59 protein-coding genes, 1 pseudogene and 1 riboswitch (1 of these 61 cut by a window edge) are annotated in these 57,671 nt (G+C 36.0%); of the genes and pseudogenes, 21 read left to right on the top strand and 39 right to left on the bottom strand.

Features of this window, described 5'->3' with window-relative positions; translation table 11 throughout:
• Positions 1 to 5: 5 nt before the first annotated feature.
• On the top strand, positions 6 to 992 hold the full coding sequence (locus EGX95_RS25655) for a S66 family peptidase (protein WP_000938066.1): 987 nt from the start codon (positions 6 to 8) through the stop codon (positions 990 to 992).
• Positions 993 to 1,017: 25 nt separating this feature from the next.
• On the opposite strand, the gene EGX95_RS25660 is transcribed toward EGX95_RS25655, so the two are convergent.
• Positions 1,018 to 1,380: a YxeA family protein gene (locus tag EGX95_RS25660; protein WP_000779935.1), complete on the bottom strand. Its 363-nt coding sequence runs from the start codon at positions 1,378 to 1,380 to the stop codon at positions 1,018 to 1,020.
• Positions 1,381 to 1,613: 233 nt separating this feature from the next.
• On the opposite strand from EGX95_RS25660, the gene EGX95_RS25665 reads away from it, so the two are divergent.
• Positions 1,614 to 2,651: a PTS sugar transporter subunit IIC gene (locus EGX95_RS25665; protein ID WP_000996317.1), complete on the top strand. Its 1,038-nt coding sequence runs from the start codon at positions 1,614 to 1,616 to the stop codon at positions 2,649 to 2,651.
• Between the two features lie 237 nt (positions 2,652 to 2,888).
• Here the strand turns inward: EGX95_RS25665 and speB are convergent, their stop codons facing one another.
• The 4 genes from speB to EGX95_RS25690 all read right to left on the bottom strand — a co-directional run bounded on the left by speB (position 2,889) and on the right by EGX95_RS25690 (position 6,547).
• The gene (speB, locus tag EGX95_RS25675) at positions 2,889 to 3,761 is read right to left on the bottom strand and encodes an agmatinase (RefSeq protein WP_001209831.1); all 873 of its coding nucleotides are present in this window, start codon (positions 3,759 to 3,761) and stop codon (positions 2,889 to 2,891) included.
• 217 nt (positions 3,762 to 3,978) lie between these two features.
• The gene (gene speE / locus EGX95_RS25680) at positions 3,979 to 4,806 is read right to left on the bottom strand and encodes a polyamine aminopropyltransferase (RefSeq protein WP_000424696.1); all 828 of its coding nucleotides are present in this window, start codon (positions 4,804 to 4,806) and stop codon (positions 3,979 to 3,981) included.
• Positions 4,807 to 4,970: 164 nt separating this feature from the next.
• Positions 4,971 to 6,134, bottom strand: coding sequence for an MFS transporter (locus tag EGX95_RS25685; RefSeq protein WP_000444218.1), 1,164 nt, complete (start codon positions 6,132 to 6,134; stop codon positions 4,971 to 4,973).
• A gap of 5 nt (positions 6,135 to 6,139) precedes the next feature.
• Positions 6,140 to 6,547 (bottom strand): MerR family transcriptional regulator, encoded by a 408-nt coding sequence (locus tag EGX95_RS25690; RefSeq protein ID WP_000276568.1) that lies wholly within the window; start codon positions 6,545 to 6,547, stop codon positions 6,140 to 6,142.
• Positions 6,548 to 6,699: 152 nt separating this feature from the next.
• On the opposite strand from EGX95_RS25690, the gene EGX95_RS25695 reads away from it, so the two are divergent.
• Positions 6,700 to 7,425, top strand: a complete 726-nt coding sequence (locus EGX95_RS25695) for a glycerophosphodiester phosphodiesterase (protein ID WP_000042761.1) — start codon at positions 6,700 to 6,702, stop codon at positions 7,423 to 7,425.
• A gap of 99 nt (positions 7,426 to 7,524) precedes the next feature.
• Positions 7,525 to 9,576 (top strand): transglycosylase domain-containing protein, encoded by a 2,052-nt coding sequence (locus EGX95_RS25700; protein WP_000372985.1) that lies wholly within the window; start codon positions 7,525 to 7,527, stop codon positions 9,574 to 9,576.
• A 129-nt stretch (positions 9,577 to 9,705) separates the two neighbouring features.
• Here the strand turns inward: EGX95_RS25700 and EGX95_RS25705 are convergent, their stop codons facing one another.
• Both EGX95_RS25705 and EGX95_RS25710 read right to left on the bottom strand, forming a co-directional pair.
• Positions 9,706 to 10,215 (bottom strand): YwhD family protein, encoded by a 510-nt coding sequence (locus EGX95_RS25705; RefSeq protein ID WP_000136688.1) that lies wholly within the window; start codon positions 10,213 to 10,215, stop codon positions 9,706 to 9,708.
• 25 nt (positions 10,216 to 10,240) lie between these two features.
• Positions 10,241 to 10,915 carry a site-2 protease family protein gene (locus EGX95_RS25710; protein WP_000372461.1) on the bottom strand — a complete coding sequence of 225 codons (675 nt, stop codon included), beginning with the start codon at positions 10,913 to 10,915 and terminating at the stop codon, positions 10,241 to 10,243.
• Positions 10,916 to 11,026: 111 nt separating this feature from the next.
• On the opposite strand from EGX95_RS25710, the gene EGX95_RS25715 reads away from it, so the two are divergent.
• A complete protein-coding gene (locus EGX95_RS25715) occupies positions 11,027 to 11,212 on the top strand; it encodes a 2-hydroxymuconate tautomerase (protein WP_001147171.1) in 186 nt (61 codons plus the stop codon).
• A 39-nt stretch (positions 11,213 to 11,251) separates the two neighbouring features.
• Here the strand turns inward: EGX95_RS25715 and EGX95_RS25720 are convergent, their stop codons facing one another.
• The 6 genes from EGX95_RS25720 to EGX95_RS25745 all read right to left on the bottom strand — a co-directional run bounded on the left by EGX95_RS25720 (position 11,252) and on the right by EGX95_RS25745 (position 17,269).
• Positions 11,252 to 12,556 carry an HD domain-containing protein gene (locus EGX95_RS25720; protein WP_123805774.1) on the bottom strand — a complete coding sequence of 435 codons (1,305 nt, stop codon included), beginning with the start codon at positions 12,554 to 12,556 and terminating at the stop codon, positions 11,252 to 11,254.
• A gap of 146 nt (positions 12,557 to 12,702) precedes the next feature.
• Positions 12,703 to 13,638, bottom strand: a complete 936-nt coding sequence (locus tag EGX95_RS25725; RefSeq protein ID WP_000787746.1) for an ABC transporter substrate-binding protein — start codon at positions 13,636 to 13,638, stop codon at positions 12,703 to 12,705.
• A gap of 191 nt (positions 13,639 to 13,829) precedes the next feature.
• The gene (locus EGX95_RS25730; RefSeq protein ID WP_063246656.1) at positions 13,830 to 14,642 is read right to left on the bottom strand and encodes an ABC transporter ATP-binding protein; all 813 of its coding nucleotides are present in this window, start codon (positions 14,640 to 14,642) and stop codon (positions 13,830 to 13,832) included.
• A 15-nt stretch (positions 14,643 to 14,657) separates the two neighbouring features.
• Entirely contained in the window at positions 14,658 to 15,674 is a 1,017-nt protein-coding gene (locus EGX95_RS25735; RefSeq protein ID WP_001260778.1) for a FecCD family ABC transporter permease, read from the bottom strand.
• On the bottom strand, positions 15,671 to 16,726 hold the full coding sequence (locus tag EGX95_RS25740; protein ID WP_000388275.1) for a FecCD family ABC transporter permease: 1,056 nt from the start codon (positions 16,724 to 16,726) through the stop codon (positions 15,671 to 15,673). Before EGX95_RS25740 ends, EGX95_RS25735 begins: the two co-directional genes overlap by 4 nt.
• Positions 16,727 to 17,044: 318 nt before the next feature.
• Complete coding sequence (locus EGX95_RS25745) at positions 17,045 to 17,269, bottom strand: YuzB family protein (protein WP_000526077.1); 225 nt, start codon at positions 17,267 to 17,269, stop codon at positions 17,045 to 17,047.
• Positions 17,270 to 17,655: 386 nt separating this feature from the next.
• On the opposite strand from EGX95_RS25745, the gene EGX95_RS25750 reads away from it, so the two are divergent.
• The gene (locus EGX95_RS25750) at positions 17,656 to 18,348 is read left to right on the top strand and encodes an RsfA family transcriptional regulator (RefSeq protein WP_000868375.1); all 693 of its coding nucleotides are present in this window, start codon (positions 17,656 to 17,658) and stop codon (positions 18,346 to 18,348) included.
• A 28-nt stretch (positions 18,349 to 18,376) separates the two neighbouring features.
• Here EGX95_RS25750 and EGX95_RS25755 read toward each other — a convergent pair whose 3' ends face one another.
• Positions 18,377 to 18,967, bottom strand: coding sequence for a lipoprotein BA_5634 family protein (locus EGX95_RS25755; RefSeq protein ID WP_000800127.1), 591 nt, complete (start codon positions 18,965 to 18,967; stop codon positions 18,377 to 18,379).
• 176 nt (positions 18,968 to 19,143) lie between these two features.
• Between EGX95_RS25755 and EGX95_RS25760 the strand changes: the two genes are divergently transcribed.
• Positions 19,144 to 19,989, top strand: a complete 846-nt coding sequence (locus EGX95_RS25760; protein WP_000071927.1) for an octanoyl-[GcvH]:protein N-octanoyltransferase — start codon at positions 19,144 to 19,146, stop codon at positions 19,987 to 19,989.
• Between the two features lie 48 nt (positions 19,990 to 20,037).
• Here EGX95_RS25760 and pta read toward each other — a convergent pair whose 3' ends face one another.
• Positions 20,038 to 21,009 (bottom strand): phosphate acetyltransferase, encoded by a 972-nt coding sequence (pta, locus tag EGX95_RS25765; RefSeq protein WP_000067214.1) that lies wholly within the window; start codon positions 21,007 to 21,009, stop codon positions 20,038 to 20,040.
• A 254-nt stretch (positions 21,010 to 21,263) separates the two neighbouring features.
• Here pta and hemQ point away from each other — a divergent pair, with 254 nt between their 5' ends.
• The 4 genes from hemQ to gerQ all read left to right on the top strand — a co-directional run bounded on the left by hemQ (position 21,264) and on the right by gerQ (position 24,533).
• The gene (gene hemQ, locus EGX95_RS25770; RefSeq protein WP_001287585.1) at positions 21,264 to 22,007 is read left to right on the top strand and encodes a hydrogen peroxide-dependent heme synthase; all 744 of its coding nucleotides are present in this window, start codon (positions 21,264 to 21,266) and stop codon (positions 22,005 to 22,007) included.
• A gap of 196 nt (positions 22,008 to 22,203) precedes the next feature.
• A complete protein-coding gene (locus tag EGX95_RS25775; protein ID WP_192957653.1) occupies positions 22,204 to 23,481 on the top strand; it encodes a serine hydrolase in 1,278 nt (425 codons plus the stop codon).
• A gap of 173 nt (positions 23,482 to 23,654) precedes the next feature.
• The gene (gene cwlJ, locus EGX95_RS25780; RefSeq protein WP_000538165.1) at positions 23,655 to 24,077 is read left to right on the top strand and encodes a cell wall hydrolase CwlJ; all 423 of its coding nucleotides are present in this window, start codon (positions 23,655 to 23,657) and stop codon (positions 24,075 to 24,077) included.
• A gap of 27 nt (positions 24,078 to 24,104) precedes the next feature.
• The gene (gerQ, locus tag EGX95_RS25785) at positions 24,105 to 24,533 is read left to right on the top strand and encodes a spore coat protein GerQ (RefSeq protein ID WP_000068648.1); all 429 of its coding nucleotides are present in this window, start codon (positions 24,105 to 24,107) and stop codon (positions 24,531 to 24,533) included.
• 30 nt (positions 24,534 to 24,563) lie between these two features.
• On the opposite strand, the gene EGX95_RS25790 is transcribed toward gerQ, so the two are convergent.
• The 3 genes from EGX95_RS25790 to EGX95_RS25800 form a co-directional block, all read right to left on the bottom strand.
• Positions 24,564 to 24,932, bottom strand: coding sequence for a DUF423 domain-containing protein (locus EGX95_RS25790; protein ID WP_000688322.1), 369 nt, complete (start codon positions 24,930 to 24,932; stop codon positions 24,564 to 24,566).
• Positions 24,933 to 24,996: 64 nt separating this feature from the next.
• The gene (locus EGX95_RS25795; protein ID WP_001167357.1) at positions 24,997 to 25,281 is read right to left on the bottom strand and encodes a YwdI family protein; all 285 of its coding nucleotides are present in this window, start codon (positions 25,279 to 25,281) and stop codon (positions 24,997 to 24,999) included.
• Between the two features lie 6 nt (positions 25,282 to 25,287).
• Positions 25,288 to 26,280, bottom strand: coding sequence for a potassium channel family protein (locus EGX95_RS25800; protein WP_000994001.1), 993 nt, complete (start codon positions 26,278 to 26,280; stop codon positions 25,288 to 25,290).
• A 95-nt stretch (positions 26,281 to 26,375) separates the two neighbouring features.
• Between EGX95_RS25800 and EGX95_RS25805 the strand changes: the two genes are divergently transcribed.
• From EGX95_RS25805 to EGX95_RS25815, 3 genes are all read left to right on the top strand, one after another.
• The gene (locus EGX95_RS25805) at positions 26,376 to 27,659 is read left to right on the top strand and encodes a purine/pyrimidine permease (RefSeq protein ID WP_000847023.1); all 1,284 of its coding nucleotides are present in this window, start codon (positions 26,376 to 26,378) and stop codon (positions 27,657 to 27,659) included.
• A gap of 225 nt (positions 27,660 to 27,884) precedes the next feature.
• Positions 27,885 to 28,706 (top strand): Cof-type HAD-IIB family hydrolase, encoded by an 822-nt coding sequence (locus tag EGX95_RS25810; protein ID WP_000221384.1) that lies wholly within the window; start codon positions 27,885 to 27,887, stop codon positions 28,704 to 28,706.
• Positions 28,707 to 28,917: 211 nt separating this feature from the next.
• A complete protein-coding gene (locus EGX95_RS25815; RefSeq protein ID WP_000953390.1) occupies positions 28,918 to 29,211 on the top strand; it encodes a DUF3817 domain-containing protein in 294 nt (97 codons plus the stop codon).
• Between the two features lie 38 nt (positions 29,212 to 29,249).
• Here EGX95_RS25815 and EGX95_RS25820 read toward each other — a convergent pair whose 3' ends face one another.
• From EGX95_RS25820 to EGX95_RS25840, 5 genes are read right to left on the bottom strand one after another with little or no spacing between them, the layout of a single operon-like run.
• Complete coding sequence (locus EGX95_RS25820; RefSeq protein ID WP_000432535.1) at positions 29,250 to 29,927, bottom strand: uracil-DNA glycosylase; 678 nt, start codon at positions 29,925 to 29,927, stop codon at positions 29,250 to 29,252.
• A gap of 19 nt (positions 29,928 to 29,946) precedes the next feature.
• Complete coding sequence (locus tag EGX95_RS25825; protein ID WP_001206492.1) at positions 29,947 to 30,939, bottom strand: ABC transporter permease subunit; 993 nt, start codon at positions 30,937 to 30,939, stop codon at positions 29,947 to 29,949.
• The gene (locus EGX95_RS25830) at positions 30,932 to 31,849 is read right to left on the bottom strand and encodes an ABC transporter ATP-binding protein (RefSeq protein WP_000207715.1); all 918 of its coding nucleotides are present in this window, start codon (positions 31,847 to 31,849) and stop codon (positions 30,932 to 30,934) included. The genes EGX95_RS25825 and EGX95_RS25830 overlap by 8 nt, the downstream gene beginning before the upstream one ends.
• Positions 31,846 to 32,727 carry an SGNH/GDSL hydrolase family protein gene (locus EGX95_RS25835; RefSeq protein ID WP_123805778.1) on the bottom strand — a complete coding sequence of 294 codons (882 nt, stop codon included), beginning with the start codon at positions 32,725 to 32,727 and terminating at the stop codon, positions 31,846 to 31,848. The genes EGX95_RS25830 and EGX95_RS25835 overlap by 4 nt, the downstream gene beginning before the upstream one ends.
• Positions 32,728 to 32,737: 10 nt before the next feature.
• Positions 32,738 to 33,715 carry a LacI family DNA-binding transcriptional regulator gene (locus EGX95_RS25840; RefSeq protein WP_000181968.1) on the bottom strand — a complete coding sequence of 326 codons (978 nt, stop codon included), beginning with the start codon at positions 33,713 to 33,715 and terminating at the stop codon, positions 32,738 to 32,740.
• A 98-nt stretch (positions 33,716 to 33,813) separates the two neighbouring features.
• On the opposite strand from EGX95_RS25840, the gene EGX95_RS25845 reads away from it, so the two are divergent.
• Positions 33,814 to 34,440, top strand: coding sequence for a YczE/YyaS/YitT family protein (locus EGX95_RS25845; RefSeq protein ID WP_000943413.1), 627 nt, complete (start codon positions 33,814 to 33,816; stop codon positions 34,438 to 34,440).
• A 23-nt stretch (positions 34,441 to 34,463) separates the two neighbouring features.
• Here the strand turns inward: EGX95_RS25845 and EGX95_RS25850 are convergent, their stop codons facing one another.
• The 3 genes from EGX95_RS25850 to EGX95_RS25860 all read right to left on the bottom strand — a co-directional run bounded on the left by EGX95_RS25850 (position 34,464) and on the right by EGX95_RS25860 (position 38,088).
• On the bottom strand, positions 34,464 to 35,759 hold the full coding sequence (locus EGX95_RS25850; RefSeq protein WP_000659098.1) for a homoserine dehydrogenase: 1,296 nt from the start codon (positions 35,757 to 35,759) through the stop codon (positions 34,464 to 34,466).
• A gap of 141 nt (positions 35,760 to 35,900) precedes the next feature.
• On the bottom strand, positions 35,901 to 36,806 hold the full coding sequence (gene metA, locus EGX95_RS25855; protein WP_001121520.1) for a homoserine O-acetyltransferase MetA: 906 nt from the start codon (positions 36,804 to 36,806) through the stop codon (positions 35,901 to 35,903).
• A complete protein-coding gene (locus EGX95_RS25860) occupies positions 36,790 to 38,088 on the bottom strand; it encodes a bifunctional O-acetylhomoserine aminocarboxypropyltransferase/cysteine synthase (RefSeq protein WP_000504757.1) in 1,299 nt (432 codons plus the stop codon). Before EGX95_RS25860 ends, metA begins: the two co-directional genes overlap by 17 nt.
• 92 nt (positions 38,089 to 38,180) lie before the next feature.
• A riboswitch (SAM riboswitch) is annotated at positions 38,181 to 38,285 on the bottom strand.
• A gap of 320 nt (positions 38,286 to 38,605) precedes the next feature.
• On the opposite strand from EGX95_RS25860, the gene EGX95_RS25865 reads away from it, so the two are divergent.
• On the top strand, positions 38,606 to 39,835 hold the full coding sequence (locus tag EGX95_RS25865; RefSeq protein WP_000182462.1) for a chloride channel protein: 1,230 nt from the start codon (positions 38,606 to 38,608) through the stop codon (positions 39,833 to 39,835).
• Between the two features lie 44 nt (positions 39,836 to 39,879).
• Here EGX95_RS25865 and EGX95_RS25870 read toward each other — a convergent pair whose 3' ends face one another.
• Positions 39,880 to 40,575 (bottom strand): YjjG family noncanonical pyrimidine nucleotidase, encoded by a 696-nt coding sequence (locus tag EGX95_RS25870; RefSeq protein WP_000760164.1) that lies wholly within the window; start codon positions 40,573 to 40,575, stop codon positions 39,880 to 39,882.
• A 106-nt stretch (positions 40,576 to 40,681) separates the two neighbouring features.
• On the opposite strand from EGX95_RS25870, the gene EGX95_RS25875 reads away from it, so the two are divergent.
• Positions 40,682 to 41,353 carry a transcriptional regulator YeiL gene (locus EGX95_RS25875; protein WP_000868717.1) on the top strand — a complete coding sequence of 224 codons (672 nt, stop codon included), beginning with the start codon at positions 40,682 to 40,684 and terminating at the stop codon, positions 41,351 to 41,353.
• Positions 41,354 to 41,412: 59 nt separating this feature from the next.
• Here the strand turns inward: EGX95_RS25875 and EGX95_RS25880 are convergent, their stop codons facing one another.
• The 3 genes from EGX95_RS25880 to EGX95_RS25890 form a co-directional block, all read right to left on the bottom strand.
• On the bottom strand, positions 41,413 to 42,039 hold the full coding sequence (locus EGX95_RS25880) for an FMN-dependent NADH-azoreductase (RefSeq protein ID WP_000170048.1): 627 nt from the start codon (positions 42,037 to 42,039) through the stop codon (positions 41,413 to 41,415).
• A 191-nt stretch (positions 42,040 to 42,230) separates the two neighbouring features.
• Entirely contained in the window at positions 42,231 to 42,878 is a 648-nt protein-coding gene (locus EGX95_RS25885; RefSeq protein WP_000695786.1) for a response regulator, read from the bottom strand.
• Between the two features lie 20 nt (positions 42,879 to 42,898).
• Positions 42,899 to 44,470, bottom strand: a complete 1,572-nt coding sequence (locus EGX95_RS25890) for a GAF domain-containing sensor histidine kinase (protein WP_000485103.1) — start codon at positions 44,468 to 44,470, stop codon at positions 42,899 to 42,901.
• Positions 44,471 to 44,605: 135 nt separating this feature from the next.
• Between EGX95_RS25890 and pdxK the strand changes: the two genes are divergently transcribed.
• Positions 44,606 to 45,430 (top strand): pyridoxine/pyridoxal/pyridoxamine kinase, encoded by an 825-nt coding sequence (gene pdxK, locus EGX95_RS25895; protein WP_000174249.1) that lies wholly within the window; start codon positions 44,606 to 44,608, stop codon positions 45,428 to 45,430.
• An 84-nt stretch (positions 45,431 to 45,514) separates the two neighbouring features.
• Here the strand turns inward: pdxK and EGX95_RS25900 are convergent, their stop codons facing one another.
• The 8 genes from EGX95_RS25900 to EGX95_RS25940 form a co-directional block, all read right to left on the bottom strand.
• The gene (locus EGX95_RS25900; protein ID WP_000942882.1) at positions 45,515 to 46,561 is read right to left on the bottom strand and encodes a GGDEF domain-containing protein; all 1,047 of its coding nucleotides are present in this window, start codon (positions 46,559 to 46,561) and stop codon (positions 45,515 to 45,517) included.
• A 146-nt stretch (positions 46,562 to 46,707) separates the two neighbouring features.
• Positions 46,708 to 46,911 carry a YbdD/YjiX family protein gene (locus EGX95_RS25905; RefSeq protein WP_000919887.1) on the bottom strand — a complete coding sequence of 68 codons (204 nt, stop codon included), beginning with the start codon at positions 46,909 to 46,911 and terminating at the stop codon, positions 46,708 to 46,710.
• Complete coding sequence (gene cstA / locus EGX95_RS25910; RefSeq protein WP_001259568.1) at positions 46,904 to 48,979, bottom strand: carbon starvation protein CstA; 2,076 nt, start codon at positions 48,977 to 48,979, stop codon at positions 46,904 to 46,906. The genes EGX95_RS25905 and cstA overlap by 8 nt, the downstream gene beginning before the upstream one ends.
• 121 nt (positions 48,980 to 49,100) lie before the next feature.
• The gene (locus EGX95_RS25915; protein WP_000698250.1) at positions 49,101 to 49,817 is read right to left on the bottom strand and encodes a LytR/AlgR family response regulator transcription factor; all 717 of its coding nucleotides are present in this window, start codon (positions 49,815 to 49,817) and stop codon (positions 49,101 to 49,103) included.
• A 265-nt stretch (positions 49,818 to 50,082) separates the two neighbouring features.
• The gene (locus EGX95_RS25920) at positions 50,083 to 51,282 is read right to left on the bottom strand and encodes an MFS transporter (protein WP_000521096.1); all 1,200 of its coding nucleotides are present in this window, start codon (positions 51,280 to 51,282) and stop codon (positions 50,083 to 50,085) included.
• Between the two features lie 292 nt (positions 51,283 to 51,574).
• A complete protein-coding gene (locus EGX95_RS25930; protein ID WP_000290759.1) occupies positions 51,575 to 52,315 on the bottom strand; it encodes a WecB/TagA/CpsF family glycosyltransferase in 741 nt (246 codons plus the stop codon).
• 21 nt (positions 52,316 to 52,336) lie between these two features.
• Positions 52,337 to 53,446 carry a glycosyltransferase family 4 protein gene (locus tag EGX95_RS25935; RefSeq protein ID WP_001221232.1) on the bottom strand — a complete coding sequence of 370 codons (1,110 nt, stop codon included), beginning with the start codon at positions 53,444 to 53,446 and terminating at the stop codon, positions 52,337 to 52,339.
• Between the two features lie 95 nt (positions 53,447 to 53,541).
• Complete coding sequence (locus tag EGX95_RS25940; RefSeq protein ID WP_000880771.1) at positions 53,542 to 55,014, bottom strand: O-antigen ligase family protein; 1,473 nt, start codon at positions 55,012 to 55,014, stop codon at positions 53,542 to 53,544.
• Between the two features lie 494 nt (positions 55,015 to 55,508).
• Here EGX95_RS25940 and EGX95_RS25945 point away from each other — a divergent pair, with 494 nt between their 5' ends.
• The 3 genes and pseudogenes from EGX95_RS25945 to EGX95_RS31190 all read left to right on the top strand — a co-directional run bounded on the left by EGX95_RS25945 (position 55,509) and on the right by EGX95_RS31190 (position 57,573).
• Positions 55,509 to 56,141 carry a trimeric intracellular cation channel family protein gene (locus EGX95_RS25945; RefSeq protein WP_000924376.1) on the top strand — a complete coding sequence of 211 codons (633 nt, stop codon included), beginning with the start codon at positions 55,509 to 55,511 and terminating at the stop codon, positions 56,139 to 56,141.
• Positions 56,142 to 56,391: 250 nt separating this feature from the next.
• A pseudogene (locus tag EGX95_RS31185) lies at positions 56,392 to 56,769 on the top strand (protoglobin family protein); the annotation flags it as partial.
• Positions 56,767 to 57,573: a methyl-accepting chemotaxis protein gene (locus tag EGX95_RS31190; RefSeq protein WP_370657705.1), complete on the top strand. Its 807-nt coding sequence runs from the start codon at positions 56,767 to 56,769 to the stop codon at positions 57,571 to 57,573. The pseudogene EGX95_RS31185 and the gene EGX95_RS31190, both read left to right, overlap by 3 nt.
• 92 nt (positions 57,574 to 57,665) lie before the next feature.
• On the opposite strand, the gene EGX95_RS25955 is transcribed toward EGX95_RS31190, so the two are convergent.
• Positions 57,666 to 57,671: the 3' end of an ArnT family glycosyltransferase gene (locus tag EGX95_RS25955; RefSeq protein WP_001015647.1), read on the bottom strand. 1,308 nt of this gene lie beyond the right edge of the window; 6 of the gene's 1,314 nt are visible here — the last part of the coding sequence; its start codon lies off the right edge, out of view — the gene reads right to left on this strand; the stop codon is at positions 57,666 to 57,668.

Raw genomic sequence — 57,671 nt, forward strand, 5'->3', positions numbered from 1 at the left:
ATGAAGTGCTACCAACAAAATTGAAAAAAGGTGATGAAATTAGAGTGATTTCACCATCTTGTAGTTTAAGTATTGTCTCAACTGAAAACAGGAAGCTTGCTGTAAAAAGGTTAACCGAAATGGGCTTTCACGTTACATTTTCAACATATGCTGATGAGATAGACAGATTTGCTTCCTCTTCTATTTCTTCACGCGTTCAAGACCTTCACGAAGCATTTAAAGATCCGAATGTAAAAGCCATTTTGACGACACTTGGAGGATACAATTCTAATGGCTTATTAAAACATCTCGATTACGATTTAATTCGAGAAAACCCGAAATTTTTCTGTGGCTATTCGGATATCACTGCACTAAATAATGCAATTTACACTAAAACAGGACTTGTTACATATTCAGGTCCCCATTTCTCTTCATTTGGAATGGAGAAAGGGCTCGAGTATACAACAGATTACTTTTTAAAATGCGTAACTTCTAATGAGCCGATTGAAGTCCTACCATCTGAAACATGGAGTGATGATTCTTGGTACATTGATCAGGAAAATCGAGAGTTTATTAAGAATGAAGGATACGTTTCGATTCACGAAGGAGAAGCTACGGGAGATATTATCGGTGGTAATATGAGCACATTGAACTTACTGCAAGGTACACCATATATGCCAAACTTAAAGGATAAAATTTTATTTCTTGAAGAGGATAGTTTAACTGGGAGAGCTACTCTTAAAACTTTTGATCGATATTTACATTCTCTTATGCAGCAGCAAGATTTTGAACATGTAAAAGGCATCGTTATAGGAAAGATGCAAAAAGGCGCAGAATGTACGATAGAAGACGTGCAAGAAATGATTGCTTCAAAGCCTGAGCTTGCACATATCCCTATCATTGCAAACGCAAGTTTCGGTCATACAACCCCGATTTTCACTTTCCCAATTGGCGGACGTGCAACAATCATTTCTAACAAAGAAAAAACATCTATCACTATTTTAACGCACTAAAAAAGGAGCGAATGAGTCGCTCCTTTTATCGTTTTTCTATTTTTTCCAACGCTTTTTGCGGAATTGATTCTTTCGGGATTTCAGCCCATCCTTTTCCTTGCATACCTTTTGCATAAATTTTTATAAAAGCACCCGTATGCAATTCACGGTTCATCATTCTTTTAATAACCTGTAACTTTCCGTCTTCTGTATACCCTTTAAAAGTATACAAGTATTCTCCGTCTTTTTTCTCACCTTTATCTATAACCGCATAATAATCTTGTATTTCTTTATTTGAAAAGAAGTTGTCTACAAAAGCATGTACACCTTCTGTTTTTGTGTTCAAATAATACGCTGTTCCACCTAGAATAATGGCGAATACAGTTAAAACTTTAATTACCAATTTCATACATGAACCTCCTGTTTGCACTTCTTTTTCCCTAGTCATATATCTATACTTGTATTATACGAAAAATGGCATACTATACTCTATCTAAAAGTCTTACACTTTCCTTACATTATTGTAAGGGATTTTTTCTTACAGCAAGTTCCCAAGAAAAAATTTTTCCGTTTCATACACTTTTATATTATTATTGAATGATACGAATTTTTATTACAAAAATCAAAGGAGACAGTTTTCAAATGGCTATCTTGCAAGGTTTAGCACTATTACTTGTTGTACTTTGTCTATTTACACTTTTTAGTTACCGTGCTCCTTACGGCATGAAAGCAATGGGTGCTTTAGCTAATGCAGCAATCGCAAGTTTTCTTATTGAAGCATTTCATCGTTATATAGGTGGAGAAATGTTTCATAATGACTTTTTACAATCAGTAGGAGAAGCTTCCGGTAGTATGAGCGGTGTCGCAGCAGCGATTTTAGTCGCATTAGCAATCGGTGTTTCCCCCGTATATGCTGTTTTAATCGGTATCGCTACTAGTGGATTTGGTATTTTACCAGGATTTTTCGCTGGATACGTTTGTGCCTTCGTCGTGAAATTTCTCGAAAAGAAATTACCGGCTGGTGTAGAGTTTTTAGCAATTTTATTTATCGCTGCACCAATCTCACGCGGAATGGCAATGCTTATGGATCCGCTCGTTAACGCAACACTCGGTAAAATCGGTTCTATGATTTCAGTTGCAACTACAGAAAGCCCTATTATCATGGGTATTATGCTTGGTGGATTAATAACAGTTATTTCTACCTCTCCACTGAGTTCTATGGCACTCACTGCAATGCTTGGATTAACAGGTTTACCAATGGCAATTGGTAGTCTTGCCGTAGCAGCCTCAGCCCCAATGAACTTTATTTTCTTTAAACGACTAAAGATTTGTTCAAAGAAAGACACAATTGCTGTAGCAATCGAGCCTTTAACACAAGCCGATGTTGTTTCAGCAAATCCAATTCCAATTTATGCGACAAACTTCGTTGGCGGTGCACTTGCTGGTATTATTACATCTCTGTTCCAGCTCGTTAATAATGCACCAGGAACAGCATCACCAATCCCAGGACTTCTTGTTTTATTCGGATTTAATGACGTTGTAAAAGTAACAATTGCTGCTATATTATGTGGAATCGTTACCACGATTGTTGGATACATCGGATCAATTGTGTTCCGTAAATATCCAATTCGCTCTGCTGATGACATTCGCGGCATTACTTCGGAAGAGAAGGTTGCATAAGAAAAAGAGCTATTCCCGTTGTTTGGGAATAGCTCTTTTTAATGTTACGTAATGGTAAATGAAATTATATCGACGATTTTTCAAATATATCGATCACAACTCAAAATATATCAACGATTTTTTCATTATATCGACGATTCGACAAGACATATCGACTTACCGACACATAACGACAAAATAAAAGCCCCTAATCATATAGAGGGCTCTTATTTTATCCAGCTACAGCGGATTCCGCTTTTATTTCACCCAACCGAGCAGCATTTCCCGCACGAATTTGCTTGCTGCGACTGGTGTTTGATCACTATGGTCGTAGACAGGAGCTACTTCTACTAAGTCTGCTCCAACTACATTTATATTTGAATTTGCAATTGCTACGATGGAATCTAATAATTCTTTAGATGTGATACCACCAGCTTCTAACGTTCCTGTTCCTGGAGCGTGAGCTGGGTCTAATACATCAATGTCGATTGTGACATAGACTGGGCGTCCTGCAAGTTTCGGTAATACTTCTTTTAACGGTTCTAATACGTCAAATTTATATAAGTTCATACCTACTTCTTTCGCCCATTCAAATTCTTCCTTCATTCCAGAACGAATTCCGAAAGAATATACGTTTTCCGGACCAATTAAATCACACACTTTACGAATTGGTGTAGAGTGGGATAAAGGCTCCCCTTCATACGATTCACGTAAATCAGTATGAGCATCCATATGGATGATTGCTAAATCCGGATATTTTTTTGCCATTGCCTTAAAAATTGGCCAAGACACTAAGTGCTCACCGCCGAGACCTAGTGGAAACTTATCGGCATCTAAAAGTTTTGATACATATTCTTCAATCATGTCTAAGCTGCGCTGTGCGTTTCCGAATGGTAATGGGATATCACCCGCATCAAAATATTTTACCTCTTCTAGTTCACGATCTAAATACGGACTATATTCTTCAAGACCGATTGATACTTCACGAATACGTGCAGGGCCAAAACGAGATCCCGGACGGTAACTTACTGTCCAATCCATAGGCATCCCATAAATAACTACCTTCGACTCTTCAAAACTTGGATGACTTTTAATAAATACTTTACCTGAATAAGCTTCATCAAAACGCATATTCTTTTCCTCCTTATGTGGAACTTAAGGTATCCCAACCTTTCATTATTTCTCAAATTTGGAGCGAGTTGCTCCTCTTTCTCGATTTACCGGGTCTTCTATTTCATACAAAGAAGACAATTTTCTTTACAGAAGTGTAAATAGCTAGCATGTTCAAGTCTTCTGGACAAACACCTTAAATGAGCTATTTACACTTTATTTGTTCCGTGCGATTCTCTTACTTAATTAAATCGCCAACAAATTTCGGTAATGCGAATGCTGCATTGTGTAATTCTTTTGTGTAGTATTTCGTTTCGATTTCGTGGAAACGCTCTTCACTTACTTCTAATGGATCATGTTTTTTAGATCCGATTGTGAACGTCCAAAGACCGCTTGGGTAAGTTGGAATGTTCGCTGTGTATAAACGAGTAATTGGGAAAATCTCTTTTACATCTTTAAACACAGTTGTAATTAGTTCTGGCGTAAACCAAGGGTTGTCCGTTTGTGCAACGAAAATACCATCTTCTTTTAACGCTTTTGAAATTCCAGCGTAGAAGCCTTTTGTAAATAGGTTTACTGCTGGTCCTACTGGCTCAGTAGAATCTACCATAATTACGTCATATTCATTTTCGCTTTCTGCGATATGTAGGAAACCGTCTCCTACTTTTACTTCTACACGCTCATTATCTAATGCACCTGCAATTGATGGTAAGTACTGTTTAGAGTACTCAATTACTTTTCCATCGATTTCAACAAGAGTTGCTTTCTTTACGCTTGGGTGTTTTAACACTTCACGAATAACACCGCCATCGCCGCCACCTACAACTAATACGTTTTCAGGGTTTGGATGTGTAAATAAAGGTACGTGCGCTACCATTTCATGATAAACGAACTCATCTTTTTCTGTTGTCATAACCATGCCATCTAAAATAAGCATGTTTCCGAACTCTTCCGTTTCGACCATATCAAGTTTTTGGAATTCTGTTTGCTCCGTATGTAATGTGCGGTTAATACGCGCCGTAATCCCAAAATGTTTTGTTTGTTTTTCAGTGAACCATAGTTCCATCGTACAATCACGCCTTTCAATGCAAATTTATAATAGGGACATCATTAATGTCCCCTAACAAAAATAAAACAAAACATACAAAATGTATAGTTAAAAGTACAAAAATACCGAAAATATATTTTAGTCAGAGCGTTCTAACATATACATATAAAGAAAACCCTTTCTTAAGAAAGGGCTTTTCTCTCTACTTCTACCTGTTTTCGAATCGGAATTAAAATCATTACACAACCAACTAATACAACAATCCCACCTACTAAAAATGGACTTTGCGGTGAAACAGCGTGGCCGATAATCCCTGATAAAATGGGGGCAATTGCGCCACCTAACCAACGAACGAAGTTATAAACACCAGATGTAACAGATCTTTCATAAGGTGAAATATCCATTACATAACTTGTAAATAATGCATTATTTAATCCTGATGCTAATCCTGATAGAACAATTAATACAATTTGTAACCACATAATTTTCACGAAGAATAGTGCAATTAAGAATAGCGCAAATACGAGTAAACTGCCTTTCAACAATGTTTTCGGCTCATATTTCCCTTCTAGCTTATGTGCTAAAATTGCAGAACCGTAAGCTAACGCGAGTCCCCATCCACAAAATACAAAACCTAATTGAATAGCAGATAAATGCATAATAAGTGGTGAATATGCTAACACAACGAAAAATCCGTAGTAGTATAACATTCCTGAAATGGCGCCTTGCATAAACGGCTTATACTTCACCAGGTTAAGTAATTCTCCTACGCCTGCCGCTTTACGCTTCACTTTTCGCTCTGGTTCTTTCACAAAGAAGAAAACTAAAATAAATGCTAAGAAAATTAAAATACTCGTCGCAAAAAATGGGTAACGCCAAGAATGTCCACCTAATATCCCACCTAATAATGGTCCACCTGCCATTCCTAAACCGATAGCTGCTTCATATAACCCTACTGCTTCATGAACTTCTTTACTTAATGCAATCAATAAAGTCATCGCCGTTGCGAAGAACATCGCATTCCCTAATCCCCATCCAGCGCGGAAAAGAGATAACTGAGCAATCGTTTGCGATATACCGCATATAAACGCAAATACAGTCACGATCGCAAGACCGATTGTCATCATTCGTTTATCACCAAATCTCGATGCAAATATTCCAGCTGGTAACATCATAATTGCCATCGTCAAAATATACGCTGTAAATAACATCTCTACTTGCCAATGCGATGCACCAATCTTTTCAGCAATAATTGGCAAAATTGGATCGACTACCCCTATACCTGAAAAGGCAAGGAAAGTAGCCAACACTGTAATCAATCTCCCTAATTTTTGTTTGCTCTCCATTTTGATTACTCTCCTTTTGTATTCTCTAAAAATGTCACTGCACGATGTAAGCTGTCTTCAAGTTCTCCCTTTACACGCTGCATTTGCTCCATTTTCTCGTCTAGCGTTTGCACTTGTTTTTCAAGCATCTCTTTAATTTCTTGAATCACTTCACGATCACGGGGATTCTCACTATTTCTTCTTTGCTCCATTCTTTCTTTTAACGATAAAAAATGTTGCATTTCTTGAAGCGTAATCCCTAACACTTCTTTCGCTTCCACAATTCTTTTAATTCTAGCGATATCTTCGTCTGTATACAGGCGAATGTTCCCCTCACTACGTTCTGGGGGATGAATTAAACCAATTTCCTCATAATAACGAAGTGTACGTTTTGTTAAACCAACTTGCTTTGTAACTTCATCAATCTTATACATGTTTATTCCTCCCTTCACTCGATTATTACATTTTACGTTAACGTTAACTTTTGTGCAACTGTTAGACTTTTGTAAATGTTTGTCATATTAAATTGTATTTTTTCAAAAGCAGTTTCATAATGAAAGAAAAGAAATGATAAGGAGAATTTCACATGAGTAAACCACTTATTTTCGCTCATCGCGGCGTAAAAGGAACACATCCAGAAAATACGATGATTGCCTTCCAAGAAGCTGAACGCATCGGCGCCCATGGCATTGAACTTGATGTCCACCTATCAAAAGATGGTGAACTTGTCGTAATTCACGATGAAACAGTCGATCGTACAACGAATGATGTAGGACTTGTTTCTGAAAAAACGGTAGAGGAGTTACAAGCTTTAGATGCCGGCAGCCATAAAGATTCTTCTTTCCATGAAGCAAAAATCCCAACGTTACGCGAAGTATTCATTTGGTTATCTACAACAAAGTTACAGCTCAACATTGAGTTAAAGACAGATGTCATTCACTATCCAAACATTGAAGAAAAAGTTGTTGCTCTCGTTCGAGAATATCATCTTTCTAATCAAATTGTATTCTCTTCATTTAATCACGACTCTGTTTCATTATTAGCAGAAATTGCTCCTGAAATCCCAAGAGCCATTTTATATGACCAGCCACTTGCTGATCCTATCGCTGAAGCAAAAACTAGAGAAGCAACTGGTTTACATCCAAACTTTCAACTACTAACAAAGGAATTTGTTCAACTCGCGCAAAAACAAGGGTACGTTTTCCGCCCTTATACAATTAACGAATACAAAGATTTGCAAACTATGATTGATTATGGCGTAGATGTCATTATTACCGATTGGCCAGCACGTGCATTTGAGCTCCTTTCTTAATTGAAGGAGCTCTTTATTTTCGAAATTTCATTGTTTAAAATAATCGAAAACCCTCAATACTAATACAATAATGTTTGTATGAATGAGGGGCTGAAAAAGATGGATCAAACTATGAATCCAAAACTTAAAAAATATAAACGTCTTTTCTTCACCGTAATGTTTTCTTCTGTTCTTTTTTTCGTTTTTTCCTTTTTTGTTATTATTATAGTTGCAAAAATTATGGGACCTCCTCCTGTCGCTGTCCCGCAAACAAGTGTCTTTTATGCTAATGATGACACTGTTATAGGACAAAGTAATGAGGTACAAAAACGATACAATGTATCTCTCAAGGAAATTTCTCCTTACGTAAAAGAGGCAACACTTTCTATCGAAGATCAAAGATTCTACAAACATCATGGCTTCGATATGAAGCGTATCGCTGGTGCCATTGTTGCTGATTTAAAAGCGATGGCAAAAGTCCAAGGCGCTAGTACGATTACACAACAGTATGCCCGTAACCTATACTTAGATCATGATAAAACGTGGAAACGTAAACTATTAGAAGCAATGTACACAATCCGTCTTGAAGTGAATTATAATAAAAATCATATTTTAGAAGGATATTTAAATACAATTTATTACGGGCATGGTGCTTATGGAATCGAAGCTGCGTCCCGTCTATATTTTGATAAAACAGCAAAAGAATTAACATTAGCGGAAGCTAGTATGCTCGCGGGTATACCAAAAGGACCTAGTGTCTACTCTCCCTTTTTAAAAAAAGATCGTGCGAAAGAACGACAATCTCTTATATTAGATGAAATGGTAGAACAAGGCTATATTACGAAGAAACAAGCAGCTTCAGCAAAGAAAGAATCACTAACTTTCGCTTCATTAGATACGAAAAAAGTCGCAGAGGTTGCGCCTTATTTCCAAGATGCTGTACAAGCTTCTCTTCTTCGCGATGTCGGATTAGATGAGCAAGCCTTACAAAAAGGCGGCTTGCGTATTTATACAACGCTAGACCCGAAATTACAATCAGTTGCAGAACAAGCTGTAAAAGACCACATACCTGACACGACAAACATACAAACTGCGCTCGTCTCTATGAATCCAAAAACAGGGGAAGTAGCTGCCCTTGTTGGTGGAACTGACTATAATACAAGTCAATTTAACAGGGCTACACAGGCCGCTCGCCAGCCTGGATCTACATTTAAGCCATTTCTATATTATGCGGCATTAGAACGAGGATTCACCCCTGCTACGCGCTTAAAAAGCGAATACACCGTGTTCACTTTAGGTGACGGTGTTTCAAAGTATAAACCGAAAAACTATAAAGACTATTATGCAGACGATTTTGTAACAATGGCGCAAGCTCTTGCGGTCTCTGATAACATATATGCCGTGAAGACCAATTTATTTTTAGGCGAAGACATTCTTACAAAAACGGCGAAGCAATTCGGCATTAAAAGTGCATTAAAAGATGTCCCTTCCCTCGCGCTCGGTACATCTCCTGTAAAACCAATTGAAATGGTTAACGCTTATAGCATGTTCGCAAACGGTGGAAGAGAAGTAAAACCTATTTTCATTCGCCGCATTATGGATCATGAAGGAAATATTTTATACGATGCTCATTTGGAGAGTAAACAAGTTCTTGATAAGAGCAAAGCATTTGTGATGGAAGAAATGATGACAGGCATGTTTAATAAAAAACTAAGTAGTTATGCTGCTGTAACTGGTCAATCAATGTTATCTAAACTATCAAGAACCTATGCCGGAAAATCTGGTTCTACTGAAACAGATAGTTGGATGATTGGGTTTACCCCGCAACTCGTAACTGGCGTATGGGTTGGATATGATCAACCTAAATCAATTTCAAACGTAGCAGAACAAGGCTATGCGAAAAGAATATGGACTGATACGATGGAGAAAGGCTTAGATGGACAACCTAAAAAAGAGTTTAAACAACCAAGTGACGTCGTTGCAGTCGATATTAACCCTGAAAACGGGAAAATCGCTACAAAAAATTGCCCAATTTCAGTGAAAATGTATTTTGCAAAAGGTACAGAACCAACTGAATATTGTATGGATCACGTTGATGATAAAGAGGAATTTGAAAAGACAACTGAAGAAAAGAAAAAAACAAGTTGGTGGAAAAAATATCTTCCTTGGTAGAATATCAAGCTATTTCACTGAACGTGGAATAGCCTCCTAGTCGAATCGTTGATATATTTTCATACAACAAGCCAAAATAAAAAGGATGTCTCACTAGTCAACAATCGACTAGTGAGACATCCTTTTCTTTTATTCACTTAATAATGCACGGCGCAATTCTTCGCTAGACTCGTTCCAAATCGCTTCATTATGTTCTTTTAAGAATGTACCAAGTACTTTTTTAGATGATTCGTCCATATGTTCAACCATAATGTGACGCTTCAATGATTTATCCATTTTGTTTACGTGCTCTGGAAGTGACTTATATCCGCGGCGAATTTCACGGTCAACTGTCATTTCACAAGCTGTTACGCCTGCGTAATACGCACCTGTTGCTGTTCTTTCAATCGTTACCCATACAAGCCAGTATGGTTTTCCGTTTGGAACTTCATCTTTATTTGTTAAAAACTTAATACCTTTTTCTACTGTACTACGTGCATGCATCGCACCGATATCAACAAATGCTGTTTTCTCTAGTACATCGACAAATACAGGTGAAATGTTTTCTAGACTTAATGCCCCAACGCCAAAACCACCATGTCCATCTGTTGAATCATTTTTCACGATATTAAAACCGATTTTTTTCTTTTTCTCTGTCATATGTAAATTCCTCCTCACTTAATGATTATAAAAGGCCAAAGATAGGCGCAATAATACTGTTTAAAAATGCAAATACGTATGGAATGACAACATTAAAAATAGGTTGGATTGTGTAATTGCTAAGCGGTGTAATAACTAGAATTAATAAAGCAATTGCCCCGTATTTTTCATACTGTGTCATTTTCGCACGAATATTTGTTGGTGCTAAATCCTCCACTACGCGATATCCATCAAGTGGCGGGATTGGTAATAAGTTAAAGACAAGTAACACGATATTCAACATAATAAAAATCTGGAAAAATTGAGCTAGCGTATCTGCTACTGCAAATGGAATTGAGTCTAATACACCAAATGTTAATAAGCTATACCAAATAATTAAACCGATTGCGCTTAAAATTAAGTTACTAATCGGTCCTGCAATTGAAACTAATATACCTGCAAGACGAGGTCTTTTAAAGTTATATGGGTTAACAGGAACTGGTCTCGCCCAACCAAAACCAAGAATTAATACAGCAATCATCCCGATAGGATCTAAATGTGCCATCGGCGATAAGGTTAAGCGCCCTTGTCTCTTTGCTGTATCGTCTCCAAATTTATATGCTACATATGCATGCGCAAATTCATGCACTGATAATGCGATAATAATGGCCATTGCTACCAAAGGAATTTGGTGCAACGGGTATCTAAATAACTGATCCATATTTCATCTCCTCTTCCATATGTCAAAAAAGAAATTATTTGTTTTTTCGATTGTTCTTCCACATAATCCGCTATAATAAGAGTGTAACTTACATAAAAGGAGCGATTATATATGCCATACGTAACAGTGAAAATGCTAGAAGGACGCACAGAGGAACAAAAGAAAGCTCTTGCTGAGAAAGTAACAGCAGCAGTAAGCGAAACAACTGGTGCTCCTGAAGAAAACATCGTTGTTTTCATCGAAGAAATGTCTAAAAACCATTATGCAGTTGGCGGAAAACGCTTAAGCGACAAATAATTTTAAGTTTTTTCATAAGAAGCAGCCATTAGCTGCTTCTTATTTTTTTCCTTCTAGTAACTCGATGATTCTCTCTTTATATTTTCCTTTTCTTCCATCTTCATAGATTAAATCATGCGGGTAGAATAGCTTTTGATCCCTTCTCTTCTTACCAGTAATCGCCTCAACAATATCCGATTCACGTGAAAGCTCTCTAAGTTCTCCATTTGGCATAAGAAGTAAGATTGGCAGACGTTCTTCTTCTTCACCAGCACGGTAAAAGTCGTACGGTAAGTCTGATGTTGAATCAACTACTAAATAGTATTCTGGATCGAGTCCAATCTTTTTAAATAAGCTACTTAATTCCATCCAATTATCTAAACCGTGCTTATCTGTAAACTCTACATATTTAAATAGGTTTCGATTCATAAAACGACGGCATAGATCGCTTAAAATTGGATCTTCTTCGTCCTGCCATACTTGGAAGTAATAATACATAACGTTCTCGTCTAACTTTAAATAATCCTCTACTGTCACTTCTTCTTCAAATAAAGAATAGAAATGAACAGGGTGATTTTTAAATGTATAGTACTTCTCATGCAATGATTTTGCACGGTGTAAAATCTTCGTTAAAATAACTTCAGCACTGCGCGTTACTGGATGGAAATATACTTGCCAATACATTTGATAACGACTCATAATATAATGCTCAACAGCATGCATACCACTATTTTTAATAACTACTTGATTCCCGTACGGACGCATAACACGCAGTATACGTTCCATATCAAAGTTTCCATATTTTACGCCAGTAAAGTACGCATCCCTTAATAAATAGTCCATGCGATCTGCATCAATTTGACTAGAAATCATGCTAATCGCTAATTTATTAGTAGATATTTTCGCAATTACATCGGCTACCTTTTGTGGGAAATCTTTATCCACACGACTTAATACACGATTAATTTCCGTATCTCCAACGATAATCTTTTGCGTGAATTTCTCATGGTCTAATGAAAATACTTTTTCAAACGAATGAGAAAACGGACCGTGACCGACATCATGAAGTAATGCCGCACATAAGCATAACAATCTATCTTCAGCATTCCAATTCGGTCTGCCATCAAACACATCATCAATCATACGACGAATAATTTCATATACACCTAACGAATGAGTAAAGCGACTATGCTCTGCACCGTGAAATGTAAAAAATGTCGTTCCAAGCTGCTTAATACGGCGCAAGCGTTGAAATTCTTTCGTTCCGATTAAATCCCAAATAACACGATCGCGCACGTGCACATATTTATGTACCGGGTCTTTAAACACTTTTGTTTCGCTGAGTTTGTCGTTTAAATATACCACTTTCCGACATCCCCCTTTCTTTACTGCATTCTTACTATATATTATAAACGAAATAGGAAACAGAAAGAAATGAAAGACTATATTAATTGCCCTTATATAAAGAAAAAATCACTTTTACCAGAGTAAAAGTGATCTCTTTTTATATATTATTTCCCTAAAACGAACTCAGCAACTTCATCTAAGATCATTTCTTTACCTAGCGGGAAGTAACCTTTGTTTAAGTCTTCATTTTTAATTGTAAATACGTGGTTATTTTTAACAGCGTTCATATTTTTCCAAATTGATTCTTCTTGGAATTCTTTTAGACGCTGAGAACCGTCACCAGTCGTAAATACGAATAAGTAATCTGGGTTGTAATCGATTAAAGCTTCTTTTTGTACTTGTACTAAAGGTTTATCAGTTGGTGTACCTTTAACTGCTGGTAATTTTAAATCATTAAAGATTACGCTACCGTAACCGTAGTCACCGTATACGCGGAAAGCGTTTGGATATGCAGCCATTTTCATGAATTTAGCATCGCCAGTTTTCGCAACGATTTTATCATGTAATTTGCTTGCTTTTTCATCATACTGTTTGAACCATTCTTTTGTTTCTTTCTCTTTACCGAAGATTTGACCTACTTCTTCGAATTTTGGACGCCATTGGTCTAATGGAGTTTTTAACATAACTGTTGGTGCAATTTTAGATAATTGATCATAAATCTTTTCTTGACGATTATTTACAAGAATTAAGTCTGGTTTTGCAGCAGCTACTGCTTCGATGTTAATTTTATCTCCCCAAGCAGAACCAACTGGTTTTACGTCTTTTAATTTCTTTTCAATATGTGCATCAATTTTTTCTTGAGATGTATTAGCAGTAATAATTGGTTTCATACCAAAGATTAATAATTCTTCTGTTGAACCACTAAGGTCAGCAATTTTCTTGGGATTTGCAGGGATTTTAATTTCCCCTTTTGCATGTTGTACAGTGCGCTCTTCAGTCTTCGCATCTGCTTTCTTCTCTTCTTTGTTAGAACAAGCTGCAAATAGTACAGAAGTAACGACTAGTACCATTGCTAATAACGCCATTTTAAAATTCTTCATGTTCCCACTCCTTCTAGCTGTATTTCTCTTATAAGTTACAGTGAACTATAAGAAACAAGGTTAACAATTAATAAATATATATTGATTAATTGTTGCTTATGCCCCCGTTCTAACGGGTGTTCAACTTCCTATTTACTAATAAGAAGCTCAACGTCCATTAGAAGCCCCCCTCTTTACGAGGGGGATTCTACTTATGCTTTTTTACGCAATTGATTACTAATCATCGCTAAATCATACGTTAAACAAATTGGCTTACAGTTTACTGGACATGGAACAATTTGAGCTTCAATCTCAAATACACTGCGAAGCGTTTCACTTGTCATCACTTCGTCTGGCGTTCCTTGTTTCATTAACTTACCAGCCTTTAATGCAATCATATGATCTGAGAAACGAGAAGCATGGTTTAAGTCATGGATAACCATAACAATCGTTCTACCTTCTTCTTCATTTAACTTTTTCAATAAGTTTAATACTTCTAATTGATGAGCCATATCTAAGTACGTTGTCGGTTCATCTAATACGAGTAATTCTGTCCCTTGTGCAAGAGCCATCGCAATCCATACGCGTTGACGTTGCCCACCTGATAATGCCTCTGCTGGACGATTTGCGAATTCTGTCATTCCCGTCACTTCAAGTGCCCAATGAATGTAGCGATAATCCTCTTCTTTCAACGTTCCAAATCCTTTTTGATGAGGAAAGCGTCCATATGAAACGAGTTCAAATACAGTAAGGCCAGTTGGTACTTCTGCAGTCTGTGGTAAAATTGCCATTTTCTTTGCGATTTCTTTCGTTGGCTGTTTCTCGATTGCTTTTCCGTCAAGATAAACAGTACCCTTTTTCGCCTTCAAAATACGAGAAGCCGTTTTTAATAATGTGGACTTCCCACAACCATTTGGTCCAATAATTGTTATAATTTTCCCTTCCGGAATTTCAACTGTTAATCCATCAATAATTAACCCTTCATTATAGCCAACAGATACCGCATCAACTGCTAAAGTTGCCATACAAAAAGCCTCCCTTTATTTTGTCCTCATAAGTAAGTATATGAAATACGGTGCACCAATTACAGAAATAACAAGACCGACCGGTATTTCTGAAGTTGTTAACACACTTCTTGAAATTACGTCTGCGAATAAAAGTAAAAACGTTCCTATTAGTGCAGCCGTAGGCAGCATAATTTGATGTTTACCACCAACAAGGCGCCTCGCTAAATGCGGAGCCATTAAACCGATAAAACCAATTCCTCCGGCAACAGCGACAGATGCACCAGCTAAACAAACTGCAATAAATAATAATTTACGTCTTTCTTTTTCTACATTTACACCAAGGCCAACTGCTGTGGAATCGCCTAGGTTCATTACGTTTAATATGTGAGCTTTACTAATGGCAAGTGGCATGAAAATAACCATCCATGGAAGGACACTTAGTACGAACTTCCAATCTGTGCCCCACAAACTTCCTGCTAACCAAATCGTAGCAAAACGGAAATCGTTAGATGTCATCTTCATAGAAAAAATTAAACTAACAGCACCAAACCCGGCTGCAACAGCGATACCAACTAGTATCAATCGAGTAGATGAAACGCCGTCTTTCCATGCTAGTAAATAAATAATAACCGCTGCTAATATCGCTCCAACTAACGCGAAGAATGGAAGGATAAATACAGATAAAAATGTACCAGTTCCAACTTTCCCGAAGAAAAAGTAGACAAATATAACAACCGTTAATCCAGCTCCAGCGTTAATACCGATAATACCTGGATCAGCAAGTGGATTTCGTGATAAACCTTGCAAAATTGCACCTGACATAGCTAAAGCAGATCCAACTAATATAGCAATGACCATACGCGGCATACGGAATTCAAATAAAATAACAGACTGATCCTCAGCCCCAAGTCCAACCAATGACTTTAATACGTCCATTGGCGGTATTTTAAATGTCCCTGTATTTAAACTCACTAAAAATACAGTAACGATTAATCCTACTAAAATTGTTAAAACAGAAACGTTCTTTTTTGTTAAGACACTTGTCCTCACATTTTTCCTCTCCCTTCGTTACGTGCTAAGTAGAGGAAGAATGGAACCCCAATTAACGCTGTAATTGCTCCAATTGGCGTTTCAAACGGCGGATTAATAACGCGAGATAACATATCTGCACATTCAATTAACAGCCCGCCTAAGACCGCAGAACATGGAATAACCCATTTATAGTCTGAGCCTACAAGGAAACGAGTCATATGTGGGATTACAAGACCAACAAATCCAACCGATCCTGCCATAGAAACTGCCGAACCTGTTAACACAAGAACAAGTACGGTCCCGATAAATTTAATTAATGTCGTATTTTGACCAAGTCCAATCGCAATTTCTTCACCGAAGCTTAAAATTGTAATATACCTCGACATCATAATTGCAATGAAGAGACAAACTAGACCAATCGGTACTAACATATTAATACTTTCCCATTTCACTCCAGCAACTCCGCCTGCATTCCACATACTTACCTCTTGGGCAAGATTGAAATATAGCGCAATTCCAGATGAAATGGCACCTAATAAAGCACTAATCGCGGCACCCGCTAAAGCTAATTTCACAGGCGTTAATCCACCTGGTGAAGAAGATCCAATTCCATATACAATGCTCGCTCCAAACGCAGCACCAATAAAAGATGCGATGACGAACATTAAATAAGGTGAATTAGGGAAGAATGCATACATAATTGCAATTCCAAATACAGCTCCATCTGTAATCCCCATTAACGATGGTGATGCAAGTGGATTTCGCGTCATACCTTGCATAATTGCTCCTGATACCGCTAAAAAGGCACCTGCTACTACGCCCCCTATTGCTCTAGGCATGCGAAGTTCTTGAATTACATTATGATGCGTAATAGAACCGTCAAACTGAAATACAGCTTGCCATACAGTCTTTAAACTAATATCTGCAGCACCAAACGAAATAGACAGTGCCATGCTTAAAGCTAACAAAATTGTACCTGCTACTAAAATAATAGAAGCAATGAGCGGCCTGCTCTTAATCTCTTTAACATTCACATCTTGCTGTTCTATACTCCTTGCGCTCGCTTCCATCCCTCAACCATCCTAACCAACAACATATGTTTAATTTAATGAAATGAAATTTATTCTCAAATAGCAATAAAAAAATTAAATGAATCGGCCCTTTTCTGATAATGATTCTCAGAATCAGACACCTTCTATTCTACCTATCGCTTCAAAAGACTGTCAACCATTATTTTGAAATACAAATTCATATAGGTCGAGACCTTAATAAATAGATAATGCCTATCTGTCATGAACTATTATCATCACCAGTTAAGCTTTCTCAGAATATATTCTTCCTCTTATGGGCATAAAAAAAGAAGAGTAATCTGTTCACTCTTCTTTTCCTTACTTATTTAACTTTGCCTCAATTTTTACAATTAATTCGTCTTCTGTTGGCGCTGCAACTGGACGATTATTTACAAATGCGAATGATTTTTTACGGCCAGGGCCACAGTAAGACTGACATCCAACTTCAATCGTTGCACATGAATCTACTTTTTTTAGCTTTGGAATCAGCGTTTTAACGTTCGTTGCCTGACAATCATCACACACACGAAATTCGTTTCCCATTATATAACACTTCCTCTATTTTAAACTTTTCTCAAGTACATTTAAAAATAAACACTAAATGGTATTTTACCGCTCTTTGAAGCTCGTTGCAAGTTTCCTTTCGACGCTCTTTCCACATATAATGCTACATATGTATATGTTTTCCTACAGCAGCTTCCGTCATTCTTGGCAAAATTTATCCCGCTTTAATGGGCAGTAAGATCCCCACCTTAAAATTCAGCGAAAGCAAAGAAGTTAGGTAGGGGATGAAAAACCTCCCACTGATGAAAGTTTCACTTTATACCTCTCATCGAAATCTACCATATTTTTAAAAGCTTTGTATAAAAGCTCATTTTTTTGCCCATTATAAAAATAGGAAGTTCATAAAAAGAAAGGGAGTTGAATCTATGAAAGTAAGACAAGATGCTTGGACGGATGAGGATGATTTATTACTTGCTGAAACTGTACTTCGTCACGTTCGAGAAGGAAGTACCCAATTAAATGCATTTGAAGAAGTAGGAGACAGATTAAATCGTACATCGGCTGCCTGTGGTTTCCGTTGGAATGCTGTTGTTCGCTATAGCTATGAACAAGCTCTTCAACTAGCAAAAAAACATCGTAAAGATAAAATGCGTGCTGCAAGTGGTGAACAAGCGAAAAAACGTTTACTTTATACACCACCAGCTTCAGATTCGATAACTAATTATGAAGAGTTCGTACAAGAGGAATCAATTGTACAATATAAAGAAGCTACTCCATATCAAGAAACTACCGTTCCTACTGCAAAAGGCTCTATGACAATGCAAGATGTTATTTATTTTTTACAAACAGTCGGATCTTCAAATATAAAAGTGACAGCTCTTGAAAACGAGAATACGAGATTGAAACAAGAAATTAAATCACAAATCCTTCGAAATGAAGAACTAGAAAAGAAACTGGAAAAATTAGAAAAACAATCTCATACTGTACAAGAAGATTACGAAACACTTATGAACATTATGAACCGCGCTCGTAAGTTGGCAGTCATGGATGAAGAAGAACGTTCTCAAACATCTTTCCGAATGGATCGAAACGGTAATTTAGAAAAAATTGCAGAGTAAAAAGGATGCATTACATGCATCCTTTTTGTTATTTCACTTCAACCATATGTGCTTCTTCTACTTTAGAATCCCTCTTTATATCTGGGAAAATCTTTTCCTTTGGATTCTCTTTAAAGGATGCTAAACCAATTGTTTTTACCGGTTCACTTATTTTTGCATATTCTGCATCACTAACAACTGCATACATATCTGTATATTTACGCGCATCACCAATTACTACATTGCCTTCGTACTTCATTTTCTTTCCATCAATTACTACATCTTTTTGTTCCTCTTTAGCAAATACAATTCCAGCTTCATCAGAAATAGCCGGCAATGCTTTAATAGGTTCTACATCTTCTTTCACTACTTTTTTCAGCATGTTTTCCTTTACCATCTTCTCAGCCGTTGTTTTATTCATAATTAAAACCTTTTTCTCATTAACAGTACCTAGTTTAGCTTCAAATTTATTTTGAGATTCAATTTTATCTTTATATTGATCCATTGTTTGTTGAACGCCTGGTTCATCTCCGTACATAACAACACCCGTTGCTTGTGGTGCAATCATATCCATAATAGAACAGCCACTAAATACAGCAGCTGACATAATCGCTACGATTCCTAATTTAACATTTTTCATTTGTATGCCTCCTAAAATCAATAATTACATCTCTTAGTTTAGCCATCTTAGATCATTTAACCAATTCACTTTCCTTACAACAACCTTACAATTCAGTAAGGTTTTCTCTTAAAAACTACTTTCATTATTTTTTGCTATAATAGAGATTGTCATTTTAAAGATAAGGGGTTAGTTATATGAGCAATTCCCGTTCCATTTTATCTCAGCCAGAGTGGCGTATTGTAGATCAGTCTAGTTTAGGACCAACATTCCATGCACTTCAATCATTCGCAATGGATGATACATTATGCACAAGCATTGGAAAGGGCGAATCAGCTGCAACAATGCGCTCTTGGGTTCATCACAATACAATTGTTCTTGGCATTCAAGATTCACGCCTACCACACTTAGAAGAAGGTATTTCCTTTTTAAAAGAAAACGACTTCAATGTTATCGTTCGTAATTCTGGCGGGCTTGCAGTCGTACTTGATGAAGGTGTGTTAAACGTATCACTTTTATTCCAAGAGACGGAAAAAGGTATCGATATTGATCTTGGATACGATACAATGTGGCATTTAATTCAGGAAATGTTAAAGGATTACGATGTTACAATTGAGGCAAAAGAAATCGTTGGTTCTTACTGCCCTGGTAGCTACGATTTAAGTATTCGCGACCAAAAATTTGCTGGTATTTCACAGCGCCGTATTCGCGGTGGTGTCGCTGTCCAAATTTATCTCTGTGCTACAGGAAGTGGCTCTGAACGTGCCGCACTTGTTCGTGATTTCTACAACCTAGCCATTCAAGGAGAAGAAACACGCTTTACTTATCCTGAAATTGTACCGAGTACGATGGCTTCACTTTCAGAATTACTTGGCGAAACCATTACAGTACAAGATTTAATGATGCGCCTTTTAAAAACATTGCAGCAATTCGCTCCAAAGTTAACACCATCTCAATTAACAATAGATGAAATACCTTTATATGAGACGAATTTACAACGTATTATTGATCGTAACAATAAAGCACTTGGCTTAGAAAAATAAAGACCGTCGCTATTTTAGCGACGGTCTTTATTTCAATTCGTTATAGAATTAAAGTGCTTGAGCTGCTGTAATTAAAGCTAACTTGTACACTTCTTCTTCGTTACATCCACGAGATAGGTCGTTTACAGGCATGTTTAAACCTTGTAAGATTGGTCCTACTGCTTCGAAGTTACCTAAACGTTGAGCGATTTTGTAGCCGATATTACCAGCTTCTAAGCTTGGGAATACGAATACGTTAGCATCACCTTTAATTGTAGAACCTGGAGCTTTTTTCTCAGCTACAGATGGTACGAATGCAGCATCGAATTGGAATTCTCCATCTAGAGCTAATTCTGGAGCCATTTCTTTTGCAATGCGAGTTGCTTCTACAACTTTTTCTGTTTCTGGAGATTTCGCAGAACCTTTTGTAGAGAAGCTTAACATAGCAACGCGTGGATCAATGCCGAATAGTTCAGCAGTTTTCGCACTTTCGATACCAATTTCAGCTAAATCTTGGCTATTTGGTGCAATGTTAATTGCACAATCAGCGAATACATATTTCTCTTCTTCACGTACCATGATGAATACGCCAGAAGTTTTTGTAACGCCTGGTTTTGTTTTAATGATTTGAAGTGCTGGACGAACTGTATCAGCTGTAGAGTGAGCTGCACCACTTACTAAACCGTGTGCTTTGCCCATGTATACAAGCATTGTACCGAAGTAGTTTTCGTCTTTAAGGATTTTGCGAGCGTCTTCTTCAGTTGCTTTACCTTTACGGCGTTCAACGAAAGATGCTACCATTGCATCCATTTCTTCGTATGTAGCTGGATCGTAAATATCAACGCCTGCTAATGTTAAATTCATGCTAGCAGCTTTTGCGCTAATTTCTTCTTTATTACCAACTAAGATTGGTTTTACTAACTCTTCTTTTGCTAAACGCTCTGCAGCGCCTAAAATTCTTTCATCAGTTCCTTCAGGAAGTACGATAGAAATGCCTTTTCCTTGAACTTTTTCTTTTACTGTTGTAAATAAGTTGCTCACGAATAAACCCTCCTACATATGTTAAAAAACTCTATCTTTAAGAATACTTCTTTTCCTCTATATTTTAAACTTATAGCTCCCAAAAAATAGATAAAATAAAAATGATTATATTTTCATAAAATTCAGCCGTTAAATTCACCTTGCTTAAACACTTAAATGTGACAATTTTATGCGCCGAGGTTTTATATAGATAATTTTAAAACTATATATGCTATAGTTAACGTGTAAAACTATCATTAACTGAGGTGAATAGAATGAGTGAAGCAACAACAACGTTAGATGGCTGGTATTGTTTACATGATTTACGTTCTATTGATTGGGCTGCATGGAAAACATTATCTAGCGACGAACGCGGACAAGCTGTGTCTGAATTTTTAAATGTCGTTGAAAAATGGAACGACGTAGCTGCTGCAAAAAAGGGCAGTCACGCAATGTATACAGTTGTTGGCCAAAAAGCTGATATTATGCTTATGATTTTACGTCCAACAATGGAAGAGTTAAATGAAATTGAAACAGAATTGAATAAAACAACTTTAGCTGAATATATGGTTCCTGCATACTCTTACGTATCTGTTGTTGAACTAAGCAACTACCTTCCAGCTGATGAAGATCCATACCAAAATCCACAAATCTTAGCTCGCTTATATCCTGAGTTACCGAAAGCAAATCATATTTGCTTCTATCCAATGGACAAGCGTCGCCAAGGTGATGACAACTGGTACATGCTTCCAATGGAGGAACGTAAGAAAATGATGTACAGTCATAGTAAAATTGGTCGCCAGTATGCAGGTAAAGTACGCCAAGTTATTTCAGGATCTGTTGGATTCGACGATTTTGAGTGGGGCGTAACATTATTCGCTGACGATGTTCTTCAATTTAAAAAGCTTATATATGAAATGCGCTTCGATGAAGTAAGTGCTCGTTATGGTGAATTCGGAACATTTTTCGTCGGAAACATTTTACCAGACGAAAAGGTAGAGAAATTTTTACACATATAAATCTTGAAAAAGGAACGAAATTCGTTCCTTTTTTTATTCCCCTCTATATTTCTCCTCAAAAAACTTCTTTTTTCCGCAAATTTGAACAAAAATCGACAAATCCCTTTTAAATACCTTACAAAATTGTAACCTTTCTATATCCAAATTTATGCTAAAATGGTACGAGCTATATGCTAATAACGATGCGAAGGTGATAATGTATATGAAGAAAATCTTTTCTATTTTACTAGTGTTTCTATTGTCAATTTCTTCCTTAGTAGTAACAACATCCTATGCGGAAGAAAAAATACACATTGAGGCAGCTGCTGCACTTCTATTTGATGCAGATACAGGAAAAATACTGCATGAACAAAATCCAGATGAATTACTAGCTATCGCTAGTATGTCAAAATTAATTGTTGTTTATGCCGTGTTAGAAGCAATTAAAGAAGGAAAAATCACTTGGGATACAAAGGTAAATGTTTCCGATTACGCTTATGAAGTTTCACGTAATAATGAATTCTCTAACGTGCCGTTCGAAAAAGGACGTCAATATACTGTAAGAGAACTATATCATTCTATCGTTATCTTCTCTGCAAACGGATCTAGTATTGCCTTAGCAGAACTTCTTGCAGGAAGTGAGAAAAACTTCTTAAATCTTGCAAATGAACATGCAAAAAAACTAGGGTTAAAGAAATATAAATTTGTAAACGCTACTGGTTTAAATAACGCTGACTTAAAAGGAAAACATCCTGAGGGTACTGATCCAAATGCAGAAAACTCTATGTCAGCTCGCGATATGGGTATACTTTCAAAAGCAATGATTACAAAGTATCCAGAAATGCTAGAGGATACAAAACAAAGATTTAGAAACTTCCCAGATAATCATCCGAAACCAATTCGTATGGAAAACTGGAACTGGATGTTACCAGGAGCTGCTTTCGCTTATGAAGGTACTGATGGTTTAAAAACCGGAAGTTCTGATACAGCTGGATACGGATTTACTATTACTGCTAAACGTGGTGATGTACGTCTTATTTCGGTTATTATTAAAACAAAATCAATGGACGAGCGCTTCACAGAATCTCGTGAGTTAATCGAATACGGGTTTAATAACTTCGAAAAACAAAAACTAAAGGTCGATAAAAACAATACACTCTCTGTAGTACAAGGGAAAGAAGATCAAGTAACTGTTGCACCGGAAAAAGAAATAACTGTAATTGCAAAAAAAGGTAGCAAAGACCCTTATAAAATTGGAACTGAAGTAGATAAATCTCTTGCTGAAGATGGTCATTTAATTGCTCCTATTAAGAAAGATGCAAAAGTAGGATCGATTACTTTAGAATCAACCGATAAATACGGTTTCTTAGACGGTAGTAAAAGTATGAAAGTTACTGCAAAAACGACAGAAGAAGTTGAAAAAGCAAATTGGTTTGTATTAACAATGCGCTCTATCGGTGATTTCTTCTCAAACTTATGGTCTAAAGTTTTTTAATAAAAAAGCTGGCTCACGCTAGCTTTTTTTATTTTCCACTCTCCATGTAAAACTTTGTTTGGTTGTCATATCTGAGTCCTTTTTCTCATACGTATGAACTAGTAATTGTTACACACTTCATCTAGACATAAACCTCTTTCCACAAGGTATTCCAAAAAGAGAGGTGACACATAATGGGCGTTATCGCGTATAACGAAGAAGATGTAAAGTTATTAGCTAGACTGATGCGTGCTGAAGCTGAAGGTGAAGGACAACAGGGGATGTTAATGGTCGGAAACGTTGGAGTAAATCGTGTCCGCGGGAATTGTTTAGACTTTAAAAATATTCGTAATTTACGTCAAATGGTGTATCAAAATCCTGGTGGTTTTGAGGCAACTCAAAAAGGTTATTTTTATCAACGTGCAAGGGAACAAGATATCGCATTAGCAAGGCGAACGATTCAAGGACAACGTTTTTGGCCTGCAAATTTTGCCTTATGGTTTTTTAGGCCTGAAGGTGCATGTCCACCAACTTGGTATAATCAGCAAAACTCTGGTCGCTTCAAAAAGCACTGCTTCTTCCAGCCAAATGCTGGGGATTGCCCTAGCATATATTAAGGAATGAAAACAAGGAGGGATTTTTGAATGGCACAGCAACAAAATCCGTATTACGGAACAGGTTTCTATCAACCATCTGGAACTTACGTACAACCGCAACAAATGACCCCACAGCAACAGCAACAGCAGCAAGCAATGCAACAACAAGCTGCGCAAGCTCAATATGCTGTTTCTCAAGGCATGTTACCTCTAGAACAGTCATATATTGAAAATATTCTTCGCTTGAACAAGGGCAAGCAAGCCACAGTTGTAATGACTTATGAGCGTGGTAGTTCACTCGGTACACAATCCTATACGGGTATTATCGAAGCGGCTGGTCGTGATCATATCGTAATTAGTGAGCCACAATCAGGGAAACGTTATTTATTATTAATGATTTACTTAGATTATGTAGAATTCCCAGAAGAAATTACGTATTTGCCTAGTCAACAAGCAACTTATGCTCCAAGACCATAAAAAAAGCTGGCGTATGCCAGCTTTTGTTTTTTATAATCCTTTTACAACTGCAGTTCCAACTAAGATCCATGCCACAATAAACGCTACACCACCAAGAGGTGTAATTGGACCAAAGAACTTAATACCTGTTGTACTTAATGCATACAGACTACCCGAGAACATAATGATCCCAGCTACCATAAGCCAACCAGCAGTAGTTAAGAGTGATGATTGAATTTTATCCATCAATAAAGCAACTACAAATAGTCCACCTGCATGAAACATTTGATATGTAACACCTGTTTTCCAAACCTCTAACATTTTTGCAGAAACTTTATTTTCTAAACCGTGTGCTCCGAAAGCCCCTAACGCAACAGATAGCCCCGCTGCAATACAACCTAGTAAAAAGAAAATTTTCATCTTAATTCCCCTTTTTTACTTTTATCATAAGCAATTTTTTCATATAAGCCAAACGATTTATCCTCTAAAAATCAAATAAAGAATTACCATTTGCATCACTTTCTTTTATATATACTGGCTCATTAGAAACCGGTGCAATTGGTTGCATCGTGATTGGTTGTGATCCAATTATTTGTGATTGAACTTGTGGCTCTCTATACGTAGAAGATTCAACTTGCTCATCTAATAATAAATCACATAAAGCACGCACAACTAATACATGTTCTTTTGATTTTTGTCCTTCACTACTTTTTGCCTTTGCAATTTCATTCGCCATTTTATTTAAAATCTTATCGCTTGATATTTGCATCCCTTATCACCTCATACTTTGTAGTTCTTTCTCAAATTGTCCCAGCTTCTCTACTGAACCAAATACTATTATCATATCATGTTCTTGCAACTTTTCCTGCCCCGTTGGATTATGTATAACATTCCCATTTCTCAAAATCGCTAAAATTGTTACATCAAATTGATTTCTAACATCACTCTCTAATAATGATTTATTAGTTAAAATAGAGCCCTTACCTACTGCAATTTCTTCAATTACAAATGACTGCTCCACGCCATACAGTACTGTATCAATATAATGAACTGTTAACGGATTCGCAATACCTTTTGCAATATGAATCCCTGCCATACTAGATGGATTAATCACCTTATTTGCACCAGCCCTCTTTAATTTGTCTTCGGTTTCTGGTTTTTCTGCTCTTGCCACAATTTTAATTGCATCGTTTAATCCTCTTGCAGTTAACGTAATAAATACATTTTCAGCGTCATTTGCTACGATAGCAACTAAACCAGCTGCCTTTGAAATCCCAGCATGATGTAACACTTGGTCTTCTGTTGCATCTCCATGTACATATAAAAGCTTTTCCTTCTCTAATATGCTTTCATCCTTATCCACGACGACAAATGGAATTTTCTTTTCTTGCAATTCATGTACAACTTGAAGCCCTACTCTACCGCAACCACATACGATAATATGATTTTGTAACTGTGCTATTTGTTTATCCATCTTCTTCCTCCGTACTGCATGAAATAGGTTCCCTTCAATAATCATAGCTGCCACTACACCGATTGCATACGTAACGATACCGACTCCAATCGGTATGATAAGGAGCGCAAAAACTTTTCCTGCCTGTGTTACAGGAATGGCATCTCCGTATCCAACCGTTAATACAGTAATCATCGTCATCCAAAATGCTTGAAACAAACTAATCTCTTCAATCGTCATAAATCCTAGCGTTCCTAAAATTACAACAAAAGTCATACATATAACTGCTATCCATAATTGCTTACGTGCATTCATATCATGTTTCAACTCTTTTCTCTATCTACAATCTTTGCCAGTGGAAATGAAATACATATATACTAGATACGGAATCTATGAAAGAGGTTGATATAATGAAAACATTTCTTTCCGCCTTACAATGGGCACTATTTATTTTAGCTGGGAGTCTTATTGTACCAATTAGCGTCGCAACTAGTTATGGTCTTGATGGCGCTGAAGCTATCGCATTCGTACAAAGAACATTATTTGTTCTAGGCTTTGCTGGTCTCTTACAAGCTATATTTGGGCATAAACTTCCTATTCAAGAAGGTCCTGCTGGCCTTTGGTGGGGAATTTTCTCCCTATATGCAAGTTTAGGTGTCGTATTATTTGGATCAAACAATGAGACACTTAAAGTTCTTCAATATGCTTTCTTATTAAGCGGTATCATTTGTATTATTCTTAGCGTTTTTGGACTTATTGATAAACTCGTTCGCTATTTTACACCGACAGTCATTGGAACGTACTTATTTCTTCTTGTTGCACAACTTAGTGGTTCCTTCTTAAAAGGAATGTTCGGCCTGGATGGAAAACATACAGAAGTACAACCTAACGTATTTATTCTTTCACTCATTGTTATTTTACTATCCTTTTTCATCATGAAGCTACCTATTATCGGACAATATTCTGTTCTTTTCAGTATCGTTTGCGGCTGGATATTATTCGCATGCTTTGGATTATCCAATCCAATAACACCAGTGACAGACATAATCCGTTTTCCATCCTTATTTGTTTTCGGAATGCCTCGTGTTGAATGGAACATGGTAATTACGGTCATTTTCGTTACACTCTTACTTCTAACAAATATGTTAGCAAGTATTCGCGTTGTACAAAAGGTTGTCTCTAAATATGAAGAAAATGCTGCATCAGATCGTTTTAAACAGGCCGGTATTATAACAGGAATCAATCAATTACTAGGCGGCCTGTTTTCGGCTATCGGACCTGTCGCTATTTCTGGATCAGCAGGTTTTATTGCAACGACTAATATTTATAAACGCCTCCCATTTATATTAGGGTCAAGCTTTATTATTGTCGTTAGTATATTCCCAAAGATCACTTCATTCTTTGCGGCAATCCCAGTTGCAGTTGGTTATGCTGCCATTTATCCTGTATTTGCAAGCATGATCGGTCTCGCCTTTCGAGAATACGAAACAGTACAGGATAAAGAACGATTATTTAAAGTAGCAGGTCTGTCAATCTTCACAGGAATTGGGGTTATGTTCGTTCCAGCAGGAGCATATTCCACGCTTCCACCATTTCTAGCTTCATTCCTAAGTAATGGTCTCGTTCTTGGGGCTGTAATGGCAATCTTACTAGAAATACTATTTTCTCGTTCGACAATAAAACAAGTATCGTAAATTGGAAAACTTCCATTATTGCACTCTACCTTTAGAGTTGTTACGATAAAATAAACATTTAATCATTGGGGTTTTGTCCATCCCCAATGATTATTAATTAATATGATGAGGAAAACACTCATAAAAATGAATCTACTTCTTTTTAAAGAGGTTCGATGTCTTACTATTATTTCTTACATCTCCATGAACATATATTTGATTTAAATAAAGAAGGGAATTTTCAATATGACTTATAAAATGATTGTTTTAGATTTAGATGATACTTTATTACGTGACGACCATACTATTTCACCTCGTACGAAAGAAGCTCTAATGACTGCACAAGAACAAGGTGTAAAAGTTGTACTTGCTTCCGGACGTCCAACATTTGGTATGCGCAATGTGGCGAAAGAACTTCGTTTGGAGGAATACGGTAGTTTCATTCTATCTTTTAATGGTGCAAAAATTATTAACTGTAAAACAAACGAAGAAATCTTTAGTAGTACGCTTTCTCCTGAAATCGTTCACAACTTATTTGAAATTAGTAAAACTGAAGATGTATGGATTCATACTTATATGGGCGATGATATCGTAACGGAAGAAAATAATCCTTATACTGAAATTGAGGGCGATATTACTGGTATGCCTATCGTTGTAGTAGATGACTTTAAAGCTGCTGTTAAAGAGCCTGTAGTAAAAGTATTAATGAATAAAGAAGCTGAACGCCTTGTTGAAGTAGAAAAGAAATTACAAAAACAACTAGAAGGACAATTAAGCGTTATGCGTTCTAAACCATTCTTCTTAGAATTTACTGAAGCCGGTGTTACAAAAGGAACGAGCTTAAACCAATTAATCCAAAAACTTGGCATTAAGCGCGAAGAAGTTATCGCAATGGGTGATAGCTATAACGATCAGGCGATGATTGAATTCGCCGGTCTTGGTGTCGCAATGGGCAATGCACCTGATGATATTAAGGAAATTGCAAACTATGTAACAGATACAAATATGAACGATGGTGTAGCAAAAGTTGTAGAGAAGTTCGTACTAAAAAAAGAAGCACTTGTTTAATATTTCCACTCATAAAACCTATTTGAAGTCAAACACTTCAAATAGGTTTTTATTTAAATTACCATGCTTTTGTGACTATATTTTGAACTTTGCACTATTCTCGTAGTGTAAACTTTCTTTTTGTATATAATGAAACAAAATAGACTATTTTATTTTAAAAAAGAATACAAATTTACTATAAACAAGCATACGTTAAGGGAGGCTATTTTACATGTTATCTACACCAATCGGACGATTAAGAGCAATTGGACTTATTGAGGGGATTTCTTTCCTACTACTATTATTTGTAGCAATGCCATTAAAATATTTCGCAGGATTTGCAACAGCTGTTAAAATTACAGGCATGGCTCACGGTGTTTTATTTATTTTATTTATCTTCGCAGTAATTCAAGTAACAATCGTACACCGTAAATCAATTTTATGGGCACTTGGGGCATTCGTTTCATCAGTTATCCCATTTGGCACGTTTGTACTGGATGCAAAATTAAAGAATGAGCAACAATAATGAAAAGGTAGTTAACGACTGTTAACTACCTTTTCTATTTATAAATTTGGAATTTCCCAATCAATTTCCCTCTCGCCCATATTAGCTAAAATCGTATTTACTTTAGAGTATGGCTTACTTCCGAAGAAACCACGTCTTGCTGATAGTGGGCTTGGATGTACAGATTCGATAATGTGGTGCTTCGTATTTGTAATTAATTTTTTCTTCGCCTGTGCATGGCGTCCCCACAATATGAAAATAACTGGCTTTTCACGTTCATTTAATAGCTCAATTACGCGATCTGTGAAATGCTCCCATCCTTTTCCCTTATGAGAATTTGCTTCGCCTTGTCGAACTGTTAATACAGTATTTAGTAGTAATACTCCTTGCTCTGCCCATTTCACTAAATAACCGTTATTCGGAATGTCATACCCATATTCATCTCGAAGCTCTTTATACATATTTAACAATGACGGTGGCGTTTTAATACCGGGTTGCACAGAAAAGCTTAAACCATGCGCTTGATTCGGTCCATGATATGGATCTTGTCCTAAAATAACGACCTTTGTATTTTCATAACTTGTATACTCTAGAGCGTTAAAAATATCTTCTTTCTTTGGGTAAACAACATGTGTACTGTACTCTTCTTTCAAAAAATCAGCTAGCTTACGATAATATTCTTTCTCAAATTCTGGTGCCAATAATGGCCCCCAATCATTCTTTAAAACATTTTCCATACTGTCACTTCCTGTCTAATTAATTCACCATATCCTGTTTTGTAAATACTACGAACGAAATAATAAGGGAAACAACTGCCCAAACCGTTAAATTCATTAAAGAAAACTCCATCGATAAACCTTGTAATGCAGGTAGTTTTCCTGATAGATAATCTGTTAATGATAAATTCACACTAAAAATATATTTCGCACCTTCCCAAGATGTTGCGAACGAGCTTAAAATACCGCCTGCAATTAATGCAGCTAGCATAACGCCCATACCAGCTGGTGTATTACGAATTAAAACAGAGACCATAAATGATATAGTTCCGACAACGATAGCAACAAACCAAGCTAATCCATACGCCATCAAGATATATTGCCATTGCGGAATAAGATGTACAAAATTCGTATTTAACGTTTCCTTATCAATAACAAATCCAGTTAACACAGGTAAATTCCATCCCGAGTATCCAAATACAAGCCCTGATAATATGTATGCAAACACACCTACAAGGAGCAGTATGAGCGAAATGAAAAATAACATCGTTACGTATTTACTAAGGAGTATTTTCCAGCGCCTAATCGGCCGCGTAAGTAACATCTTCATCGTTCCATCACTTCGTTCTCCTGAAACAATATCAATGGCGACAATCATTACGAGAAGTGGAATAAATAATGTAATCCCTTGCTCAATAAACGCCCTTACAAAAGTTGGTGCGCCCGGTGCCATCGGATTAATATCATGATCTAAATAATATTGTTGCTGCTCAACTCTTACCTTTAACCAATCACGCCATTCTTCTGGCAACCTAGAATTGTTCAAACGGTTTTGAGAATCAACAATTTGTTGCTGCAGCGAAACTTTCCAATCCGTTGTACCTAGCCTTTTTTGTGTCGTTTCTATTTCACGATACTGCGCATACACGAAGAGCGGGATTAAGATTGCTAAAATAAGCATAACAACAAAAATACGCTTCTTACGATAAATCTTCTCCGATTCGTTTAAAACTAGATTCGCAAATTCACGCATGCTGCTCACCCCTTGTGAGTTCAATAAATAAATCTTCTAGCGTAAATACAAGTTCCTTAACACTATGTACATCTATCCCGTTTTCTACAAAATGTTTATTCCAATTACTTATAGATGCGATATTCATGCGGCATAGTAATCGATCACCTTCTATACTCACTTCTCTTACTTCCTCAGCATCTTCTAGCATATCTTTTGCCTTCCCAATCGGCGTAACAATCCATTCTACACGATCACTTGCTGTTTTAATTAACTCTTCAACCTTGGCAACTGTTATCATCTTTCCTTTATGAATAATAGCAACGCGATCGCATATCATTTGCACTTCACTTAGCAAATGACTTGAAATAAACACGCTCATATTTTCTTCTTTTACAAGCTTATGTATAAATTCCCTAAGTTCTCTAATCCCTGCTGGATCTAAACCATTCGTTGGCTCATCTAATATGAGCAATTTTGGATTCCCAAGGAGCGCCTGCGCAATTCCAAGTCGTTGTTTCATACCAAGTGAGTACGTTTTTACCTTGTCATGAATTCTTTCATCTAAATGAACCATTTCAGCAATTTCAATAATACGTTCATCTGATATATCACCTAACATACGAGCAAATTGCTTTAAATTTTCCCATCCCGTTAAATATGTATACAACTCTGGGTTTTCAACGATACTCCCAATTTGACGCATCGCTTCTCTAAAATTTTCCTTAATCGAATAACCACCGATAGAAATCGTACCTTCTGTCGCCTTAATTAATCCGACTAACATTCGAATGGTAGTCGTCTTTCCAGCACCATTTGGTCCTAAGAACCCGAACACTTCTCCTTGCTTTACATCAAAGGAAATATTCTCTACAAGAGTCTTCTTTCCAATTACCTTCTTCAAGTCTCGTACGGAAAGTATCGTCGTCATTTTACCCCTCCTTGTTCTAGTTTTAATTTACTTGCTACATTTTGAACTAATCGGTCCGCCATATATGTATACCCTACTTCATTCGGATGGAAATGATCGGAGTATAATAAATCTTTCCCACGGTTTTGGAATAAATCAAATGTTGGTGTAATATACACATTTTTATTATTTATCGCTAATTTTTCTAAAGATGCATTCCAGTCTACAACAATGTTTGAAGACCCCTTTAAATCTTCTACATCTTCAAAAGGATTATATAAACCTAGCCAAAAAATAGGGCTATCTGTATTTAATTTACGAATTTCTTCTATAATTTTCTTCGCTTCATTTTGGAATGTTTCTGTATCAGGACGATATGTTTCTAAATCTATCTTTCCAAGCGATTCCCAGCCTGGAAATAAATCATTTCCTCCAATCGTTAAAACAATTACATCTGCTTGTTTAATTGAATATTGAGCGCCACTACTTTCAATTTGTTTTAATAAATCAGGCATTTTTGCACCACTAACTGCTAAATTTGTTAATGCAATTTTTTGCTTATAATCTTTTTGTAAATCCTCTTTCATTCGCCCAACATAGCCAATTCCTTCTTTATCACCAACGCCACGCGTCAATGAATCACCTAAACTGACGATTTGTAACGTTCCCGTTTTCTTTTTCTCTTTTGCCACTACATCGGTCTTTTTAATTAAATTTGAAGCTTTCGGATTTAATACATCATTTACACCTGAAACAAAGCCATATGCAAATAAACAGAAAGATGCAATTGTAATGAGTAGAATTACTTTTACTACTTTTGATCTCATATCAAAACCCCTTTTAGCCCTCATAGATTGTCCATAATTATACCAAACGCAATTTTGAAAAGCGATTTTCATACCTTATCTATTATGTTGTTTCCCTTTGTACGAATTCTGGCAATAACTCTACGTGCTTTACATCTATTTGCTCATCATTAATCTTTTCATATAATAATTCAAATGCCTTCACGCCAACATTTTTACTAGAATATGAAATCGTCGTAATGCCTAAAATGTCTGCTACATCTTGATCATCACAACCGATAATCGTAACATCTTCTGGAATACGAATTCTTTGTTTTTTCGCCTCCGTTACCATTCCCGCTGCAATATGGTTACAAGATACAAGAAACGCAGTTGGCTTTACTGACATAGAGGCCCACTCCCTAATTACATTACGCCCATCTTCCACCGTAAAACAGCCTTCAAACTTCCAAGTTCCTATCGGTTTTTCAGCAATCTGTTGAAGTGAATCCGCATATGCTTGTTTTCTTCTCTGGCTATTAATGCTATTACTTCTTCCAATGCAATACCCAATACGTGTATGACCAGCATCTATTAAGTTTTTCATCCCTTGTGAAAACACTTTATAGTAATCAACATGTACACTTGAAATGCATTTTGAATCTATTTCTTCACACATAACAATCGGGCCGAATTTCGTATATTCTTCGAGCTTCTCCTTACTATTTGCCCGAGAACATATAATAACCCCATCAAGCTTTTTCATTTTTAACATATTCAAAATTTCTAATTCTCTTTCCTCGCTATAATTCGTCTGACAAAGCATCATATTATAATTATTCTTTGCTGTTTCCTTTGATATTCCCTCAATAATGGCACTATAATATTGATCATTAACGTGCGGTAATAAAACGCCAATTACATTCGTTTTTCCTTTCACTAAATGAATTGCATTCACATTTTGCGTATAGTTTAATTCTTCTATAATTGCTAAAATTTCTTTTCGCTTCTGCTCATTCACATATGGATGATTATTTAGTACACGTGAAACAGTTGAAACAGATACCCCAGCAAGTTCCGCAATCTTTCTTATATTCGTCATCTCATTTTCCCCTTCCCTGCAAAAATTCTCCCTTGACCTGGTAAGCTTTCCACAATATATCCTTTCCTAGCAAATACATTTTGAAAGGATATACAACTATGCTTCGATTCAAATTAGAATATATATTTTTCATTGGTGGTCTACTCATTCTCGCCATCGGTATTAATATGATGACGACCATTACTTCCTTTGGACTTAGCCCTTATGATTCCTTCTTTATTGCACTATATCAAAATTTCGGGATAAGTATCGGTTTTTGGATTTTCATGATTAATTTTGCCTTTACCCTTATCGTCCTCTTTTGGAATAAAAGACAAATTACAATCGGTACAATCGTAACAATGGTTCTTATCTCTCTTTTTGTTGATTGGATTGGTTCCATTACAACTATTATGGACGCTGTCCGTTCTCTTCCAAAATATATAACACTTATTTGCGGAAATCTATTCGTTGGAGCCGGAATTGGTCTTTATGTCTCTACAAACCTTTGTGCAGCACCGCAAGAAGCTTTCGTTTTAACAGTTGCTGAGAAAAAGAAATGGACATTTAGAAGAACAGAAATTTCGTTAGCGTTTTTATTTTTAACATTAAGCTTTTTATTAGATGGACCTATCTATTTTGGAACAATCATCTTATCTTTTACAACAGGCTGGATTATCCAAGCATTTATTCAAGTTGGTACGAAGATTTTAAATAGAAAAAAACCTATTAAGCAAGCCGCTTAATAGGTTTTTTCTTAGAGGAGATACTACTTTGCATCCCCTTCAATTCGATAGTTTGCTTTCAAACAATCTATTTCTTCATACCCTTGCAACGTATGTAGAATATAATCATAATCAGCAAGAGAAGCACGATGCGTTACAATTACAATTTCAGCTTTTCCTTTCTCTTCAAGTGGCATTTGAATAATTTTTTCAAAGCTAACGCCACGCTCAGAGAATAACGAAGTAATTTTTGCAAATACACCAATTTCATCTTTCACATGAAGTCTTAAAAATTTCTTCACAACAATTTCGTCTGGCTCTTTTAATACTTTTTGATATTGCGGGACTACAGCACTATTTCCTGTTACCCCTAACCTAATATTTTGCATTACAGCTACTAAATCGGAAACAACAGCTGTTGCTGTCGGTAAACTTCCTGCACCTGGTCCATAAAACATCGTTTCTCCAACTGCTTCACCATACACATATACAGCGTTATATTCATTTTGCACGGCCGCAAGAGGATGTGTATTTGGAAGTAAAGTCGGTTCAACTGTAACCTCTAATTTTTCACCATCTCGCTTCGCAAGACCGATTAGTTTAATCGTGTAACCTAAACTCTTACTGTATTCGATATCTTCCTCTGTAATAGAAGTAATCCCTTTTACCTTCACATCTCCAAGCTCTACATTTGTAGAGAAACCAAGGGTAGCCAAAATTGTCATTTTTCTTGCTGCATCTAAACCTTCTACATCTGATGTTGGATCCGCTTCTGCAAATCCAAGTTGCTGGGCTTCTTTTAACACGTCGTTATATGCTCTCCCTTCATCTGACATTTTCGTCAAAATAAAATTTGTCGTTCCATTTACAATTCCCATTACTTTCGTAATAAGATCTGAAGAAAGTCCCTCTACAATACTTCGTAAAATCGGAATCCCTCCGGCTACACTTGCTTCATAAAACAAATCTGCTTTATTATCTTTTGCTACCGCTAAGAGTTCCGCCCCATGTAACGCCATTAAATCTTTATTGGCAGTCACAACATGCTTCCCGCTTTGTAAAGCTTGCAAAATATATGCTTTTGCATCATCAATGCCACCCATTACTTCGATGACAACGTCGATGTTTGGATTGTCTAAAATTTCATGTGCATCTTGTGTTAATAGAGTAGAAGGTACCTCTACTTCTCTCTCTTTTTCAATATTTTGTACTAGCACTTTCGTTACTTTTACAGGACAACCTACTTGGTGTATAAGTCGCTCTTGGTGATCTGTAATGATACGAACTACTCCGCTACCAACTGTCCCAAGACCTAATAAGCCAACTTGAATTTCTTTCATAATACTGTCCACCCCTCAAAAATTGTGTTTAGATGAAATTATATGAATAAAAAATCTGAAAAACAATGTTTTTTGAACATTCGGAAAAATATAGGTTAATCTTTACAAAGAAAACGTTGCCACGTGTGACACAATCTTTTTTTATAATACATAAGGGGTTTCTTGATACACGTAATAATTCAGCCAATTAGAGAATAATAGATTCCCATGGCTTCTCCACCTTACAAGCGGCTTCTCATTTGGATTATTATGCTTAAAATAGTTTTTCGGCACATCAATATTTAACCCTTTTTGGCGGTCCCGTTCGTATTCTTGCTTTAACGTATCACAACTATATTCACTATGCCCGAGCGCAAACACTTGTCTTCCTTCTTGCCCAATAACAAGGTGAACACCTGCTTCCTCAGAGTTTGCTAATAATGTTAATTCTTTCACCTCTCTAATATCACTCTCTCGTACTTCTGTATGACGCGAATGCGGGGCGAAAAACAATTCATCAAAACCTTGTAACAGTTTCACATGTTGCTCACGGACTTCATGTTCAAATACACCAAACATTTTTTCCTTAAGAGGATACTTTGGAACGCCATAATGATGATACAAACCAGCCTGTGCCCCCCAGCAAATATGAAGCGTAGATGTTACATTCGTTTTTGAATACTCCATAATACGTTTAAGCTCTTCCCAATAATCTACCTCTTCAAAAGAAAGGGTTTCAACTGGTGCTCCTGTAATAATGAGTCCATCAAATTTCTCATTCTCAATATCACGGAATGTTTTATAGAAACTCGTTAAATGTTCCTGTGCAACATTACGAGACAAATGCGATTCCATATGAAGTAAATGAACATCTAATTGCAACGGTGTATTTCCAATTAAACGAAGTAATTGCGCTTCTGTTTCTTGCTTTGTAGGCATTAAATTTAATATAGCAATTTTCAATGCCCGGATATCTTGTGTTTCTGCTCGCTCTTTTGTCATTACAAAAATATTTTCCTCCTGCAACACTTTGCGAGCTGGCAAATCTTTATCAATTATGATCGGCATGTTGTTTGCCTCCGACTAGCGCTGCTTCTAAATCTGCAATAATATCCGAAACATCTTCTATGCCAACTGATAAACGAATTAAATCTGATGTGACGCCAGCTAAGCGCTGATCTTCGGCACTTAATTGTCTATGCGTTGTACTAGCAGGATGTATAACGCAAGTTCGCGCATCAGCCACATGCGTTACGAGAGTTGCTAGTTTTACATTTGAAATAAATTCTTTTGCTGCTTCTAATCCTCCCTTAATGCCGAATGTTAAAACACCACTAGCACCTTTTTTCAAATACTTTTGTGCTAACGAGTAATTTTCATTACTATTTAATCCTGGATAGTTCACCCATTCAATACGTTCATGATCAGCAAGCCATTTAGCAACTGCAAGAGCATTTTCACTATGACGCTCCATTCGTAAATGCAATGTTTCTAAGCCGATATTGCTAATATACGCATTAAATGGGCTCATACAGTTTCCGTAGTCTCTTAATAATTGAACACGTGCCTTCACAATATAAGCTGCTGCACCAAAATTTTGAACGTAACTTACGCCGTGATAACTTGGATCCGGTTCAACTAGTTCAGGATATTTCCCGTTTGTCCAATCGAAGTTCCCTCCGTCAATTACAATGCCACCTAACGAACTTGCATGACCATCAATATATTTTGTCGTAGAATGAACGATAATATTTGCTCCATGTTCAAATGCTTGGCATAAATAAGGAGTTGCTAATGTATTATCCACGATAAAAGGTACTTCCAACTCTTTCGCTGCATCTGAAAGTTCTTTGAAATTTAAAACGTTCATCGCCGGATTTCCTAGCGATTCTGCATAAACGAGTTTCGTCTTATCATTAGCAAGGGCCACAATTTCATCAGCAGTTAAATTCGGATTAAAGAATGTAACATCGATACCAAGTTTACGCAAACTCACTCCAAATAAATTAAACGTCCCGCCATAAACTGTGGAAGAACAAAGCAAGTGGTCTCCGCTACTACAAATATTTAAAACAGCAAGCATAATAGCAGCTTGCCCAGAAGCCGTTGCAACAGCACCTACACCACCCTCTAAATCCGCTAACTTTTGCTCAAATGCAGCTAAAGTAGGATTTCCAATACGCGTGTAGATATATCCTTCTGCCTCTAAATTAAATAGCGCTGCTAAATCATCTGAAGTATCGTATTTATACGTTGTACTTTGATAAAGCGGTAAAACACGCGGTTCACCATTCTTTGGCGTATAGCCACCTTGCACACAAATCGTTCCTTTCCCCCATGATTCTCCCATTTCTCATTCTCCTTTCTTTTATACAAAATAAAAAACTGCCCCTTTCCTGAAAACAAGAAAGGAGCAGTTTGAAAACACGCTCTAAAGGCTCTTTCTTATCTCTCAGGGTTATTACCTGCAGGATTTGGCACAATTCCGTTATACGGCTGTTGCCAAGGTTTCATCGGGCCTGTCCCTCCACCTTTTCTTGATAAGACTATGCAATTACCGTTGATTTTATAGCAATAATTTCCTAATGTCAATTAGTTTTTCTGAATGTTCTAAAATAAATGTTAACAGTTTCATATAAAGCAACAAAAGAAATATATTCTAGTCTATTTCAAAAAAGACCTTTAAAAACCTCAAATCAGTCTATAAAATTAAATAAGTAATTTAACCTATAATTCAAATTCCCCAAAAGTTAGTCTATATGTTGAATAGGGCATCTTCTCAAAAAGATACTATATATATTCAATCCATTTTCCACTAGTATATTTCACTTTTTTCCCCACTAAGATTTACATAACGGAGGTATAACATGACAAATAAAAAAGATATGCAGTACATACTTGCTCTATATGGCATTCTTCTAGGATCTATAGTAGGAGCTACAGTCTGGTTATTTTTAGTCACAATAAATATTGGAATCCACTTTATTTGGGGATACTTGCCTGAAGTTCTCTCTTTTCCCTCTTATTACACCCTTTGCGTGACAATAATTGGTGGGGTCCTTGTTGGTCTATCACAAAAACATTTCGGTACATACCCACACCTTATGCCTGAAGTGATGGCTGAATATAAAAAAACTAGTCGAATCGAATATCGCTTTGTCCATCGAGCTACTTTAACAGCGATTATTGTTTTAATTTTTGGAGCTAGTCTTGGTCCAGAAGCCGCACTAGTTGGAATTATAGGTGGACTGTGCACATGGGTAGGGGATCGCTTTAACTTTGCCTTAAAGGGTATGAATGAGCTAACCGAGATCGGAATTGGCGCTACTTTAAGTGTCATTTTTAACGCACCATTATTCGGTTATTTAGCACCGAATGAAAATGAGGGGGAACAAATTGCTGCTTTTTCTAAAGGAAAAAAAGCAATTGTATACTTAGCTACTACTTTCGCAGGTTTTTCTGTTTATTTACTACTGAGTAAACTCGATAATCGTGGATCCTTTATTGTTGATTTCGGGGAAGGTGCACTTTCTTTCAATGAATGGATCGCATTTCTTCCACTTGCTAGTATCGGTGCTATAGTTGGTTTCTTTTATTTCAAGCTAGAATTCACATTAGAGAAATTCATTCACCCTTTTAGGGAATACAAACTGACACTCGGAATTATCGGTGGTATTTTATTAGGAATTGCGGGAACTTTTCTTCCTTACACATTATTTTCAGGGGAACATCAATTAAAAGAATTAGTTGTCGAATGGAGCCATTTATCTTTTTGGATACTACTTCTTTCAGGGATTTTAAAGTTGTGCGTTACTGCCGTTTGCTTAAACACAGGGTGGCGAGGTGGACATATCTTCCCAATTATATTTTCTGGGTCAAGTATCGGATATGCTGTAGCATCTATTCTTCCTATAGACCCGGTAGCATCTGTTGCCATCGTAACGACAGCAATTTCAAGCTATGCGTTACGAAAGCCAATAGCTATAACATTACTATTGCTTATGTTTTTCCCGCTTAATTTACTATTACCAATGCTTGGCGCAGCTGCTGTCGGGAATGCCTTTCCGCTCCCAAAACTTAACGAAAATACAAATTAATAAAATAGGCAGTGAGGAAGAAAGCTCCACTGCCTATTTTTTTATTACACATGCTGCTTTAATAACGCTTCTAACTCCTCAAAATTATGCACTTCATATGTCGGTATAATCCCACTATCATTTAATTTCCTTTCTGGATTAAACCAACAGGTATCAATTCCCGCTACATATCCACCTTTAATATCAGCGCTTAACGAATCCCCAATAATGAGCCCTTCTTCAGGAGCAAAATTAGGAATGCGTTCGAATACATAATCAAAATACTCTTTCATCGGCTTTTGGAATCCTGTATCTTCAGAAACGAAAACATCTTGAAACAAGGCATGTAATCCTGCATTACGTAAACGTTTATCTTGCGTCTTAGAAATACCGTTTGTCACTATATATAAATCGTACTCACTTTGAATTTGATTTATAAATTCTAACGCACCTTGCATAAGATGATTTCCTTCTTCTAAGTAGCTACGATAATTATTTTCGAATAATATCCCATCTACTTCTTCTCCATATCCTTTAAACAAAATCGAAAACCGTGTATTTACGACTTCATCGCGATTTATTTCCCCTTCTTCAAAAGCATCCCAAAGACTTTTATTAATTTTTTTATATTGCGCTTCAATCTCGCTAGTTAGAGACATCCCTTTCTCTTCAAAAAGCATACGTAATGCCGCTTTTTCCGCCTTTTGAAAATCTAACAATGTATCATCTACATCGAATAATAATGTTTTATATTTTTTCATAAGCCCTTCACACTCTCTTTTCTACAAAAACAAATTTACGTAAATCGTATCATTCTTTCTTGTAAAAATAATAGGAGATATCTCATACTAAACATGAGGTGAAAACATGAAAGTCAGCAAAAATAGCGAAGAAATCTCTCATTACATACAAACTTACAACTTCCATACTCTTTTTTCTTTTGACATCTTACCGTATGCTGAACTACATTCCTTTCAGAAGAGCGAAAAGATATGTAATGAAGGGGTCGATGTTCCTTATCTTTATTACTTAATTTCTGGGAAAGCAAAAATATATATGAGTCACAAAAACGGAAAAACCTCCTTAATTAACTTTATTCAAGCATCTTCGTTCATTGGGGAATTAGGATTAATTGGCGTAGAATCCATTACGAAAACGGTGGAAGTAATTGAAGATTGCATGTGCTTAGCGCTTCCTCTTAAAGATTGTCAGCATCTTTTGTTACAAGATGTTATCTTTCTACAGAAACTATGCAAATTTATCGGTGAAAAAACAATTACCCGAACAGAAAGTTATGCCAAAAACAATAGTTATCCGTTCGAAAATCGATTAGCAGCGTTTATTCTATTAACAGAACAAAATAACAGTTATACAGAAAAACATACCGAGGCTTCGGAATACTTAAATGTTAGCTACCGTCACCTTTTATATGTATTAAACCAATTTTGCCAACAAAATTATTTAAAGAAAGACGGAAGAACCTATTACATACAAGATCGCAATCTTCTAGAAAAACTTGCTGATGAGCTAAAAATATAAAGAAACAGCATTAACATAAACGTTAATGCTGTTTCTTTGAGTGACGATTATAATTTCAATTAAAATTTACTTGCTACTTTAGCTGCTTCTTCAAGACCAGCTGTAATGATTTCTTCTGCTTTATCTGGGAATTGGTTATGTCCTTCAATAACTACTGTTTCCATGTTTGTTGCGCCGAAGAAGCCCATCATGCTTGCTACATATTTAACAGCCATTTCTACTTCTGCTGCTGGACCTTCAGAATATACGCCACCGCGTGCGTTTAATAATGCAATCTTCTTATCTCCAATTAGACCAACTGGACCTTCTGGCGTATATTTAAACGTTTTACCAGCACGGTTTAAATAATCAATATATGTGTGTAACACTGCTGGAATCGTTAAGTTCCATAATGGGAAACCGAAAACGACTTTATCAGCTTCTAGGAATTGATTTATATACTTATCAGCAACTGCTACTGCTTTTGCTTCCTCTTCAGTTAAATCAAACCCTTTACCAGCTTTGAATGTACCATTAATCATATCTACGCCTACATATGGTAATTCTTCTTTATATAAATCAAGTTCTACTACTGTATCGTTTGGATGCGCTTCTTTGTAACTTGCTAAAAACGCTTCATATAATTTTACACTAACTGCTTGTTCCGCTGGACGGTTGTTTGCTTTTACGAATAAAACTTTTGTCATTATGTTTTCCTCCTAGTACTAACTCTTCTGTTGTTATATGCTTTCAAAAAAGGTATCCCTTGTAATTGTTGTTTTGTTGCTTACAAACATATTTTATCTTTATATCAAGACAATTTCGTCCTCACATAGACGTATTTTTCCATAAAAAAAGTCCACCTTCTAAAGGCGAACTAGGTCTTACGACTTTCGTCTTATACAACTCCATTTTTTACTGCATATAATGCTGCTTGCGTACGATCAGATAAATTCAACTTACTCAAAATACTACTTACATGAGCTTTTACCGTTTTTTCCGTAATAACTAAAACAGAAGCGATTTCTTTATTACTCATCCCTTTCGCTAATAGCTGCAATACTTCATTTTCTCTCGCTGTTAACACATCCACTTGAATAGAAGGCTCTTCTTCCTTTTCTTCTACAGGTAATGTTTGAGAGAGAAGAGCATTTGCTATATCAGGATGTAATTGAATATTACCTTTATATGCACTTCGAATAGCCTCAACAAGCTGATCCGGTTCTACATCTTTTAAAATATACCCGCTTGCTCCAGCCCTTAATGCTGGTAACACATGCGCCTGATCAGAAAAGCTAGTTAATACAATTACTTTCACATTCGGATATTCTTTTTTAATACACGCTGTCGCCTCAACACCATCCATTTCGGGCATATATAAATCCATTAGTACAACATCAGGATTCGTCTCCCCTACTTTCATTAGTGCCTCTTTCCCATTACTTGCTTCTCCAACTAACTCTATATCTTCCTGTGTACTTAAGAAAAATGCTAATCCTTTTAAAACGACTGTATGATCATCAACTAACAATACTTTTATTTTCACAAACTTCCCTCATTTTCACATCATAATGGTACGTTTACTTTTACACTTGTCCTTTTCTTATCACTTACAATTTTAATTGTTCCACCGACTAATTCTACTCTTTCTCGCATCGTAGTCATGCCAAGTGATTTCTTCTCTTTTATATCCTTTTCTACGAAGCCGGTTCCTTGATCGACTATTTCTAATGATACATTCTTCTCCGTCACTTTGAAATAAATCGTCGCTTCTCTAACATTTGCATGCTTACTTACATTATTTAAAGCTTCTTGTCCAATTCTCCATAGCGCTTCCTCTACTACGCGTGGCAAATCACGGACACCTGTAACTTGTTCTCGAATTTTCAAACCCAAACTTTCACCATATTGCTTTAAAGCTGGTAATAATCCTTTCTCCAAACCCGCTGGACGTAATTGCCAAATTAACGTCCTCATTTCTTTTAAAGCTCCTTGCGCTAGTTCACGCATGTCATGCAAAGATCGATCCACTTTTTCGTTTTGACCTTTTAAAACCGCCTCAGCGCCTTTTGTCATAAAGGTTAACGAAAATAACTTTTGTGAAACAGAGTCATGTAAGTCCCTTGCTAATCGATTTCTTTCTTCCATTCGTACGAGTTCACGTCGTTGCTCATTTAACCTTAAATTTTCTATCACGAAAGAAATATGATTTGTTATTGCTTGAAGTACATCTAACGTATTTACATCAAATTCACCATTATTTGAACTAACACATAAAACACCAAATATGTGAGTTTGAATCTGTATTGGGGTGGCGATAACCGTCCTATTAGAGGCAATCTTATGACTGATTTGATCGTTTAATAAAATAGGTTCACCTTTTTCTAACGCTTCTTTCGCCGCTTCTTTTATATCCTCCTGCCATTCTTCCTGGCAATAAGATGCCCGCAAGGATAATTCTTTCTCTTCCCTAATAAAGAATGCGACTTGATTCCACTGAAACACTTCACCTAATTGATCTACAACTTTTTCAGGCAATATATTAAATTGATGAATCGTTCTTAAAACTTGAATGAACCGTTCTAATTTCACATAATAATGTGCTCTTCGCTTTTCATTTTCATATAACTTTGCTCGTTTTAAAGCCGTTCCAATTTGGAAGGCAACTGATTGAAGCAATACTAATTCTTCTTCTGAAAAATGTGTTTTACCTGGGCTTGCCACATTTAACAAACCAAATTTTTCTCCTCCAGCCTTTAAAGGAACCGTAGCATGATGAAGAATTCCTTCTGTATCTCCCCAATTATATTCAATTGCATTATTAATTCTTTTACATTCAATAATATTAACAGCTCGCTCTAGTTTTCCTTCCACAAAGCCACGTAAACACCAACATTCCCCTTCACACATCGGGCGTTTGTTTTCATATGTAAGTGCCTCTGGTAATTGATAATCAATTAATTTTGTATATCTACCATTTTCATCCGCAAGAAATATCCATCCTGTCGTTAAACCTGTTACACTAAGTAATTTTTCTAGCACTGCTTGCAATACATGATATGTATCATTTGATGTATTTAGTGTTTCTGCAATTTCTTTTAATATAACTAATTCATTTGTACGATTCTCTTGAAACATAATTCGTCTCCTACATACAAGATTTTACATAGTTCCTAACATAAATCATCTACTTTTCACTTTGTACTTATTCGTAACATTGATATAATGGTGAAAACATAGTTTTCATTATATCACCTGAGGGGGCTTTTCATAATGACATTAAATAAAGCACTTACTATCGCTGGTTCTGACACAAGTGGCGGTGCTGGTATACAAGCAGATTTAAAAACATTCCAAGAACTTGGTGTGTACGGAATGACATCTCTTACGACAATCGTAACGATGGATCCACATAACGGTTGGGCACATAACGTATTCCCAATCCCAGCTTCTACATTAAAACCACAATTAGAAACGACAATTGAGGGCGTTGGCGTAGATGCTTTAAAAACAGGTATGCTTGGATCGGTAGAAATTATTGAAATGGTTGCAGAAACAATCGAAAAACATAATTTCAAAAATGTAGTAGTTGACCCTGTTATGGTATGTAAAGGTGCTGATGAAGCATTACATCCTGAAACGAATGATTGCTTACGTGACGTTCTTGTTCCAAAGGCATTAGTTGTCACACCAAACTTATTTGAAGCTTACCAATTAAGTGGCGTAAAGATTAATTCTCTTGAAGACATGAAAGAAGCAGCGAAAAAAATCCATGCTTTAGGTGCGAAATATGTCCTAATTAAAGGCGGTAGCAAGCTTGGTACCGAAACTGCAATCGACGTCCTATATGATGGAGAGACATTCGACATTCTAGAATCAGAAAAAATTGATACGACAAATACACACGGCGCAGGTTGCACATATTCTGCTGCAATTACAGCAGAACTTGCAAAAGGAAAACCTGTGAAAGAAGCAGTAAAAACTGCTAAAGAATTTATCACAGCTGCTATCCGTTATTCATTCAAGATCAACGAATACGTAGGTCCAACACATCACGGTGCATATCGTAAATTCGTTGTATCAAAAGAGCTTGTCTAACCTATAAATAAAAACACCCACAGAGTGTGTATTTTCCCTCTCTGTGGGTGTTTTTATTTATAAGCTCTTCTGGTCATCTTATCTTTAAGATGCAGAACTGACCTGATTTCTACCATTTCTTTTGGAGTAATATAATGCATCATCAGCTGCTTGAATAAATTGCTCTGGTGATTGTTCATATACTGAAATTCCTACTGAAACTGTAATTTTTATTTTTGTTCCATCTAACAATTGGAATGAATGTTTTTCAACAGCTGCGCGAACTTGTTCCCCCATACGCATTCCGTAAGCTAATCCCTTCTGTGGTATAAGAAGCGCGAACTCCTCTCCACCCTTTCGAAAAGCCAAATCTGGAAACGTTGAAACTTCTCGTAAAATACGCCCTATTTGTTTTAATACTTCATCTCCTGCAGGATGCCCGTACGTAGACTTAAAATGATCAATATCTATAAGTAGTAAACAAAGTGAATCATTTTTCATGCGCTTATTACCAATATGATGATTCATTTCTAAATCAAACTGCCTTACGTTTCCTAACCCTGTCAATGCATCTATCGTTGCATATTGCTTCATCTTTTGAAATAACTCATTGGATTGCAATACATAATTTGCGCTTATAAATGTGATATATGCCGCTACACTACTACAAACTAAATATAATGCTACTATAGACATATCTTTAAATAACATAGAAAGTGGCACTATTAAAATAGATAAACTATATACATTAAACCAGATCCACCTTATAAATATAGAAGCTTTCATCCGCCAAATAAAAATAATTCCAACACCTATCAATACAATAGTATAACAAGCCAATTCAGAGGCTAAAGAGTACTCGGTTAAAAATAATCGGGTAATTAAAATAATCGTAACTGTTATACTACTAGCTATCGGACCTCCAATTATAATTGCCAAAATAACAGCTAAATAGCGTAGATCTAACATAATATTCTCAATATGTACGCCAAAGTACATCAACAGTACACTTAATATTCCAGTAAAAATACCTACTACACATTTCTGCCAAAAAGAGAACTCTTCTTTTAACGGTTTATCTCTTAAAAGCTGACCTCCAATAAAAATAAAGGAAAGAATAATTGTTGTGTTTACAAATAAGTCCCTTAACATAAAATAATCTCCCTACTTTTCTATCTATCCCTTTCCTTATTTTATTGTATACGACATCCCTATAATTCCCAAAGATTTTTATTTATTTTTTGCTGTTCCACGTGAAACAGCAAAAAAATAAAAAGGACGAAAATTCGTCCTTTTCACTAACAACAGCGCGATATCTTTCCACCCTTTGCATTAAATCTAGCTTCTTGCGCTTCTGCAAAAAATTGTTTTTGACATACAACTTCTTTTTCTGGATGATGCTTTTTCATATGCTCTACATATGTTTCATAGCTTGGTACTCCAACAAGTAAACTAATAAAGTGTTTCCTTTGTCCCCATACTTGCCATAGTCTTTTAAGCATAGTTCCTCGACTCACTTTCATCTCTAGGGATATATGGTGCCTCTTTTAGCGGCATTGGCTTATTTCTTAATACTTGAATCCAAATTCGAATTGCAGAAATTAATACAGCGATTACAACGATCATAAAAATTCCACAAAGTGCCGCATCAATATAATCATTGAAAATAATTTGCTTCATTTGAGCCACATTTTTAGCTGGCGCTAACACTTTCCCCTCATCTAATGCTCCTTGAAACACCTTTGCGTGGGATAGAAATCCTATTTTAGGGTTTTCATGAAATAGCTTTTGATAACCCGCCGTCATCGTTACAATAAGCAATCCGACAGTTGGAATAAGCGTCACCCAAACATATGCCTTTTTTCCCATTTTGAACAAAATTGTCGTTCCAAGTAATAACGCAATACCTGCTAACATTTGATTTGCAATACCGAAAAGTGGCCATAATGTATTAATTCCACCAAGCGGATCAACTACCCCTTGATATAAGAAATAACCCCATCCTAACACACATAACGTTGTAGCTATTACATTCGCTAATGTAGAATCCGTTTTCCCAAATGGCTTATATACATGCCCTAAAATATCTTGAATCATAAATCGACCTACGCGCGTTCCAGCATCAATCGTTGTTAAAATGAATAACGCTTCAAAGAGAATCGCAAAATGATACCAAAATGCCATCATGGCCGTTCCACCTATTACTTTTGAGAAAATATATGCCATACCTATCGCTAACGTTGGTGCACCACCTGTACGTGATAAAATCGTTTGCTCTCCAACGTTTACAGCGAGATCTTTTAGTTCATTTGGTGTAATAGCAAATCCCCATGAGGAAATAACTTGAGCTGCCTGCGAGACATCTGTACCGATAAGTGCTGCAGGACTATTAATTGCAAAGTACGTTCCCGGTGTTAATACACAAGCTGCAATCATCGCCATGGCTGCTACAAACGACTCCATTAACATTGCTCCATAACCGATTGGCTGTGCGTGTCCCTCTTGCTCAATCATCTTCGGCGTCGTACCTGATGAAACAAGAGCATGGAATCCAGACACTGCACCACAAGCAATAGTAATAAATAAGAACGGGAATAAATTTCCAGAGAACACAGGACCAGTTCCATCAATAAATTTCGAAACTGCTGGCATTTGTAAATCTGGTGCTACAATTAAAATACCGATTGCTAATCCTACAATTGTTCCGACTTTTAAAAATGTACTTAAATAATCACGTGGTGCTAAAAGCATCCAAACTGGTAATGCCGATGCGATAAATCCATATACAATAAGCATTATAGCAATTGTTTCTCCGCTAAACGTGAACATGCTTGCAAGCGCTGGATTTTCCGCTACATACTGCCCTCCAATAAGAGACAGTATAAGTAGGATAATTCCAATTACTGACCCTTCACCAACCCGTCCAGGCCTAATGTAGCGCATATATACTCCCATTAAAATAGCAATAGGAATCGTTGCTGCTATCGTAAACATTCCCCAAGGGCTTCCGACAAGCGCCTTTACTACTACTAATGCTAATACTGCTAATAAAATAATCATAATGCCTAAAATACCAATCATTGCAATAAGTCCTGTAACAGGACCAATCTCATCTTTAATCATTTCACCGAGAGATTTACCATTACGTCTCATCGAAGCAAATAAAATGACAAAATCTTGCACAGCTCCAGCGACAACTACCCCTACAATAATCCATATTGTCCCTGGCAAATATCCCATTTGTGCCGCCAAAATCGGTCCTACTAAAGGACCAGCCCCAGCGATTGCTGCAAAATGATGCCCAAATAATACCCATTTATTTGTCGGAACATAATCTTTTCCATCATTTAATGTATGAGCTGGCGTTTGTCGATTATTATCTAAACCGAATACCTTTCTCGCTATAAATCTACTATAAAAGCGATAAGCAACTGCATACACACATACCGCAGCTACTAAGAGCCATACAGCATTAATAGTTTCACCTTGTGATAAAGCTATTACACCAAAAGCCCCGGCTCCTACTGCTGCAATAACTCCCCAAAGTAAAATCGACTTCAATGTTCTCACATACAATCCCCCCAATACTATTTCTTAGTGGGATTGTACTAAATTTTCTGAATATTTAACTTGAATCCTCCCTATCATGAAGGATTTTTAGTTTATCATGTTAAAAAATTCGCATTATCTGCTATAATTCAATTTTATTTCGAAGTCGTTTCACATAATTACGACTTACTGGAATCGGTTGCTCATCATATTTATCTAAATATAGATTATATGTGCCATTATAGTAAGGTTTTAACTCTTGTACATATGACATATTAATTAAATAACTTTTATGCACACGTAAAAAATCATATGCATTTAGCTTATTTTCTAGCTCCTGGAGTGTATATGTTGAAATATACTGATTATTTGTTGTATAAATTGAAACTGTTTTGTTTTCCTTATTTTTGCTTACATATACAATATCTTCAGGGAAAATATACCGAATCCCCTCTTGACCTTCTATCGGTAGTTTACGCAAATAGCTCTTTGCTTTCTCACCTTGCTCTTTAGCCATTCTATATAAAAGGAATTGCAAATCTTCCTCGCGAAATGGGCGTAGTAAATAATAAACTGCTTGAAAACGAAATGCTGTAATGGACTCTTCTATATCTTCACCCATAAAAATAAATTTCGTATAACAATTTACTTCCCGTAATAAACTCGCATATTCAAAACCCGTTCCATCTAGTAATTTTGAATTAAAAAAAACAAAATCTGGTGTATGCTTCTTCATCATAAATAATGATTCTGTTCCTGTATTTGCTTCAAAACATTCTACATTCCTTATATTTTCAGTAAATTTTTCAACTAAACTTCTTCGCTCTTCTGCATCTTCCATGATCAGTAAAATTTTCATTTCTTCAACCACCTAATTCTTTTGTCCGTATGTCCTGTTGTATACATTCGCTTTTATAAGGAACATTCCCTTTTTCTTACTATACCATTATTTATCTAAAAAAACAGAAAAAAGGGAACCATCATGGTTCCCCCTGCCCTTTTTTCCGTTATTTATAGGCAGTAAAACCCACTGAATGAGAAAACATGGGCTCTTAGTTTTACTACTCTAAAACATAATTGGTACGGACCAATAATTGAGATCACTTACCGATTAAAGTTTTACCTTATACTAATTCTCGTTGTTTCGTTTCTTGCCCAAGTATAATTACAGCAAATACGCCTATTAAAATTGATCCACAGAAAATCGTAAATATTAGTGATAGTGAAGCCTGTAAAGCAACTAAATATCCTACTAATAGCGGTCCAAGAATACCACCAATACGACCGAATGCTGCCGCCATCCCTGCACCTGTACCACGAATAACTGTTGGGTATTGTTCAGGTGTATAAGCATATAATGCACCCCAAGCACCTAAATTAAAGAATGATAGTAACATGCCTGCTACGATTAATACCGTTAATGACTCTGCCACTCCAAATAAGTAAGCACTGCAAGCTGTACCAATTAAATACGTAACTAAAACAAACTTACGACCAAGACGTTCAATAAACCAAGCAGCTGTGAAATAACCTGGTAATTGAGCTAACGTCATAATAAGTACGTATTGGAAACTTTTTATTAAACTAAATCCTTTTAATACCATTACACTAGGTAACCAAAGGAACATGCCATAATAAGAGAAGACAACTGAAAACCATAAAATCCATAACATAATTGTTGCCTTACGATATTCCCCAGACCAAACTGACTTTATATTTTCGATAACGGATGGCCTTTTTTCAACCTTTTGGAATCTTGGAGAATCTGGTAAATTCCATCTTAAATATAAAGCGTATAGTGCCGGAACCGCACTCAATATCATCGCAACTTCCCAACCATATTTCGGTATAACAAAATACGAGATAAGAGCTGCGATTAGCCATCCACCTGCCCAAAAACTTTCTAATAGCACAACTATTTTGCCACGTTCATGTGCTTCAACACTCTCCGATACTAATGTAGAAGCAACTGGAAGTTCTCCACCAAGCCCCATACCAATTAAAAATCGTAAAACAAGGAACATAGCAAGTGTCGTCGTTAAAGCCGTTAAACCACTACCGATAGAAAATAATAATAATGTAATAATAAAGACTGATTTCCGCCCTATTTTATCTGATAGTATTCCAAAAACGAGCGCCCCGACCGCCATACCAATTGAATTAATACTGCCTATCCAGCCCATTTCTTGGGTACTTAATCCCCAATCTTTTTGCAGCGCTACCATTACAAATGAAAGCATTCCAACATCCATTGCATCAAATAACCATCCAAGCCCCGCTATACCAAGTAGCTTTCGCTTCGAAATTTCTTTCACCTTGCCCACAAGAAGTCCTCCTTACACAGCTGTCTTTACACATCATTTTACATGTGTGAATTGTATAAGTAAAATACTTTCGGTAAAAAATTCTCCTTCATCATTCCCAAAAAGTAAAATACTTATCCGACTATTTGAGGGCAGTAAGACCCCTCACCTCAAAATTCAGCTGAAGCAAAGAGCGATAGATAAAAAAACCATGGCCATTAAACACCCGATTAGTGAGTATCCGCAATCGGTAGTAGATGAATAAAAACGCACTTTATTAAAAATGGACAAATAAAAAAGTAGCGATAGAACGCTACTTTTTTGAACGCATGACTTCTTTTAAAAATTCCGCTAATACTAACTGACGACGCCAACGCGTTGGATTGCTACACAATCTATAAAACCACTCTAAATGGATCGCTTGAATCCATTTTGGTGCACGTTTTACCTCTCCAGCCCATACATCTAAACTTCCGCCAACTCCAACGGCCATTTTCGTTTCTAAACGATGCTTATTCGTTTGGATAAAGTTCTCTTGTCTCGGGAAACCAAGTGCAACAAGCAATAGGTCTGGTTTTGCCTTTTGAATACGAGAAACAATATTCTCTTCTTCTTCTTGTTTAAAATACCCATCTTGTATACCCACAATAGATACAGCTGAATACGTCTTCGTTAAATGATCTGCTGCAGCTTGTACAACATGCGGTTTTGCACCTAATAAGAAAACTGATACTGGTTTATTGTCTTCTGATAACGCCGCAAGTAAATTACACATTAAATCAAAACCTGCTACACGTTCCTTTACAGGTGTACCTAACATACCACTTGCTTTTACGACTCCAATACCATCAGGTGTAATTAAATCTGCATTTAATAATGTTTGATGGAATGCTTCATCCTTTTTTGCACACATAACAATTTCAGGATTTGCTGTTACTACCTGAAAAGTATGTGTTCGCTCCACTTCTAGTTGTTCTTTTAAATATTGGACCGTTTCATCCATTGTCATTGTAGAAAAAGGAACGCCTAGAATATCAACTGTTTGTACTGCCATAGTTAACTATCCTCTCTATCATTACAAGTTTTTCGCTATTAATTGCTTATATGTTTCCTTTGTATCTTCATATAGTTTTTGAAGTGAGAAGTTCATAATAGCATGCTCATAAATATGTTTCCCCATTGCTGCTAATTCTCCAGTTTTCCACTTATCATACGCTTCTTCTAATGCTAATGCTAATGCCTTTCCATCATCTGTTGGCACAATCCATCCATACGTTTCATCTACAATTAATGGTTCAATCTCTCCAGCCCTAGTCACAATTGATGGTACGCGTTGATTTGCCGCTTCTAATAAAACTAGTGGGAACCCTTCACTATGGGAGGTTAATAAATTCACATGTGATGACGCAAATAATTGTTTTACATCTTGACGATGCCCTAAAAACTCGACTTTATTATTAATCCCTTTTTCAGTAGCCAATGACTTTAGATTTTCTTCTAACGGGCCATCGCCAACTAACAATACTTTAATTTTCTCTAATTTTGTTCGTTGTAACGCATCAAATAGAACTTCATGTCCTTTCACAGGATGCAATCGTGCTACTTGGATTGCCGTAAATACATCTTCATCAATATTGAACATTTCTTTTTTATTATAACCTTCTGCTTTTTCCTTATCGTATTCAATTCCATTATAAATAACATGCATCTTTTCATTAGAAATACCTAAAGCAGCTAAACTTTTCTTTAATCTATTTGTTACAACAAAAAATAAATCTATATTTTTTAAGGCTTTCAAATTCAATTTCGTAAAAATCCAACCTTTTAAGCCTTGTTTAGTAAAGTCTTCAAATGGATCACTATGAATAGTCGTTACCCATTTTGCCGTTATTCTCTTTTTCATTAAAGAAACATAGAAATTAGCCCTAGGACCATGCGTATGAACTATATCAAATTTTTCATTATTAATGAATTCGCTTATATTCTTTAAAATAGATAAATCATAGCGGGATTTTTGTGAAAACACATGGACTTTTATCCCTAACTCTCTTGCTTCTTTCGCAACAATTCCATCTTCAAATACCGCTAATTCTACTTCACCAGTTGGAAACTGATCGAGAAGTGAAATAATATGTGTTTTCCCTCCCCCATCTTCTGCTCCTGCATTCATATGCAATATCCTCATATTTTTTCCTCCTTTAAATCCTCGCCACATTTCCATCTATCTTTATTTTACTGTACTAAAAAATAAAAGCTAACAAAAGTTAGCTTTTATTTTAATCATTCAATTTCTAAGTCTACAATTAGATAAGCTAACACCACTACAAAGTAGATCCCAACTCCTGGTGCTGTTAAAATATGTCCTGCAATATAAGCAATACCTAATGCTAACAATAAGCTTGCTGCAATCATTCCATATTTTATATTAAATATCTCTTTAAACCTTGTAATAAATACTAGTAGGATTCTTAAGCCGTAATAAATAAATGGAATCATTAGTAATGCAAAACCAATAATCCCAAAGTCATAAAACCAATCATGGAAGTCCATTTCAATTAGCTTTGGATCTGGCTGCTTTTGTTCATTATATTTAAAATTACCTGCATAACCCATTCCTAATAACTTTTGTGACATTGGCGCTTCTTTAAAGAACTGCTTATGTCTTTCTTCATATACTTGACGTCCGCTGAAAATAAGATTTTCTTGATTTTCTTTCTTTTGCTCTTTCTCAAGCTCTTTCTTAACTTCCTCTTCTATCTTCGCCTTTTCTTCTGGCTTTTCAACTTTATGATGCTTTTCTTCTTTTGCTTTAAGTTCTTGCTCTTTTTTCAGCTTTTCTTTAATTTCTTTTTCCTTTTGACCTTGCTGTGCCACATTTTGCTCTGATAAATAGTTATTGTGAATACCCATATTTTGTGCTAATGGCGTTTGTTTAAACGTTCCAACTACACCAGCTAATAGGACAATAGCAATTACTGCATTAAACGCAAGGGATTTTTTGTTCGGATTTTTTCTATCAAATAATAATTGTAGTACAATGATTCCGATTGCTGCCGCTAACGTAGCACCAATTGAGCCCATTCCTACTTTCGTACCGACCTGAATTAATGAATAAATCATTAAAAGCGATGGAATCCAATATAAAACGTGTTTCCAGCTCTTTGTTTTTTGAATAGAATATAGTACCACAATAGGGAAAATAATAGCTAAGATTGAACCTAGTTCATTCCCTGCATAGAACCAACCTCGAGAACCTACCTTCATCCATTCATAACTACCAAAATCAGTAGATGTTGAAATAGAAATAACCATAATTGCGTTAATGATTAATGTAGCATATACAATACTATTCCGAACCTTATCACTAATATTAACTTTCTTTTTCAATGATTTTAAAGCTAAAATGTATGATCCCAGCATGATATATATATATAATGCTTTCGCAACGAATTTAACTTCTTCACTAAGTACAATAGGATTCTTAACTAGTTTATTATTAATAAATCCTACCCCTAAAACTCCGGCTAATAATATAAGATAAATTAAAAACTTTCTATTTCCCTTCTCTTTTGCCTGAATTAAAATATAAATGCCACCAACAGCCATAATAAGGAATCTTACTAAAATTCCAACGGTAGCACTTGACTTTAATAAAGTGATGCTAAGAGACGTTAATAAATCTAAAACAGGCTGTAAAATAATAAAAAAGAGCAAAAAACGCTCAAATCTAACCCTAGCTTGATTTGCTAACATTCCAAGACCTCCATACAAAATCTTAACATTATCTTTTAATCATAATTTTTTATCATTCAAACACACCTAGCAATTATAACATAACTCATATTCAAATCGAGAACTATTTTTCCAGCTAAAACTAGCCAGGATAAGTATTAATCAGTAATAGAAATTACTGTTCTTTCGCTATACTCCTTATTTTTACAAAAGCTATCTAACAACCATCCCCTTATTTTTGTCAGTATATACATATTTTTTTATCATTTTATACAGATGTAAATAACATACCTACCATTGTAACATTTTACCAACTAGGTAACATCAAAAAAATGTAAAATTAATCTTTTCATATCTTTTTCAAATTACTTTATAGCTATTTTCCAAACATTTTCAAACGCTTTCTTTATGTATTTTATCCGTTTTTCTACATGTAGCGAAAAGTAATTGTTATTTCCAATACTTTAGTGTATATTTTTTCTCTGGAACATCTTTAAGAGGAAGGGATTAAGGCCATGTTATTAATCGATATATTTACGTTTCTTGGCATTATCGCCGCTGCCATTTCTGGTACATTAGTTGGTTTAAAAAAAGATTTAGATTTATTCGGTGTCCTTTGTTTAGCTGTAGCTACTGCGCTCGGCGGCGGTATTATTCGTGATATTATGATCGGTAACCTGCCTCCCGTCGCATTTGTTAAACCCATTTACTTTTTCGTAAGCGTATTATCAGCATTATTTACTTGTATGTTTTTTGAACGTATCAATAAACTTCAAGTTGTTATTATGCTTTCTGATGCTGTTGGCTTAGGCGTTTTTACAGCTATTGGTGCAAATGCGGCAATGTCACATCATGTTGACGCCTCATTTTTAGTTGTTTCAATGGGAGTCATTACAGGTATTGGAGGCGGTATTTTGCGTGACATTTGCGCTCAAGATATCCCCTACGTATTCCGAAAAGAAATTTACGCCATCGCTTCTATTTTAGGGGCAATTAGTTTCCTAATCACATATGCAATGGGGGCACACGTATTGGCTTTCTATGTTTGTTTACTAGTAACATTCATTATTCGTGTTGTCACTGTCATATATAATGTACATTTCCCAGTTTTCTTTAAAACACATGCTAAAATTAATAAAGGTCATTAAGAGAATTCTATATGGAATTCTCTTAATTTATATACTATTCTACACACTAATATAGAGTAATTGCATATAAAAATATATAATTATATTAGAACTAAAAAATGAAAACGCTTTACAAACAGGGGGAAGAACGATGCTTGGGGTTTTTAAAAAACATAACAATAAAACAAACGTCAGTATACTTAAATTAAGTAAGAATCAACAAATCACTTTTAACGTTCCTACTAATTCTGAACTGAAAATTCAAATGGATATGCTACATATTTCAAAAGAAGATTTACAAATCGTAAAGGTACTACAGCCCTTTATTTATGAAGAAATTGATTGGATTACTGAAAAATTCTATTCCAATATTACAAAACAGCCTAATTTAATTACGATTATCGAACGTTATAGCTCTATTCCAAAACTAAAGCAAACTTTAAAAACACATATAAAAGAATTATTTAGCGGAGATATGCATGAAGACTTTATTGAACAACGTGTTAGAATTGCCAAAAGACATGTACAAATCGGGTTACATAGAAAATGGTATACTGCCGCTTATCAAGAATTATTCCGCTCTATCATGAAGATTTTAAAAACGAAAATTACAACAATTGACGATTTTTCTTATTCCATAAACGTAATAAACAAATTATTTACTCTTGAACAAGAACTCGTTATTGCGGCTTATGAATCTGAATATGAAAGAATGCAAAAAGAACTTGAAAAAGAAAAAGAAATAACAGCTATGACCATTACGCATATTGCAACAGAACTAGCATCTGTATCTGAAAAAACAAGCGCTTCTATTCAGCAGTTAACCGCTAGATCTGAAACGATTGTAGAAATTGCTAAAACAGGTACGTCATTAGCTACAACATCAGAAGAAAAAGCAAATAAAGGTAAAGAACAATTAAATGAGCAAAATAAACGAATGGAATACATTCAAACGAACATGGAAACGATTATTACAGATACGCATGAACTTCTCGATATTTCTAACAAAATTAACGAAATTATAGATATTGTAAAATCAATTGCAGAGCAAACAAATTTACTCGCACTAAATGCTGCAATTGAATCTGCGCGTGCTGGGGAATTTGGCAAAGGCTTTTCTGTTGTAGCTGGAGAAATTAGAAAGTTATCAGAGCAAACGAAAGAATCTATATTTAACGTTACAAAGCTCGTTGAAAAAACAAATGAACAGATTGTTCGTGTCTCTTCTTCCGTGAAACAAATTAGCTCTCTCGTATCTGAAGGAACTGATAGTATGTCTGCAACGGATCAATACTTCCAAGAAATCGTAAAAGACATGTCTAACTCGAAAGAACAGAATAAAAAAATTGAGAATGAGTTAGAAACCATTTCACAAGTAATGAAAGGAATTCAAGACGATTCCTCAAAAATGGCTCTAACAGCCGATAGTTTACAACTGGAATTAAATCGATAGAGTGAAGTTTATGTCAGTAGAGATATTTTATCCCTGCTGACTCTTAGCTTTCATCTTCTATCCATAAAAAAAGAATCCAAACTGGATTCTTTTTATTT

Origin of the sequence: Bacillus sp. FDAARGOS_527 (assembly GCF_003812125.1) — a bacterium.
In the GTDB taxonomy this organism is placed as follows: domain Bacteria; phylum Bacillota; class Bacilli; order Bacillales; family Bacillaceae_G; genus Bacillus_A; species Bacillus_A paranthracis.

Coding starts and splice junctions, on each gene's coding strand:
- EGX95_RS25660 (WP_000779935.1), bottom strand. CDS start 1,380: ATGAAATTGGTAATTAAAGTTTTAACTGTATTCGCCATTATTCTAGGT.
- EGX95_RS25665 (WP_000996317.1), top strand. CDS start 1,614: ATGGCTATCTTGCAAGGTTTAGCACTATTACTTGTTGTACTTTGTCTA.
- speB (WP_001209831.1), bottom strand. CDS start 3,761: ATGCGTTTTGATGAAGCTTATTCAGGTAAAGTATTTATTAAAAGTCAT.
- speE (WP_000424696.1), bottom strand. CDS start 4,806: ATGGAACTATGGTTCACTGAAAAACAAACAAAACATTTTGGGATTACG.
- EGX95_RS25685 (WP_000444218.1), bottom strand. CDS start 6,134: ATGGAGAGCAAACAAAAATTAGGGAGATTGATTACAGTGTTGGCTACT.
- EGX95_RS25690 (WP_000276568.1), bottom strand. CDS start 6,547: ATGTATAAGATTGATGAAGTTACAAAGCAAGTTGGTTTAACAAAACGT.
- EGX95_RS25695 (WP_000042761.1), top strand. CDS start 6,700: ATGAGTAAACCACTTATTTTCGCTCATCGCGGCGTAAAAGGAACACAT.
- EGX95_RS25700 (WP_000372985.1), top strand. CDS start 7,525: ATGGATCAAACTATGAATCCAAAACTTAAAAAATATAAACGTCTTTTC.
- EGX95_RS25705 (WP_000136688.1), bottom strand. CDS start 10,215: ATGACAGAGAAAAAGAAAAAAATCGGTTTTAATATCGTGAAAAATGAT.
- EGX95_RS25710 (WP_000372461.1), bottom strand. CDS start 10,915: ATGGATCAGTTATTTAGATACCCGTTGCACCAAATTCCTTTGGTAGCA.
- EGX95_RS25715 (WP_001147171.1), top strand. CDS start 11,027: ATGCCATACGTAACAGTGAAAATGCTAGAAGGACGCACAGAGGAACAA.
- EGX95_RS25725 (WP_000787746.1), bottom strand. CDS start 13,638: ATGAAGAATTTTAAAATGGCGTTATTAGCAATGGTACTAGTCGTTACT.
- EGX95_RS25730 (WP_063246656.1), bottom strand. CDS start 14,642: ATGGCAACTTTAGCAGTTGATGCGGTATCTGTTGGCTATAATGAAGGG.
- EGX95_RS25740 (WP_000388275.1), bottom strand. CDS start 16,726: ATGGAAGCGAGCGCAAGGAGTATAGAACAGCAAGATGTGAATGTTAAA.
- EGX95_RS25745 (WP_000526077.1), bottom strand. CDS start 17,269: ATGGGAAACGAATTTCGTGTGTGTGATGATTGTCAGGCAACGAACGTT.
- EGX95_RS25750 (WP_000868375.1), top strand. CDS start 17,656: ATGAAAGTAAGACAAGATGCTTGGACGGATGAGGATGATTTATTACTT.
- EGX95_RS25755 (WP_000800127.1), bottom strand. CDS start 18,967: ATGAAAAATGTTAAATTAGGAATCGTAGCGATTATGTCAGCTGCTGTA.
- EGX95_RS25760 (WP_000071927.1), top strand. CDS start 19,144: ATGAGCAATTCCCGTTCCATTTTATCTCAGCCAGAGTGGCGTATTGTA.
- hemQ (WP_001287585.1), top strand. CDS start 21,264: ATGAGTGAAGCAACAACAACGTTAGATGGCTGGTATTGTTTACATGAT.
- EGX95_RS25775 (WP_192957653.1), top strand. CDS start 22,204: ATGTATATGAAGAAAATCTTTTCTATTTTACTAGTGTTTCTATTGTCA.
- cwlJ (WP_000538165.1), top strand. CDS start 23,655: ATGGGCGTTATCGCGTATAACGAAGAAGATGTAAAGTTATTAGCTAGA.
- gerQ (WP_000068648.1), top strand. CDS start 24,105: ATGGCACAGCAACAAAATCCGTATTACGGAACAGGTTTCTATCAACCA.
- EGX95_RS25790 (WP_000688322.1), bottom strand. CDS start 24,932: ATGAAAATTTTCTTTTTACTAGGTTGTATTGCAGCGGGGCTATCTGTT.
- EGX95_RS25795 (WP_001167357.1), bottom strand. CDS start 25,281: ATGCAAATATCAAGCGATAAGATTTTAAATAAAATGGCGAATGAAATT.
- EGX95_RS25800 (WP_000994001.1), bottom strand. CDS start 26,280: ATGAATGCACGTAAGCAATTATGGATAGCAGTTATATGTATGACTTTT.
- EGX95_RS25805 (WP_000847023.1), top strand. CDS start 26,376: ATGAAAACATTTCTTTCCGCCTTACAATGGGCACTATTTATTTTAGCT.
- EGX95_RS25810 (WP_000221384.1), top strand. CDS start 27,885: ATGACTTATAAAATGATTGTTTTAGATTTAGATGATACTTTATTACGT.
- EGX95_RS25815 (WP_000953390.1), top strand. CDS start 28,918: ATGTTATCTACACCAATCGGACGATTAAGAGCAATTGGACTTATTGAG.
- EGX95_RS25820 (WP_000432535.1), bottom strand. CDS start 29,927: ATGGAAAATGTTTTAAAGAATGATTGGGGGCCATTATTGGCACCAGAA.
- EGX95_RS25825 (WP_001206492.1), bottom strand. CDS start 30,939: ATGCGTGAATTTGCGAATCTAGTTTTAAACGAATCGGAGAAGATTTAT.
- EGX95_RS25830 (WP_000207715.1), bottom strand. CDS start 31,849: ATGACGACGATACTTTCCGTACGAGACTTGAAGAAGGTAATTGGAAAG.
- EGX95_RS25835 (WP_123805778.1), bottom strand. CDS start 32,727: ATGAAAATCGCTTTTCAAAATTGCGTTTGGTATAATTATGGACAATCT.
- EGX95_RS25840 (WP_000181968.1), bottom strand. CDS start 33,715: ATGACGAATATAAGAAAGATTGCGGAACTTGCTGGGGTATCTGTTTCA.
- EGX95_RS25845 (WP_000943413.1), top strand. CDS start 33,814: ATGCTTCGATTCAAATTAGAATATATATTTTTCATTGGTGGTCTACTC.
- EGX95_RS25850 (WP_000659098.1), bottom strand. CDS start 35,759: ATGAAAGAAATTCAAGTTGGCTTATTAGGTCTTGGGACAGTTGGTAGC.
- metA (WP_001121520.1), bottom strand. CDS start 36,806: ATGCCGATCATAATTGATAAAGATTTGCCAGCTCGCAAAGTGTTGCAG.
- EGX95_RS25860 (WP_000504757.1), bottom strand. CDS start 38,088: ATGGGAGAATCATGGGGGAAAGGAACGATTTGTGTGCAAGGTGGCTAT.
- EGX95_RS25865 (WP_000182462.1), top strand. CDS start 38,606: ATGACAAATAAAAAAGATATGCAGTACATACTTGCTCTATATGGCATT.
- EGX95_RS25870 (WP_000760164.1), bottom strand. CDS start 40,575: ATGAAAAAATATAAAACATTATTATTCGATGTAGATGATACATTGTTA.
- EGX95_RS25875 (WP_000868717.1), top strand. CDS start 40,682: ATGAAAGTCAGCAAAAATAGCGAAGAAATCTCTCATTACATACAAACT.
- EGX95_RS25880 (WP_000170048.1), bottom strand. CDS start 42,039: ATGACAAAAGTTTTATTCGTAAAAGCAAACAACCGTCCAGCGGAACAA.
- EGX95_RS25890 (WP_000485103.1), bottom strand. CDS start 44,470: ATGTTTCAAGAGAATCGTACAAATGAATTAGTTATATTAAAAGAAATT.
- pdxK (WP_000174249.1), top strand. CDS start 44,606: ATGACATTAAATAAAGCACTTACTATCGCTGGTTCTGACACAAGTGGC.
- EGX95_RS25900 (WP_000942882.1), bottom strand. CDS start 46,561: ATGTTAAGGGACTTATTTGTAAACACAACAATTATTCTTTCCTTTATT.
- EGX95_RS25905 (WP_000919887.1), bottom strand. CDS start 46,911: ATGCTTAAAAGACTATGGCAAGTATGGGGACAAAGGAAACACTTTATT.
- EGX95_RS25915 (WP_000698250.1), bottom strand. CDS start 49,817: ATGAAAATTTTACTGATCATGGAAGATGCAGAAGAGCGAAGAAGTTTA.
- EGX95_RS25930 (WP_000290759.1), bottom strand. CDS start 52,315: ATGGCAGTACAAACAGTTGATATTCTAGGCGTTCCTTTTTCTACAATG.
- EGX95_RS25935 (WP_001221232.1), bottom strand. CDS start 53,446: ATGAGGATATTGCATATGAATGCAGGAGCAGAAGATGGGGGAGGGAAA.
- EGX95_RS25940 (WP_000880771.1), bottom strand. CDS start 55,014: ATGTTAGCAAATCAAGCTAGGGTTAGATTTGAGCGTTTTTTGCTCTTT.
- EGX95_RS25945 (WP_000924376.1), top strand. CDS start 55,509: ATGTTATTAATCGATATATTTACGTTTCTTGGCATTATCGCCGCTGCC.